At 73.0% G+C, this 56,584-nt stretch carries 52 protein-coding genes and 2 pseudogenes (1 of these 54 cut by a window edge); 26 read left to right on the forward strand and 28 right to left on the reverse strand.

Annotated elements, in window-relative coordinates; translation table 11 throughout:
• Positions 1-159 precede the first annotated feature (159 nt).
• Positions 160-294 carry a hypothetical protein gene (locus tag PHK61_RS05860; protein WP_274280040.1) on the forward strand — a complete coding sequence of 45 codons (135 nt, stop codon included), beginning with the start codon at positions 160-162 and terminating at the stop codon, positions 292-294.
• Between the two features lie 196 nt (positions 295-490).
• Here PHK61_RS05860 and PHK61_RS05865 read toward each other — a convergent pair whose 3' ends face one another.
• From PHK61_RS05865 to PHK61_RS05875, 3 genes and pseudogenes are all read right to left on the reverse strand, one after another.
• A complete protein-coding gene (locus tag PHK61_RS05865; RefSeq protein ID WP_274280041.1) occupies positions 491-802 on the reverse strand; it encodes a YdhR family protein in 312 nt (103 codons plus the stop codon).
• Between the two features lie 477 nt (positions 803-1,279).
• Positions 1,280-1,519: a hypothetical protein gene (locus tag PHK61_RS05870; RefSeq protein WP_274280042.1), complete on the reverse strand. Its 240-nt coding sequence runs from the start codon at positions 1,517-1,519 to the stop codon at positions 1,280-1,282.
• A gap of 394 nt (positions 1,520-1,913) precedes the next feature.
• A pseudogene (locus PHK61_RS05875) lies at positions 1,914-2,617 on the reverse strand (DUF4389 domain-containing protein); the annotation flags it as partial.
• A 407-nt stretch (positions 2,618-3,024) separates the two neighbouring features.
• Here PHK61_RS05875 and PHK61_RS05880 point away from each other — a divergent pair.
• Together PHK61_RS05880 and PHK61_RS05885 are read left to right on the forward strand one after the other, a co-directional pair.
• Positions 3,025-3,429: a metal-sulfur cluster assembly factor gene (locus PHK61_RS05880; protein ID WP_274280043.1), complete on the forward strand. Its 405-nt coding sequence runs from the start codon at positions 3,025-3,027 to the stop codon at positions 3,427-3,429.
• Positions 3,419-4,429 carry an amidohydrolase family protein gene (locus PHK61_RS05885; protein ID WP_274280044.1) on the forward strand — a complete coding sequence of 337 codons (1,011 nt, stop codon included), beginning with the start codon at positions 3,419-3,421 and terminating at the stop codon, positions 4,427-4,429. Before PHK61_RS05880 ends, PHK61_RS05885 begins: the two co-directional genes overlap by 11 nt.
• A gap of 507 nt (positions 4,430-4,936) precedes the next feature.
• Here PHK61_RS05885 and istB read toward each other — a convergent pair.
• Entirely contained in the window at positions 4,937-5,758 is an 822-nt protein-coding gene (istB, locus tag PHK61_RS05890; RefSeq protein ID WP_274280045.1) for an IS21-like element helper ATPase IstB, read from the reverse strand.
• Positions 5,758-7,028 (reverse strand): annotated as a pseudogene (istA, locus tag PHK61_RS05895) (IS21 family transposase). Before istA ends, istB begins: the two are co-directional and overlap by 1 nt.
• Before the next feature lie 1,048 nt (positions 7,029-8,076).
• Here istA and PHK61_RS05900 point away from each other — a divergent pair.
• The 3 genes from PHK61_RS05900 (at position 8,077) to PHK61_RS05910 (ending at position 10,545) form a co-directional block, all read left to right on the forward strand.
• On the forward strand, positions 8,077-8,457 hold the full coding sequence (locus PHK61_RS05900) for a cupin domain-containing protein (protein ID WP_274280046.1): 381 nt from the start codon (positions 8,077-8,079) through the stop codon (positions 8,455-8,457).
• Between the two features lie 1,016 nt (positions 8,458-9,473).
• Positions 9,474-9,806, forward strand: coding sequence for a hypothetical protein (locus PHK61_RS05905; protein WP_274280047.1), 333 nt, complete (start codon positions 9,474-9,476; stop codon positions 9,804-9,806).
• A gap of 388 nt (positions 9,807-10,194) precedes the next feature.
• On the forward strand, positions 10,195-10,545 hold the full coding sequence (locus PHK61_RS05910; protein WP_274280048.1) for a rhodanese-like domain-containing protein: 351 nt from the start codon (positions 10,195-10,197) through the stop codon (positions 10,543-10,545).
• A gap of 635 nt (positions 10,546-11,180) precedes the next feature.
• On the opposite strand, the gene PHK61_RS05915 is transcribed toward PHK61_RS05910, so the two are convergent.
• Together PHK61_RS05915 and PHK61_RS05920 are read right to left on the reverse strand one after the other, a co-directional pair.
• Positions 11,181-12,011: a helix-turn-helix domain-containing protein gene (locus PHK61_RS05915; protein ID WP_274280049.1), complete on the reverse strand. Its 831-nt coding sequence runs from the start codon at positions 12,009-12,011 to the stop codon at positions 11,181-11,183.
• 155 nt (positions 12,012-12,166) lie between these two features.
• A complete protein-coding gene (locus PHK61_RS05920) occupies positions 12,167-13,000 on the reverse strand; it encodes an SAM-dependent methyltransferase (RefSeq protein WP_274280050.1) in 834 nt (277 codons plus the stop codon).
• A 369-nt stretch (positions 13,001-13,369) separates the two neighbouring features.
• On the opposite strand from PHK61_RS05920, the gene PHK61_RS05925 reads away from it, so the two are divergent.
• Positions 13,370-13,612: a DUF397 domain-containing protein gene (locus PHK61_RS05925; RefSeq protein ID WP_274280051.1), complete on the forward strand. Its 243-nt coding sequence runs from the start codon at positions 13,370-13,372 to the stop codon at positions 13,610-13,612.
• 1,243 nt (positions 13,613-14,855) lie between these two features.
• Here PHK61_RS05925 and PHK61_RS05930 read toward each other — a convergent pair.
• The 4 genes from PHK61_RS05930 to PHK61_RS05945 form a co-directional block, all read right to left on the reverse strand.
• A complete protein-coding gene (locus tag PHK61_RS05930; RefSeq protein ID WP_274280052.1) occupies positions 14,856-15,185 on the reverse strand; it encodes a GYD domain-containing protein in 330 nt (109 codons plus the stop codon).
• A gap of 125 nt (positions 15,186-15,310) precedes the next feature.
• Entirely contained in the window at positions 15,311-15,712 is a 402-nt protein-coding gene (locus PHK61_RS05935) for a nuclear transport factor 2 family protein (RefSeq protein WP_274280053.1), read from the reverse strand.
• 185 nt (positions 15,713-15,897) lie between these two features.
• Positions 15,898-16,737 (reverse strand): class I SAM-dependent methyltransferase, encoded by an 840-nt coding sequence (locus PHK61_RS05940; RefSeq protein ID WP_274280054.1) that lies wholly within the window; start codon positions 16,735-16,737, stop codon positions 15,898-15,900.
• Between the two features lie 91 nt (positions 16,738-16,828).
• A complete protein-coding gene (locus PHK61_RS05945) occupies positions 16,829-17,440 on the reverse strand; it encodes a GNAT family N-acetyltransferase (protein WP_274280055.1) in 612 nt (203 codons plus the stop codon).
• A gap of 283 nt (positions 17,441-17,723) precedes the next feature.
• On the opposite strand from PHK61_RS05945, the gene PHK61_RS05950 reads away from it, so the two are divergent.
• Both PHK61_RS05950 and PHK61_RS05955 read left to right on the forward strand, forming a co-directional pair.
• Complete coding sequence (locus PHK61_RS05950) at positions 17,724-18,782, forward strand: class I SAM-dependent methyltransferase (protein ID WP_274280056.1); 1,059 nt, start codon at positions 17,724-17,726, stop codon at positions 18,780-18,782.
• On the forward strand, positions 18,779-19,855 hold the full coding sequence (locus PHK61_RS05955) for a DUF2855 family protein (protein ID WP_274280057.1): 1,077 nt from the start codon (positions 18,779-18,781) through the stop codon (positions 19,853-19,855). Before PHK61_RS05950 ends, PHK61_RS05955 begins: the two co-directional genes overlap by 4 nt.
• Positions 19,856-19,864: 9 nt before the next feature.
• On the opposite strand, the gene PHK61_RS05960 is transcribed toward PHK61_RS05955, so the two are convergent.
• Positions 19,865-22,840 carry an AfsR/SARP family transcriptional regulator gene (locus PHK61_RS05960; RefSeq protein WP_274280058.1) on the reverse strand — a complete coding sequence of 992 codons (2,976 nt, stop codon included), beginning with the start codon at positions 22,838-22,840 and terminating at the stop codon, positions 19,865-19,867.
• Between the two features lie 388 nt (positions 22,841-23,228).
• On the opposite strand from PHK61_RS05960, the gene PHK61_RS05965 reads away from it, so the two are divergent.
• Positions 23,229-23,468, forward strand: coding sequence for a hypothetical protein (locus PHK61_RS05965; RefSeq protein ID WP_274280059.1), 240 nt, complete (start codon positions 23,229-23,231; stop codon positions 23,466-23,468).
• Between the two features lie 1,373 nt (positions 23,469-24,841).
• On the opposite strand, the gene PHK61_RS05970 is transcribed toward PHK61_RS05965, so the two are convergent.
• Positions 24,842-26,320 carry a serine/threonine-protein kinase gene (locus tag PHK61_RS05970; protein WP_274280060.1) on the reverse strand — a complete coding sequence of 493 codons (1,479 nt, stop codon included), beginning with the start codon at positions 26,318-26,320 and terminating at the stop codon, positions 24,842-24,844.
• A gap of 292 nt (positions 26,321-26,612) precedes the next feature.
• On the opposite strand from PHK61_RS05970, the gene PHK61_RS05975 reads away from it, so the two are divergent.
• Together PHK61_RS05975 and PHK61_RS05980 are read left to right on the forward strand one after the other, a co-directional pair.
• Positions 26,613-26,984 (forward strand): hypothetical protein, encoded by a 372-nt coding sequence (locus PHK61_RS05975; protein WP_274280061.1) that lies wholly within the window; start codon positions 26,613-26,615, stop codon positions 26,982-26,984.
• A 174-nt stretch (positions 26,985-27,158) separates the two neighbouring features.
• A complete protein-coding gene (locus tag PHK61_RS05980) occupies positions 27,159-27,731 on the forward strand; it encodes a DUF4231 domain-containing protein (protein ID WP_274280062.1) in 573 nt (190 codons plus the stop codon).
• 17 nt (positions 27,732-27,748) lie between these two features.
• Here the strand turns inward: PHK61_RS05980 and PHK61_RS05985 are convergent, their stop codons facing one another.
• On the reverse strand, positions 27,749-28,960 hold the full coding sequence (locus PHK61_RS05985) for an MFS transporter (protein WP_274280063.1): 1,212 nt from the start codon (positions 28,958-28,960) through the stop codon (positions 27,749-27,751).
• A gap of 72 nt (positions 28,961-29,032) precedes the next feature.
• Here PHK61_RS05985 and PHK61_RS05990 point away from each other — a divergent pair, with 72 nt between their 5' ends.
• A complete protein-coding gene (locus PHK61_RS05990; protein WP_274280064.1) occupies positions 29,033-29,935 on the forward strand; it encodes a LysR family transcriptional regulator in 903 nt (300 codons plus the stop codon).
• A gap of 34 nt (positions 29,936-29,969) precedes the next feature.
• On the opposite strand, the gene PHK61_RS05995 is transcribed toward PHK61_RS05990, so the two are convergent.
• From PHK61_RS05995 to PHK61_RS06020, 6 genes are all read right to left on the reverse strand, one after another.
• Positions 29,970-30,503, reverse strand: coding sequence for a hypothetical protein (locus PHK61_RS05995; RefSeq protein WP_274280065.1), 534 nt, complete (start codon positions 30,501-30,503; stop codon positions 29,970-29,972).
• 236 nt (positions 30,504-30,739) lie between these two features.
• The gene (locus PHK61_RS06000) at positions 30,740-32,680 is read right to left on the reverse strand and encodes an acetoacetate--CoA ligase (RefSeq protein WP_274280066.1); all 1,941 of its coding nucleotides are present in this window, start codon (positions 32,678-32,680) and stop codon (positions 30,740-30,742) included.
• 358 nt (positions 32,681-33,038) lie between these two features.
• On the reverse strand, positions 33,039-34,256 hold the full coding sequence (locus PHK61_RS06005; protein WP_274280067.1) for an NAD(P)/FAD-dependent oxidoreductase: 1,218 nt from the start codon (positions 34,254-34,256) through the stop codon (positions 33,039-33,041).
• 183 nt (positions 34,257-34,439) lie between these two features.
• The gene (locus tag PHK61_RS06010; protein ID WP_274280068.1) at positions 34,440-35,204 is read right to left on the reverse strand and encodes a GAF and ANTAR domain-containing protein; all 765 of its coding nucleotides are present in this window, start codon (positions 35,202-35,204) and stop codon (positions 34,440-34,442) included.
• On the reverse strand, positions 35,179-35,556 hold the full coding sequence (locus PHK61_RS06015) for a hypothetical protein (RefSeq protein WP_274280069.1): 378 nt from the start codon (positions 35,554-35,556) through the stop codon (positions 35,179-35,181). Before PHK61_RS06015 ends, PHK61_RS06010 begins: the two co-directional genes overlap by 26 nt.
• The gene (locus PHK61_RS06020) at positions 35,553-35,762 is read right to left on the reverse strand and encodes a hypothetical protein (protein WP_274280070.1); all 210 of its coding nucleotides are present in this window, start codon (positions 35,760-35,762) and stop codon (positions 35,553-35,555) included. Before PHK61_RS06020 ends, PHK61_RS06015 begins: the two co-directional genes overlap by 4 nt.
• 492 nt (positions 35,763-36,254) lie before the next feature.
• Here PHK61_RS06020 and PHK61_RS06025 point away from each other — a divergent pair, with 492 nt between their 5' ends.
• Genes PHK61_RS06025 through PHK61_RS06045 form a run of 5 tightly spaced genes read left to right on the forward strand, consistent with a single transcriptional unit; the run spans position 36,255 to position 41,074 of the window.
• Positions 36,255-38,615, forward strand: coding sequence for a heavy metal translocating P-type ATPase (locus PHK61_RS06025; protein WP_274280071.1), 2,361 nt, complete (start codon positions 36,255-36,257; stop codon positions 38,613-38,615).
• Between the two features lie 53 nt (positions 38,616-38,668).
• Positions 38,669-39,139, forward strand: a complete 471-nt coding sequence (locus PHK61_RS06030; RefSeq protein ID WP_274280072.1) for a CinA family protein — start codon at positions 38,669-38,671, stop codon at positions 39,137-39,139.
• Positions 39,140-39,164: 25 nt separating this feature from the next.
• Positions 39,165-39,836: an HAD family hydrolase gene (locus PHK61_RS06035; RefSeq protein ID WP_274280073.1), complete on the forward strand. Its 672-nt coding sequence runs from the start codon at positions 39,165-39,167 to the stop codon at positions 39,834-39,836.
• A gap of 9 nt (positions 39,837-39,845) precedes the next feature.
• Positions 39,846-40,754 (forward strand): diacylglycerol/lipid kinase family protein, encoded by a 909-nt coding sequence (locus PHK61_RS06040; protein WP_274280074.1) that lies wholly within the window; start codon positions 39,846-39,848, stop codon positions 40,752-40,754.
• Positions 40,751-41,074, forward strand: coding sequence for a TraR/DksA family transcriptional regulator (locus PHK61_RS06045; RefSeq protein ID WP_274280075.1), 324 nt, complete (start codon positions 40,751-40,753; stop codon positions 41,072-41,074). The genes PHK61_RS06040 and PHK61_RS06045 overlap by 4 nt, the downstream gene beginning before the upstream one ends.
• 53 nt (positions 41,075-41,127) lie before the next feature.
• Here PHK61_RS06045 and PHK61_RS06050 read toward each other — a convergent pair whose 3' ends face one another.
• Genes PHK61_RS06050 through PHK61_RS06070 form a run of 5 tightly spaced genes read right to left on the reverse strand, consistent with a single transcriptional unit; the run spans position 41,128 to position 44,580 of the window.
• Entirely contained in the window at positions 41,128-41,661 is a 534-nt protein-coding gene (locus PHK61_RS06050) for a hypothetical protein (RefSeq protein WP_274280076.1), read from the reverse strand.
• Positions 41,658-42,866 (reverse strand): MFS transporter, encoded by a 1,209-nt coding sequence (locus tag PHK61_RS06055; protein ID WP_274280077.1) that lies wholly within the window; start codon positions 42,864-42,866, stop codon positions 41,658-41,660. Before PHK61_RS06055 ends, PHK61_RS06050 begins: the two co-directional genes overlap by 4 nt.
• The gene (locus PHK61_RS06060) at positions 42,863-43,795 is read right to left on the reverse strand and encodes a nuclease-related domain-containing protein (protein ID WP_274280078.1); all 933 of its coding nucleotides are present in this window, start codon (positions 43,793-43,795) and stop codon (positions 42,863-42,865) included. The genes PHK61_RS06055 and PHK61_RS06060 overlap by 4 nt, the downstream gene beginning before the upstream one ends.
• Positions 43,795-44,319, reverse strand: a complete 525-nt coding sequence (locus PHK61_RS06065; RefSeq protein WP_274280079.1) for a DUF2505 domain-containing protein — start codon at positions 44,317-44,319, stop codon at positions 43,795-43,797. Before PHK61_RS06065 ends, PHK61_RS06060 begins: the two co-directional genes overlap by 1 nt.
• Positions 44,320-44,376: 57 nt before the next feature.
• The gene (locus PHK61_RS06070) at positions 44,377-44,580 is read right to left on the reverse strand and encodes a hypothetical protein (protein WP_274280080.1); all 204 of its coding nucleotides are present in this window, start codon (positions 44,578-44,580) and stop codon (positions 44,377-44,379) included.
• 59 nt (positions 44,581-44,639) lie between these two features.
• Between PHK61_RS06070 and PHK61_RS06075 the strand changes: the two genes are divergently transcribed.
• A complete protein-coding gene (locus PHK61_RS06075) occupies positions 44,640-44,879 on the forward strand; it encodes a hypothetical protein (protein WP_274280081.1) in 240 nt (79 codons plus the stop codon).
• A gap of 283 nt (positions 44,880-45,162) precedes the next feature.
• Here the strand turns inward: PHK61_RS06075 and PHK61_RS06080 are convergent, their stop codons facing one another.
• Genes PHK61_RS06080 through PHK61_RS06090 form a run of 3 tightly spaced genes read right to left on the reverse strand, consistent with a single transcriptional unit; the run spans position 45,163 to position 48,034 of the window.
• Positions 45,163-45,906, reverse strand: a complete 744-nt coding sequence (locus tag PHK61_RS06080; RefSeq protein WP_274280082.1) for a PIG-L deacetylase family protein — start codon at positions 45,904-45,906, stop codon at positions 45,163-45,165.
• 20 nt (positions 45,907-45,926) lie between these two features.
• Complete coding sequence (locus PHK61_RS06085; RefSeq protein WP_274280083.1) at positions 45,927-47,171, reverse strand: glycosyltransferase family 4 protein; 1,245 nt, start codon at positions 47,169-47,171, stop codon at positions 45,927-45,929.
• Positions 47,168-48,034, reverse strand: coding sequence for a sugar phosphate isomerase/epimerase family protein (locus PHK61_RS06090; RefSeq protein ID WP_274280084.1), 867 nt, complete (start codon positions 48,032-48,034; stop codon positions 47,168-47,170). The genes PHK61_RS06085 and PHK61_RS06090 overlap by 4 nt, the downstream gene beginning before the upstream one ends.
• A gap of 303 nt (positions 48,035-48,337) precedes the next feature.
• Between PHK61_RS06090 and PHK61_RS06095 the strand changes: the two genes are divergently transcribed.
• The 7 genes from PHK61_RS06095 to PHK61_RS06125 form a co-directional block, all read left to right on the forward strand.
• Entirely contained in the window at positions 48,338-49,207 is an 870-nt protein-coding gene (locus PHK61_RS06095; RefSeq protein ID WP_274280085.1) for an IclR family transcriptional regulator, read from the forward strand.
• A 124-nt stretch (positions 49,208-49,331) separates the two neighbouring features.
• Positions 49,332-50,999: a ferritin family protein gene (locus tag PHK61_RS06100; protein WP_274280086.1), complete on the forward strand. Its 1,668-nt coding sequence runs from the start codon at positions 49,332-49,334 to the stop codon at positions 50,997-50,999.
• Positions 51,000-51,132: 133 nt separating this feature from the next.
• Positions 51,133-52,185 carry an NADH:ubiquinone reductase (Na(+)-transporting) subunit F gene (locus tag PHK61_RS06105; protein ID WP_274280087.1) on the forward strand — a complete coding sequence of 351 codons (1,053 nt, stop codon included), beginning with the start codon at positions 51,133-51,135 and terminating at the stop codon, positions 52,183-52,185.
• Between the two features lie 3 nt (positions 52,186-52,188).
• On the forward strand, positions 52,189-53,379 hold the full coding sequence (locus PHK61_RS06110; protein WP_274280088.1) for a ferritin family protein: 1,191 nt from the start codon (positions 52,189-52,191) through the stop codon (positions 53,377-53,379).
• An 11-nt stretch (positions 53,380-53,390) separates the two neighbouring features.
• Positions 53,391-53,741 carry a propane 2-monooxygenase effector subunit MimD gene (mimD, locus tag PHK61_RS06115; protein WP_274280305.1) on the forward strand — a complete coding sequence of 117 codons (351 nt, stop codon included), beginning with the start codon at positions 53,391-53,393 and terminating at the stop codon, positions 53,739-53,741.
• 105 nt (positions 53,742-53,846) lie between these two features.
• Positions 53,847-55,535 (forward strand): chaperonin GroEL, encoded by a 1,689-nt coding sequence (groL, locus tag PHK61_RS06120; protein WP_274280089.1) that lies wholly within the window; start codon positions 53,847-53,849, stop codon positions 55,533-55,535.
• A gap of 30 nt (positions 55,536-55,565) precedes the next feature.
• On the forward strand, positions 55,566-56,584 hold the 5' portion of the coding sequence (locus PHK61_RS06125) for an NAD(P)-dependent alcohol dehydrogenase (RefSeq protein WP_274280090.1). 10 nt of this gene lie beyond the right edge of the window; 1,019 of the gene's 1,029 nt are visible here — the first part of the coding sequence; its start codon is at positions 55,566-55,568; its stop codon lies off the right edge, out of view.

The raw sequence follows: 56,584 nt of genomic DNA on the forward strand, positions 1-56,584 counted from the left end.
TCGACCAGCTCAAGGCGCCCGGGGACTCACCGAGCTCGGGGACCTCGGCGCACAGGGTGACAGAGATCGACGACACCACAGAGGCACTCCTCACCGCGAGGCGAACCCACCCACCTCACCGCAAGATCCCCGAAATTCAACGCTGCGCCACGCTACCGATTGTTCAGCACCGCCGGACGCCTCGCCCACCACGCGCGAACCCTCGTGCTCCACCTCGCCACCGCCCACGCCTGGAGCGAGCTGCTGCTCACCGGTCGGGCCGCGATCACCGCGGCCCTGGCCCGACCCGGCTGACCGCAGCCACCACTTCGTCCCCGACCAGGAACCCTCACCGGCCCGTGGAACCGGCGACCCGCCCGAGCGCGGCCAGATTGTCATGCCCAGCGAGCACAATCCCCGCCATCACCGGCCACCGAGCAACGATGACCAACACCAAGATCATGAAAGATCCGGGCTAAAGAAGCGACCAGGTGCAACGTTCCGGCGTTGCTCAGACAACCTGGAGGATGCCCCCGGTGATTGCCGTGTGCTTCTCGTCGACGGCCCAGTCGCGCATCGTCACTGCCTCGAGGTTCGGGTGCGACGCGAATCCCGCGCCGAGGTCGCTGTCGAGGAAGGCGCGGTATGCCGCCTCGTCCTCCCACACGTACACGCCCCCGTAACGTCCGTCGGATCCCTCGAGCCATATCTTGCCCACCAGGCCTGGGAGCAGCGCGAACGCCGGTGCGATCTCGTCGCACGTCGCCGCCCAGCCCGCGGCGTCGATCCCCGTGATTCGGTACTCGATCACCGAGACGTGCATGTCATCTCCCTTTGCCGGAGTCATCGAGGGTGTGAGCCTTCTCCGGCCTCTCGGGTGGGCAAAGGGCCCTCCGGTTATATGTATGGAGGTCTTGGGGCACTGCCGAGGAGGGCTATGAGTACTTTGTTGGCCCGGGCTCTTCACGGGCTGGTGGCTGGCTGCGGGGGTGTCGATAGACGAAGTGCCTTTCCTTCCGGTCACTTCTATCGTCTCGCTGTTCAACGAGCACGTGGCCGTGTACGAGGTGCACAACGACGGCAAATTGGCACGACTTCGGCTACGTCCTCGGCATCGCGCTGATCTTCTCCGGACCGGCGCGCATCGGCCGCTCCCACCGACCCTGACCGCGTCGTCCGAGAGGCGGAATCGTGACCCCCGACCTGCTCTTGGGCCCGAGGTCGCGCCGCCGCCGGCTGCGTCGGTGCTGGACCGCCTGGCGGCGCTTCTCGGCCGGCGACCCCGAAGATCGTCGGACGATCACGATGGTCGGGTGCCCCCGACCCGTCCGTGGAGGAAGTAGACGACGGGGACGACGCCCGCGGCGTTGATCAAGGTGATGGCAGCGGCCCACGCCGCCTTCTCACCCCGGATCTCGTGGCGGGGTCGCGGCGCGAGGTCGATCAACGCCGCGATCTTCAGGCCGATCTCGAGGCCGGCGGCGAAGACGATGGCTCGCTGGAGTCGGGGATCGAGGTCGTCCCACCGGGTGTTGCCCACGATGCCAGTGTCGTCGTTGTGGGCGTCGCGACGAGGACCGCTCGTCCTGAATCCGACGGCCGGTCGACCCGCGGCGCGGGACTCGTCGAATTCGTCGCCGAGCGTGACCCTCAGACCGGCCCCCGACCGAGAAAGGAGGTCGTCCACCCGCCAGGCGCCCGAGCGATCACGGCGCCGCTGCGACGGTGCCACGGCGCCGGGAGGTCCTCGCTCACCGCCGACGTCGCCAGGCGCACGGCGCGGGCGGCCCGACCGTCGGCGTCGCCGTTCCGGGCCGCGCTGCGGCGGGTGTGCAGACTCATGTCGTCGCGGGTGTGTCGGCGCCGCGCGGTGCTTCGGCCCGGTCGGAACCCTGCTCGACGGCGCCGACGTCGGCGGCGGGCTCGGCGGCCTCGCCGCCGCTCGAGAGGTCGGTCGGCGACGGCGGGCGGGGGGCCGGCTCGGCGCCACCCTGGTCGAGCCGGAACGGTGGGTAGGTGTCGGTCATCAGCGTCACGTAGGCCACCACGCGCAGCACCCACCGGTTGAGGCCCATCGCGGCGTCGTAGAGCCCGCGGCTGTAGCGGCCGGTGAACAGCAGGCCGACGGCAGCGATGAGAACGAGCAGGGTGATCAGCCCGGTCTGGGTGTACGTCACGACCGTCCCGTTCTCGTCGGAGATGGTGGTGCTGGTGCCGAGGAGGATCGCGAGGATCAGGTAGTGCGGAATGGCCAGCAGCCACCACTTGACCAGGGCGAGCCCGCGCGACAACCGCTCGGGGTAGTCGATGTCGATCTGGGCCGGGTAGTCGGGGCGGTCGGCGAGGGTGAACGGGGGGTAGCGGTCGGTGCCGTTGGCGGAGTAGCCGTAATAGCCGACCCGCCAGGCCCAGCGCAGCACCCCGAGGTTGAACTCGAAGAGCATCGCGGATAGTGGCTCGTGATCACGATGGCGACCAGGGCCACCAGGGTGAGGACCGCGAAGGCGACGCCGAGCAGCGCGAGCACGAGCACGTGGGGTATCAGTAGCAGCCATTTCACCAGCCACAGCGCCCGGCTCGGGTCCGGCTCGAGCTGTGCGGTGACGCGGACGGGAAGAATGCGATCGGTGTCGGCCATGGCGGAACGGAACGTGCCCGCGGGTTTGTGGAGCAGGGCCGTCGGACCCCGTCGGCGAATCCTGTCGGCCCGACTGCTGTCGGAGCCGCCGAGGAGGTCGCTGGAGTGCTGCTGCCGGCCCGGACCAGGGGTCGAGGGTCGTGGGGATGACCGATGACGCGTTGGGCCCCCTCGAACCACCCGTCGAAGGCCGTCCCAGTCGAGGACCACGAAGTCACCGAGCCCGGGATCCGCGAGTCGGAACGCCGCGCCGACCCGCTCTGGTCGAGCGTCCGAACGGTGAGGACCTGCCCCTGGGCGGTCCGAAGCCGGCTTCGGCATGTCGCCGTCGCCGGGGCGGCCTTCCCATCTGACGAGGACCGCTGCGGGGTCTACCCGTACTGAGACGTAGCTCACACAATCGAGGGATGGACGAGACATTCGCCGCGGCGGTCCCGACGTGGGCCACCGAGGCGCTCTCCGAGGTCTACGACCCCTGCTGCCAGGACAGAGGAATCTCTGTGGTCGACATGGGACTTCTGCGCTCGGTGTCGGTGCACGAGGGCCACGCTCGTGTCGAGCTGCTGCTCACCTCTGGGTGGTGCCCGTTCGCCTCCCGCGTGCTGAACGACGTGCAGCAGGTGGTCGCCGACCAGCCGGGCGTCGCGTCGTGCGAGGTCGAGGTCGTCTGGGACGAGGCATGGACCAGCGATCGGCTCTCGGAGTCGGCGGCGCGCAAGCTGCGGTTCCTCCCCGAGCCCGCCGCCGTCGCGGACCGCGACGCCTACGTCGCCAGCCACCACACACCGAGGGGACCAGCTCATGATCGGTGACGCGTTCGTCTTCGACGGGGTCGCCCACCCGTTCAACTTCGACCCGAAGAACGCCTTCAACCGCGACGGCGAGCTCTTCGCCAACCACATCTACGCTTTTCACAACGCGCTGACCCCGGACGACCAGCCGAAGCTGCCCCCCGAAGATTTCCTGCGCACCTGGACGCCGTCGGAGATCCACGAGATGGTCTACGACCACTCCGACACGGACATGCTTGTGGCCATGCCACTGCCGTTAACCGACCTGTTCCGGGACGGCCTTTCACCGTGGGAGGAGTGCGCGCAGCTCGCGGCGAACGACCCGGAGCGCACCGTCTTCTGGGGCTCGGTCAATCCGCTGGAGGGGCGCAAGGCGCTCGACCTTATGGAACGGCAGGTCGGCGAGTTCAACGCGCGGGCGTTCAAGTTCTACAACGTGCGCTACGACTTCGGTACCCCGGTGCCCTGGCGCATGGACGACCCGAAGCTCGCCTTCCCGATCTTCGAGAAGGCGCAGCAGCTGGGCGTGAACCTGATCGGGGTGCACAAGGGGGTGCCGCTCGGTCCGCAGCCCATCGAGCACACGCAGACCTGGGACATGGACGGGGCCGCGGCGAACTTCCCCGACATCAACTTCGTCATCTACCACGTGGGCCTTCCGTTCCTCGACGAGGTCTGCTGGCAGCTCATCCGCTATCCAAATCTCTACGCTTCACTTGCCGCCACGATCAACTTCGTGGTCCGGGCACCGCGGATGTTCGCTGAGATCCTGGGGAAGCTGCTGTTCTGGTGCGGTGAGGACAAGATCGTGTACGGGTCGGAGGCGCCCATATGGCAGCCGCAGTGGGCGCTGCAGGCCTTCCGCGACTTCACCATCCCGCAGGACCTGTGTGATGGGTACGGCTACCCGCAGCTCACCGACCAGGCCAAGCGCAAGATTCTCGGCGAGAACCTGCTGCGCCTGCACGGGATGGACCCGGCGGAGACCTCGGCGAGACTCGGGCGGCCGCAGCAGCACTGAGGGCCCGCCACGCCGCGATCAGGCGTGCGCAGATCGCCGGCCGTCAGGTCGGCGACGAAGCCGCGAACATCTCGTCGCGGTCCTGCCCGCGCTCGGGATCGGACCGCAGAAGCTCTGAGCCTCACGCTCCTCGGCGGAACGATCGACTGGTACTTCGGCGGGCAGGACAATTCGGTCGGCAAGTCATCGACCCTGCGGCCGGCGCTGCAACCAGCCGCGGCAGCCCGCGAGCTCGTTCGCCTCAAGCGCACCGCCTCCACCAGTCCCAGTGCGCTTCAAGCCCTTGTAGCCAGGCGTGGCTGAGTGAGGATGGTATGCCCGCCGACGGGCACCGATGTGCGCACAGAGCAGGCCGCTCGCGGAGACGGACGTTCTTGTAAAGAGCAACTCGGCCTCGTACGTCTGCGGGGCAAGCGCGATCCCATCGCGATGGTTGTCAACGGCGGCTGAACCTGGACCCCCTGGCGACGGCCGAATATGGACCCCCCCGCCTGGTTGTTGATCTCGTCAGTCGTCGGTCTTGCCGGCGGCGGGGACGCGGCCGAGGTTGCGGTCCTTGAGCCGATAGCTGTCGCCCTTGAGGGAGACGACCTCGGCGTGATGCACCAATCGGTCGATCATCGCGGCGGCGACGACGTCGTCACCGAAGACCTCGCCCCAGTGGCCGAAGGGCTTGTTGCTGGTGACGATCAGCGAGGCTTGCTCGTAGCGCGAGGACACGAGCTGGAAGAACAGGTTGGCCGCCTCGGCCTCGAACGGGATATAGCCGACCTCGTCGATGATCAGCAGCGGGACCCGGCCCAGCTTGGTCAGCTCGGCCTGCAACCGGCCGGCGTGGTGGGCCTCGGCGAGGCGGGCGACCCACTCGGCAGCGGTGGCGAACAGGGTGCGGTGCCCGGCCTGACAGGCCCGAACCCCGAGCCCGATGGCCAGGTGGGTCTTGCCGGTGCCCGGCGGCCCGAGGAACACCACGTTCTCGCGGGCGGTGATGAAGTCCAGCGTCCCGAGGTGGGCCAGGACCTCGCGCTTGAGCGAGCGCTGATGCTCGACGTCGAAGTCCTCGAGGCTCTTGCGGGCCGGGAAGCGGGCGGCGCGGATGCGGCCCTCGCCGCCGTGGGCCTCGCGGGCGGCGACCTCGCGTTGCAGACAGGCGGCCAGGAACTCCTCGTGGGTCCAGGACTCGGCCCGAGCCCGTTCGGCCAGGCGCTCGACCGCCGCCGCCAGCGACGGAGCCTTGAGCGCCCGGGTCAGGAACGCCAGTTCCGAGGCCACGTTGCGCCCGCTGATGGGCGCGCCGGCCGAGGACCTGGCCGGGGACTGGGCGGGCATCAGACCGCCTCGCCCATGTCGTCGCCCATGTCGTCGCGCATGTCGTCGCGCATGTCGTCGAGGCCGAACATGCGGTCGTAGTCGGCCAGATCGCGGCAGGCGACGTCCTCGCCGCGGGGAGCCGCGGGCCGCTCGCGGTAGGCCTGCCGCAGCCGGGCAGCCGCGTCAGCGTGGGCAGGGTCGGTGATGCTCTGGTGCCGCGCCCAGCACCGAACATGGCGGGCGACCTGCTGCCCGTCGAGGGTCGCGGTGACCTGCTCGAGGTCGGCGCTGACGATGATCCGGCGCCCGACCGCGGCCGGGTGCACCGAGTAGTCGTTGCCGTCCAGGCGGACATAGTGGTCCCGCGGCAGCCGCAGACTGGTCGTCCAGCCCGAGGACGGCGCCACCGGCGGCAGCGCCACCATCGCGGCCCGATCCGCCTTCCACCGCTCGACCGGCCGGGCGCCGAGCCGGCGGTGGTGACGCTGGTTGGCCCGCGCCAACCAACACCCCGAGCTGAGCGTTGAAGTCCCCGGGACCGCCGAACGAGCGGCCGGGCAGGAACGAGGTCTCCATGTACTCGTTGGCCCGCTCGACCAGGCCCTTGGCCTCCGGGTCGCGTGGTCGGCAGAGGATCACCTTGATCCCCAGCGCGCCGCGGAACCCGTGCATGGCCTCGGTCAGCTGCGGGCGTCCGGCGCGCCAGGAGCCGACCGCGGACTCGTTGTCCCACACCAGCGCCCAGCGGCACAGCCCCCCAGCCCGAGAGCAGCGCCCAGTGCCCGGCGATCAGGTCCGGGCCCTGCCTGCTCGGGAGCATGCGGGCGGTCATCACCCGTGAGTAGCCCGAGACCATCACCAGCACCGGCGGCGTCCCGACCTGGCCGGCGCCCAGCGGCACCGGCGTCGGCGGGAACCACAGGTCGCACTGAGCGAGCTCGCCGGGCCGGTACTCGGTGCGCGACGACGGGTCCGCCGGCAGGTACAGCGGGCGCAGCTCCCGGACCCGGTCCTTGAGCACCGTCAGCGAGCGGGTCCAGCCGATCCTCTCGGCGATCACCGTGGCCGGCATCGTCGGCACGTCCGAGAGCAACTCCCGGACCTGCGCCTCCACCTCGTCGACGATCGAGCCCTTCGCCGGGCGCTGGTACTTCGGTGGCTCGTCGGCGGCCAGCGCCCGGCGCACCGTGTTCCGCCCGACCCCGAGCCGGCGGGCGATCGCCATGATCGGCACCCCCTCGCCCCGATGCAGACGACGGATCTCCGCCCAGTCCTCCACCTTCAGCACCCCTTCCCATCAGCAGGGGGGTCCAGATTCACCCGTCGCCAGGGGGTCAGGATTCAGGCGTCGTCAGCAATGGTGTGTCCTTGTCATTCGGCGACTTTCGACATGATAGTGCAGTACTGGTCACCATCAGGGCGCACCTCGCGCCGGGCGTGGCGGCGGGAAGACGAATAGACCGGTGTACGTCCCGGACCCGGGCTCCAAAACACCAAGACGGCCCGCCTGTTCCGGCCGCTCCCGGCGGCCACATGAGCGGTGGGAGCAACTTGTCAACAACGGCGGTGATCTTCACACGAGCAGGTCGTGGAGAACAGCGATGTCAACTGGTGCGCGCAGAGGAGGTCCATGAGGTTCGCCGCGCCACCACAGTTGCTGGTCGAGGCTGTGTGAGGCGGAGCGCGGGAATCTCTTGATCCGTTGGTTGTGGCTTCGAGTCCCACGGGGCCCACAAGCTTCTGACCAGGAGCGTTGCTGGCGGGCCTGATGATCGAGAACCTCGTACTATGGCTCGAAGATTCGGTCGTGGCGCGGGTCGGGAGACGCGACACGCTGCCGACCAGCGCAGACGGCGCAGGAGCGCCTGGCAGCGCTTGCTTGTTCAGAAGCATCGGGCGTGTCGGAAGGCGACCCGGCCAGCGGGTGGTCCGCGGCGAGCTCCGGGCGCGCACTGGGCGGCCGCGGTTCGTTGTCGCCCTCGACGTGACGTCGTGCAGCCGCGCCGACAGCGCCATCTAGGTCCTGTAGGTCTTGTAGGCAGCTGCGAAGAGACACCGGCGTTGACCGGCCACCCCGGGCCATCGTCGTGCCGGTCCAACCCTCGTCGAGCAGCAGCGCGTGCGCCGCTCTCAGCACCGCCCGCTCGGTCTGGCGGGCCTGCTCGCGCCGCACGGGGCTGCCGGAGAGCCGGCGGGTCATTGTGCTCCTCCGACGTCCGGTTCAGGCTTCCTGTACCCAACGAACCACTCAGACCGGGTAGGGACCCATGGCCGACCCGCTCACTTCCCTCCACGGCGTCGCACCCACCTCCCGAGAGGTCCTGACCTTCGCGGGAGTGACCCTCGTGGTCCACGTCGACGGGGCCACGACCGGCGGGGCGTTCTCGGTCCTCGAGGAGCTGCCGCCCCTGTCGGACACCCCGCTGCACGTCCACGAGAACGAGGACGAGTACTTCCACGCCGTCGAGGGCGAACACGTGATCCGGATCGGCGATCGGGAGCACCGGCTCGCCCCGGGCGAGAGCGTGTTCGCCCCGCGAGGGACCCCGCATGCGCAGCGGCGGGTAACGCCCGGCGAGGGGCGCGTCCTCGTCGTCATCTCCCCGCCCGGTCTCGAGGGCTTCTTCCGTCACCTCGCCGCCGCGGAGGCCCACGGCAGCCTCGATAGTGAGGCCCGCGAGTCGGCCTCCCGCGAGTACCGGATCACCTGGCTTTAGGTCGGTCCGATCCTGCCCGTCGTCGCCCTGCCGCCGAAAGCCAACAGCCAGATCAGGACCTGGAAGAGCCCGGGCGGCTCTGGTCGCCTCAATCCGTGAACAGGCTCTCGGTTACTGGATCGCCGCCCCCGCACCTCCGGCGACCTCCGGGGAGAGGCTCTTGAGCCATGATCGAGGAGCTCAGCTCCGTCGACGTCGGCCCCGGCGCTGTGGTGCCACCCGACGCCGAGGCCACGCGAGCGCCCCAGGTCTCGCCACAACGGGTGCCAACTCGATCGCCCGCAGCGCCCAGCAGCGCGGGTCTTCGCGTGTCAGCGGCGATGACGGCAGCAATGCTCGCACAGCACAAAGGCGAAGCGCTCGATCCCGATAGCCCGGCGACCAGCGAGGCCGTGGCGGTCGTAGCCGACCAGCTCCATGAGGACTGCGCCTCGTGGAGCTGGGCGTCACATTCGGCGAAGTATCACGAGGGCGCCGCGCGCCGCATCCTCAGGGCCCTCGTGGATGGATGGCAGCATCAAGATTTGGAATTGGCGACGCGGCCGGGGCCGCCCCGACAGCTGGGTGAGCTGGGCCAGAACGGACACGCCGCGCCGAACGGGATGAGTCTGCCCCGGCACCATGCCCCTCATCCTTCCGCGTGCGGAAGGTCAGCACGAGACCCAGAGCTCACAGCCGATAACCGGCTTCTCTGTTGGGGCACCCCTCATGGCACGGAACCGGAGATGGTGGCGATGGTGAGAAGCACCGAGTGACACGACGAGGACGTCGTTGCAGTGAGAGGTCCTGGTCGCTCGTCTCCAGCTTCGACCGTAGCGATGGCCTCGGGCCGGTTCGGCCTCACCCGCGCGACGACGTGGGGGCGGGCGCTGTCGGCACCGACGACGCCCAAGTCGGCTCCCTCTGCAGGGCCAGGAGACGACTGGGATCACCAGAAGATCGTCAGCCGGATGGGTGGAGGAAGAGCCCTGGAGGGCCCTCGTCGCACCGTCCCGCGAAGAGGGAAGCTAACGGGCATGAGTGAGCCGTCGAACGAGCTGCAGCTGGATGACTCGGGCGTCGCTGTTGGACTCCCACGCCCCGTCTCGGACGTCGATCAGATCGCGGACGTGCCCTACCGCGCGGTCGCCTTCCGGGACGACGATCTCGCCTCAGCCCTCGAGCGCTCCGCGAGCTGGTTGCGGAGCACCGAAGCGTGGCTCGGCGAGCCCCTCGATGTGTCCGGGATTCATCTCGACTACGACAACGGGGCCGACTCGCCGTACTTCGAGGTGAAGCTCCTCTGCAACGAGGAGGACCTCGCCGGGGCGCCCCTCCTGCGGCGCCGGCACCAGGCCGGCCAGTCCTGAGCCCTCGGGGTGGGGGGCGCGCCGTCGAGCAACACCGACTCCTCGTCGGCAGGTGCGCGAGAGGCGTCATGGTGCGGGTCGTGGTGCGAAACGACGGCTAGCGGTGGTTCATGGTGCGACCCGTGAGACCGGTCGCGATGACATCGTTGCTGGTAGAGGCTCTGGTGGTCGGACTCTGGTGATCTCTTGATCCGTTGGTTGTGGGTTCGAGTCCCACGGGGCCCCTTCGCACACTGGACGGGTGGGGGTGCAGCACCGGCCAGTGCCAGGGCCACCGAGAACGGTCTTTCGGAAGAGTTGGGCGCTCTGAGTCCCTGGGGCAGCGATAATCGGCCTGGATCGGGCGGTGGGGACGCCGGGTCCGCGAGGTCATCTGTTGGGAGGCTCGATGTACCAGGAGATGTCTGTTCACGAGCTCGCCCAGGGCCTTGAGCGCCGCGACGTCGTGCTGCTCGACGTTCGCGACGCCGAGCAGATCGCGTTCGGCCACATTCCAGGATCCCTGCCCATCCGGCTGCCGGACCTGCCGGGTCGTCTACGGGACTCCGACGACGAGCTCTGGGCGCGCCTGTTCGGCGCGCGGCGCTCCGTGCTCGTCCGGGTGGGCATTCTGGGTGATGTCGAGCGCAGCATCGATGCCGCCGCCATCCTGGGCGAGCTCGGCGTCGAATCCTACGTCGTGACCGGCGGGATACGGGCGTGGAGCGCTGCCGGGCACCCGCTCAACCGCTCCTGGTAGGCGGGCTTGCCCCCGCCGCCGCGGGGGTCGAGGACGCCGCTCGTGTCGGACGCGGGGGCGGCCGGCAGCGAGGTCGTCGGCTGCCGCGCGCCTTGCGTTCGCTGCGAGCTCCGTCATCGGTGCTGTGTCGCTCGACGAGACGAGCAGGGCGAGCGGGGGCGTGAGCGCCTCAGGTCGTCAGCTCGAGACCACACGTCTGGCACGACGGACCGGGTGGGGCCGACATCGACCCTGCAGTGACGTCGTGACCGCACACCGCGGGGAAGACGCCGCTACTCGACTGCGCTGCGGCCGCGAATGCGTCGAGAGCGACCAGATGGGCGTAGCCGTCAACCGTGCACGTCAGCTCGAGGACATCAGGCCGGCGGCGAGTGTCGCGACGACTGCCGGTGAAAGAGTTGCGCACAATCGTTCACCGCACCAATCGGCCCGGCGTATGCACGGCATCGCTGGAGCGGGGGTCGGCGGAGCACCCGTGCGTCGCCGACCTCAGGTCAGCAACTCGCACACGGTGCAATTGCATATGAATGAGCGTAGTGACCGCGAGGTGCAGCTGCAAGCACAGAAGGTGGTCCACGCCCTCTCGGAGCAGTGCGAGACACGGCCGCGCGGCGTCGAGACGCGTGCCGACGGGCTCAGATGGTGGCGCGGGCCGCGGCGACGACGTCGGTGCTCTCGGCGGGGGTGAGTGCGGTTGCACTCAGACGGTCGATCAACTCGAGGTAGGTCTCGACGTCGTCGCGCTTGTCCACGTAGAAGGCGCTGGTGAGTTGCTCGAGGTAGACGATGTCCGGGAGGTCTGGCTCGGCGAAGCGCAACAGCGTGAACGGCCCACCGGTCGCGACCTGGCCACTGCGCGCGAAGGGAACGATCTGCACTGTCACGCGGGGTCGCTTCATCATGGTCAGCAGGTGGTCCAGCTGTCCGCGCATCACTTCGGTGTCGCCCATGGTCCGCCGCAGGACCGCTTCGTCGATCACGACCCAGAGGTCCGGTCCGGCTGGATCATCGAGAATCTGTTGTCTCCGCAGGCGTAGGGCGACCCGCTCTTTGACGTCGTCCGCTCGTGCGACCTGGCCGAGTCCGATCACGGACCGGGCGTAGGCCTCGGTCTGCAGCAAGCCGGGCACGAACTGGGCCTCATAGCTCCGGATGATGGAGGCGGCCTGCTCCAAGCCGACGTACATCTCCAGCCAGCCGGGCATGACGTCGTTGTAGGACTGCCACCAGCCCGGCTCATTGGCGCGCCGAGCGAGGCTCAGGACGGCCTCCCGCTCGGCATCGTCGGTCACCCCGTACGCCGAGAGGAGGTCGACGACGTCGCGTTGCTTGAACCCTGTCCGCCCGAGCTCGAGCCGGCTCATCTTGGCTTCCGAGCCCCGGATGATGTCCGCGGCGGCTTCCCGGCTCATCCCGCACTGTTCACGCAGTCGCCTGAGCTGTATGCCGACCAGGATGCGGAGCACCGTCGGTCCCCCGCCACTCTCACGTGGAATCGGTTGACGGCCGGGCCAGCCAGGGGCACTGATGATGACCACCGCCTAGATGCGAGGGATCGTGCGAGTGTGCCAGACCGGGTGTCCGAGGTAGCCGCGCGACGGAGCGTCGCCGGGGTCGGCTGCTACGACTTGCGGCCGATCCCTCCGATGACCATCTCGTGCGCCGGGTTGTCCGGGTCGGGGAAGTCGAAGCTCGGCCGCCACTTGCTGCAGGCCGTCAGTCCGGGCTCGACGAGCTCGAGCCCGGTGAAGAACTCGGCCTGCTCTTCGGTGGGGCGGAAGCATCGAGACCCCATGTTGTACTCATAGAAGATCTGATTGAGCTCCCGTGCGCGGGGTTCGCCCGGGTCGGCGCATCCGGAGTGCACCAGGTAGCTCCCGGCGGGCAGGCGGTCGCGGATGGTCGCCACGATCCCCAGCGGGTCCTCCTCGTCCTCGATGTGCATCAGGATGCCACCGAGAATCACCGCGAGAGGCCGATCGAAGTCCAGCATTCGCCGGGTTTCCGGATTCTCGAAGATGGCTTCCGGGTCCCGCAGATCGGCGGTGATCACGATGGTGTTCTCGTTGGCGCTGAGCAGGGCCCGGCCGTTCGCGAGGACGATCGGGTCCTTGTCCACGTAGACGATCCGGGTGTTCGGGTTGATCTCTTGGGCGATCTCGTGGACGTTGCCGGCGGTCGGTAGGCCGGAGCCGATGTCCAGGATCTGGTCGATCCCGGACTCGCCCACGAGGAATCGCACGGCGCGGCGGATGAAGCTGCGGTTGGCGGCGGCCAGCAACGTCGTCTCCGGTACCGCGTCGATCATGGCCTCGCTGGCCACCCGGTCCACCTCGTAGTAGTGCTTGCCGCCGAGCAGGTAGTCGTACACCCGGGCGATCGACGGGACCGAGGTGTCGATCCCCCCGACAGCGGGGCTCGCTCCACCGGCCGCAGCCTGGCTCGGGTTCGTCATCGATCCGCCCTTCCGCTGATCAGTACCGAAGCAATGACCTTAGCGAGCCTCCGGGACCGCGGACACATCCCTCGCTCAGGACGAACCCTTCGAACGCGCCGAGGTTCGACCGTCCGCTGCCCGGCACGGGCTCGTCCAGGAGCCGAGCAGGTGGCTCTCGGTCCCGCTCCCTCCGTGGCCAGGTGGGTTGCGCTTGCCCCGCTCACCGGTGTCGGGGTGTCCCTGGGGCCACCGGCGGCATGTGGAGGCGACCCATCGCAGGTGAGCCACCGATCCGAGCGCACCGGAGTAGTGTGCATCTGCAATCACAAACGAACGCACAGCTGCACGCACGGATGGCTGAAGCCGTGTCAGCTGCGAAGGAGCGAGATGTCGCATGAGTCTGCGCTAGGGCTGCCCTCTGACGGCGGGCGGCCCCCCGTGGCCTGGCGCAAGAGTCGTCGGAGCAATCCCAACGGGGCCTGCGTGGAGATGGCCCGGCGGCCGGATGGCCAGATCGCCGTCCGTGACTCGAAGGATCCGAGCGGGCCGGTGCTGATCTATCCCGCGGCCGAGATCGCCCTGTTGGTCGACGCGATCAAGTCGGGGGAGTTCGACGACCTGATCGCGTGAGATCCCTCCGTCCCGCGGAGGACGTCCCCGACGCCGCCCTGGTGTCGCTTGTGCGCGGGACCGCGACGGCAGAGGTGAGGCAGAGCTCCACCCCACGTTCCACCGTGGCCACGGCCGCGTCGTGCCCTCGACGTCCGAGGCCGCAGGACGCCGCGACGTCGACTTCGTGGCCCACGGCGGACTCGACCGCCGCCAGGATCGAGCGGTGGTCCTCGACCGACCGACGCTCGTGGAGAAAGCCCGCCACCAGACGAGTTCCCACGGGCAGCCGCAGCCGCCCGAGCGGCCGGTAGGCGCGCGGTTCGAGCGAGGGTGGCTCCTCGCCGGCCGCAAGGGGGACGTGGACGTAGTCGAGGGGACGGCCACGTGGCCAGCGCGCCGCGATCGCATTGGCCAGAGTCACCGTCGGGCCGGCGTCCATAGGGTGCGCGAGGGCGCGGTGTTGCAGGTCGCCGAGGCAGAGGTGGAGGCCGAAGCGGACGCCGACGGGGGCGCGACGAGCCAGGGTCGCGATGCCGGCAGCGAGCTCGGGACAACGCCGTCCGAAGCGGTGCGGGAGCAGTGGCGACGAGCACGAGCTCGAGGGGGATCTCGAGCTGGAAGACGACCTCGGAGCCGTCCGCCTCGTAGATTTCCCGGATCTCGTCGAGTAGGGCGTCGGCGAACGCTCGCCGCCGCCCGAGTGCGCCCCTCCAGCCCAAGAGGAACGCCGCCAGGTCCAGGTCGCCGGGCAGCCCCACCTGGAACTTCATGTCAGCGGGAGCGACCGCCTCGTCGCGCAGCACGTCGAGGACGAGCCGGCCGGCCCGAGAAGGCTCGACGTGCTGGAGGTCGAGGTCGCGGCCCCGGAGGCGGTGCCCTCGACGGACGCGAAAGTCGAGCACGTCATCGTAGGACGTCCAGTGACCGTCCCGCCGGACCTCGAGGTCTGGATGCGTGCGGAGGCTCTCGGCGATGTGCGCGAGCCAGCGCCCTCGCTCGCCGGTTTCTCCGTCGGGCATGGATGTCAGCGCGCCACCGCAGCGACGCGCCATCTCCCGCATGGCGTCCTCGGTGGTGGCCGCTGGCCAGCTTCCCACGAGATGCACACGCCGTGACATGTAGCGAGCGTAGGAGGTCTCGAATGGCCCTAGAAAGGACCACGGTGAGGGCAATTCGAGCCGTGGTTGATCGCAGACCGTGCGTAGGCGTGGCTCGTGGCCGCCGACCGTCCTGCTGGTACCGGAACGCGCGCGGCGCCTGATCACCGCGCCGGCCGGTACTGGGACGCCACGCTCTGCGCGCGCTCCAGCGACTCCTTCCACTCCTGGGTGCTCAGCAGGCGTGTCGTTCGACCCGACCGGGCCGCCCCTCCCGCGCCGATGGTGAGCGCCACGCTGGCCGCCGCCGTGTCGTCGGGCGCGTCGAAGACGATCACCACGTCGTACTCCCCGAGCGGGTGACCGGCGGCCACGACGGTGACGCCGGCAGCGTCGTAGAGGGCCCGGGTGGCCTCCAGGCGATCTTGGGGCTCCCGAATCTGCGCCGCCAGCGACTCGGCCGTATAGGCGGCCTCGTAGAGGTACAACGGCATGATCGACCTCCTCCGGCGATCTCTCTCTGCGGGTGTGAGCCAGCTCGATGAGGTCCCTCTGTCGCCCACCCACTGACGCGCTGACACCGGGGCTGTGAGTCCCGCGACGAGACGGCACCTACGAGTCAGTGGCCGAGCGCAACGTGGAGAGCATGGGCGTCGGAGATGTCCTCGAAGGAGGCCTCCAGCCCGTCACGCATCCGGATGACGTGCGCGAACCGGGACCGGAACGACGTGCCGCTCTCCCGGGCGGTCCCGGCGAACCAGCCGAGCACGACGATCACGTCCCCGGCCTCGAGGAACTCGTCAGGGGTCACCGTGAACTCGCTCCAGTCCTCGGGAACCGGGGCGAACACGTTGTCCACGATCTCCTGGGGTCCCACGTAGCGGCCCTCGTAAGGCCCGGCCCTCTCGATCCACTCGATGTCGGGCTGCATCACCGCGAGGACCCCGGGCATGTCGCCGCTGTTGAAGGCGTCGTACGCGCCCTGCACGGTGGCGACGTCGGTGCTGTGTGTGGTCGTCACAGGGGCAGCATCCACCGCATCCCCAGGGCGCGACCATGACGGCAACTACGTAGTGGTCTGCGCCCGTGACGACGGTGAGGGCCACATCGAGGACGGCACGTCGGGCGACGTCCCGGGCATCTCCGGCGCATCTCGGCACGCGCAGACCCACGGGGCCGTCGAGGGTCGCCGTTCTCCGCCGACCCCTACCGGCGGCGGGCGGTGACCAGCAGGTACTCGGCCTCGTAGGCCGTGCGGCCGGGGGTGTCCGATCCGTTCCACGCGGTGAGGAACCGCAGGAAGGCCTCGTCGAGCTCGGCCACCCGGGCGGGATCGTCGCTCTGGTACCGGTAGACCGCGATCGTCGGGCCGTAGTTGCGCTTCCAGTACTCGCGGAACGCGAGCGGGTCGGGAGCGTGGTCCATCACGATCTTCTGCCGCACGGTCTGCAGGTCGGTCACGCGGTCGCCGAACAGCTCGGCGACGTGGCCCTCGTCCCCCCAGCGCGGCGGCGGGGTCGCGCCGGGCGGGGGCGGCGGCGCGAACGGGCCCATCGTCCTGAACAGGTGCCCGATGAAGCCCTCCGGCGTCCAGTTGATCATACCGATGGTGCCGCCCGGCCGGGTCACGCGCACCAGCTCGTCGGCCACGAGCTGGTGGTGGGGGGCGAACATCGCGCCGACGCAGGAGGTCACGACGTCGAAGCTGCCATCCTCGAACGGCAGGGCCTCCGCGTCCGCCTCCACCCACTCGATGTCGACGCCCCGCCGCGCGGCGATCGCCCGTCCCGCGTCGAACAGCTCGGGCGTGAGGTCGGACGCGGTGACCGTGGCACCGCGCGCGGCGGCCGGGATCGCCGCGTTCCCGGAGCCGGCGCCGACGTCGAGCACCCGCTGGCCTGGCCGGACGCCGCTGGCCCGGACGAGCTCGGGGCCGAGCTGCGGGATGAGGTCGGCGGCCACGGCGGGGTAGTCGCCCGCGGCCCAGAGCGCGCGGTGCTTGGTCTTGAGGGCGCGGTCGGCGTCGGTGGTCGTGGTGGTGGTCATGATCGTCCTCCGTGGTGTGTCGGGTCGTGCTGTGGTCCGACGGTGTCGGGGTCGTGCTGCGGGATGCTTCGACGGCGGTGAAACGCCCTGGTCAGGCGGCGAGCAGGTCGGCCGGGTCCCAGGACCATTCGTCGACCAGGGGCAGCGTCAGGGACAGCTCGGCGCCGTCGCGTTCGACGCCCTGCACGGGGAAGACCTTCCGCAGGAGTGCGCGCACGGCGTCGTTCTCCGCGAGGACCTCGGCAGAGAGCTCCTGCCACCCCGCCGCGACGGCGCGGTCGCGCAGCGCGCGCAACAGGAGCGTGCCGACGCCGCGGCCGTGCCAGGCGTCGACGACCTCGATGGCCAGCTCCGCCCGGCCGGAGCCGAGGCCGATGCACCGCGCGATCCCGATCGGCTCCCCGTCGGCGACCGCGACGAGCGCGACGTGGCGGCGCCCGTCGACGGCGGCGAGCGCCCGTCGCACGGCGGGCACCATCCGCGGGACCGGGGAGTGGAAGCGCAGGTAGCGGCTCTGGTCGGACAGGCCGGCGAAGACGTCGTCGAGCACCTGCTCCTCGCCGGTTCCGAGCTCGCGCACGACGATCGTCGGGGGCCGTGGTGCCTCCCGGAGCTCGCCGGGTCGCGGGACGCCGTGCTCGACGGGGATCCGGGGACCGGCGTGTGGCTGGGCAACGGCGGTGGTCACGGTGGTCGTGGACATGGTGGTTCCTCTCGGGTGTCGGACCGCCACGAGCCGGGGTCCGGTCCCCGAACGGTGCGCGCCGTGGCCTCGGGAAGGTCTGCGGGCGCGTGAAATGGCCACGCCACCGCGCCGGGGGCGGCCCCACCGCCCCGGCCCGGCGGTCCGGGCAGGGCCCACGCGGCGCCCTCCGTCCCTCCTGCACCCGCCCTGACCAGCAGGTTTCACGAGCATCGAAGCGGTGCCGACGGCGTGCGCCGCACCCTCGGTCGCGCACACCTTCCGGCTCACCGGGGAGGACGAGATGGGACAGGCACCAGTGACGGACGGCCCGGGCGGGACCGTCGAGCCCGTCGTCGACCGCGTCGGGCTGACGCACCTCGCGTACGGGTTCATGGCCTCGAAGGCGCTGTTCGCCGCGCTCGGGATCGACCTGTTCAGCCGCCTGTCCGCCGGGGAATGCACGCTCCCGGAGCTGGCCGCGTCCACCGGCGTCGCCGCGCACCGCCTGGCGACGCTGCTGCACGCCCTCGCGGGCGTCGGACTGGTCGTCGTCGACGAGGGCCGGTACGCCAACGCACCCGCCGCCGAGCGCCACCTCGTGCGTGGGGCGCCGGGCGACCTCGGCGACTACTTCCGCCTCCAGGTCGCCCAGCAGGTCTATCCCGCGCTGCTGCACCTGGACGCCGGGCTGGCCGGGACCGGTGCGGCCTTCGCCACCTGGTCGGGACTGCTCGCCGACCCCGGGGAGGCGCGTCTGTTCACCGAGGCCCAGCACACCGGATCGCTCGGGCCCGCTCGGAAGCTGGCCGACCTGCTCGCTCTCGCCGGCCCCTGCTCGGTGCTGGACGTCGGCGGTGGGAGCGGCGCGTTCTCGTACGCGCTCTGCGCGCGGGACCCCGGCGTCCGCGCGACGGTCCTCGACCTCCCCGCGGTCGTGGACGTCGCGCGGGAGCACCGGGAGCGGGCCGGTCTCACCGACCGCGTCGCGCTCCTTCCCGCCGACGCGGTGCGCGACCCCTGGCCCGGCGGGCAGGACGTGGTGCTCATGTCGTACCTGCTCAGCGCGCTCGGCGACGCCGAGATCGACGTCGTGCTCGCCAGGGCCCACGCCTGTCTCCGCCCCGGCGGGCTGCTCGTCGTGCACGACTTCGTGCTCCACGACGACGCACCGGGTCCGGCCCCGGCGGCCTTGTGGTTCCTCCAGTACCTGGCGTCCACTCCTGACGCGGTGTCGTTCTCGGGCGCCACACTGGCCCGGCGGCTGCGGGGACACGGCTTCGCGCCCCGCCGCCCCGAGGTCCTCATCCCGGAGATCACCAAGGTGATCGTGAGCTCGACGGTGGTGCCGACGTGCCGGTGACGACGACAGGCCTCGAGGTGGACCGCACCGACCTGCGGCGGACCCGCGTCGCCGTGGGCCGCGCGCCGGCCGAGCCGCCCGCCGGCGGCGTCCTCTGCCGCGTCGACTCGTTCGCGCTGACGGCGAACACCGTCACCTACGCGGTCGCGGGGGACCTGTTCGGATACTGGCGGTTCTTCCCGGTGTCGGAACCGCCGTGGGGGCGCGTCCCGGCGTGGGGGCACGCGGAGGTCGTGGCGTCGTCGCACCCCGACGTCGAGCCCGGTCAGCGGTTCTACGGCTTCTGGCCGTTGGCCGACCACGTCGTCCTCGAGCCGACGGGCGTCGCGGCCCAGGGCTTCGTCGACGGCGCGCCCCACCGCGCCGAGCTCCCGTCGATCTACCAGCGCTACCAGCGCGCCGACCCGCGCGCCGGAGCCGACGCGGAAGCCCGCACCGCGCTGCTGCGGCCGCTGTTCGCGACCTCCTTCCTGCTCGACGCGTGGCTCGGCGAGCAGGACCTGTTCGGCGCCGACACCGTCGTGCTGTCCAGCGCGTCGAGCAAGACCGCGCTCGGTCTCGGCCACCTGCTGCGCGAGCGTGGTCGCGGTGAGGTGGTCGGCCTGACGTCCCGGCGCCACGTCGACTTCGTGGCGCGCACCGGCGCCGTCGACCGGGCGGTGGCCTACGACGACCTGCCCGACGCCCTCCCCGACGCGCCCGCGGTCTACGTCGACGTCGCCGGCGCCGCGGGCGTCCTCACCGCCGTGCACACCCGGCTCGGCGATCGGCTGCGGCGCAGCGTCCGGGTCGGTTTCACCCACCACGACGTGCTCGCCGACGGGTCCGGTGACCTCCCGGGGCCTGCCCCGGAGATGTTCTTCGCCCCCGACCACGCACAGCGCCTGGCGGCCCGGTGGGGCGGTGCCGCGTTCGCCGAGCGGCTCGAGACGGCCCGGCGCGGTTTCGAGCGCGGGCCGGGCGCGTCGATCGGGCTCGTGCGCCGGACGGGCCCCGAGGAGATCGCGGCGGCGTGGCTGGAGACCGTCGAGGGCCGGACCGACCCGGCGACCGGCACCATCGGTGCGTGGTGACGCGCCCGGTCACCCGCCGCCGGCGAGCGCGGAGGCGGAGCCGGCCGACCCCGCCCGGGTCCACACGGCGAGGCGCGCGCGGGCGAGGGCGACGGCGCCGGGACCGGTGAGCGCCGACCCCCGGCGAGCGGCGGCGGCGGACACGTCGGCGCCGAGGGCCGCGGCGGCCCGCTCGAGCCGGCGCGCGTCGAGGGGCGAGGGCTTGCCGGCCGCCACGAGGGCGTGGTGGAGGACGACGGCGTCCTCGTCGGCGCCGAGCCGCCCCAGCAGCCGCACCACGTAGCGCAGGTTGAGCCACTGCTGCGTCCAGTCCCCGACGCGGTCCCAGTGGTCGAGCACCACGGCGAGCGCCGCCGCTCCCGCCGCGGGGTCCGCGTGCACCGCCCGGGTGGCCGCCGCCTCCATCAGCGCGATGCCGTGCCACCAGAAGTTCCGCACCGAGGCGGCGAGCTCCGCGGCCTCGTCGAACTGCGCCAGCGCGCGCTCGGGGTCGGACTTCTTCAGCACCAGGCCGAGGGCGTAGTGCGCCATCGACAGCGCCGTCGGGTTGCCGGTGGTCGCGGCCACCTCGACCGACTCCCGCGCCGCGGCCATGCCCTGCTCGGGTGTGCGGAGCACCGCGCGGCACACCGCGACGTAGTAGAGGGTCCACACGAGCCGGATCGGGTCGTCGTCGGCCCGCGCGCGCCGTACCTCGGCCTCGTAGTGGCGCAGCGCCGCGACGGCGTCGCCCTCGTAGAGCGCGACGTCGGCGAGGACGTCCCCGGGGTGGGCGATGCGGGCGGTGCCCCGGCCCGGCGCCACGCCGCCCGCGCGCTCGGCCAGCGCCCTCGCCCCGGCGAACTCGCCGCGGTTCCAGGCGCCCCGGGCGGCGGCGCCGATCGCCGCGACCCGCAGCGGGTGGTCGCCGTCCACGAGCTCGAGCGCGCGCTCGGCCCAGCGCGCCCACTCGTACCCGACCCGCAGGTGCACCAGCTCGGACACCGCGGTGACCAACGTGAGGGCGGTGTCGACGTCCCGGTCGGCGACGGCCCGCTCGAAGCCGGTGCGCAGGTTGTCGTAGTCGGGCAGGGTCCGCTCGACCCACGCCCGCTCGTCGGGCCCGTGCAGGGCGCGGGCGAGCTCCCCGGCCAGCTCCGCGAAGTACCGGGCGTGGGCCCGCGCGACCGCGTCGTCCGCCCCGGCCTCCCGCAGGCGCTCGCGACCGAACGCGCGCAGGGTCTCCAGGACGCCGTAACGGGACCGCTCCGCCGAGGTGCGCACGGTCACCAGGGACTTGTCGACGAGACCGGCGAGCACGTCCAGGGTGTCGTCCTCGAGGGTGCCGGGTTCGCCGCCCACGCCGTGCGCCCCGCCGAGGTCGAAGCCGCCGGTGAACACCGACAGCCGTGCGAACAGCGCCTTCTCGGGCTCGGAGAGCAGCCGGTAGGACCAGTCGATGGTCGCCTCGAGGCTCTGGTGGTGGGGGAGGGCGCCCCGCGCGCCGAGGCGGAGGAGACGGCCGCGGTCGAGCCGCTCGGCCACCTCCGTCGGGCTCATGACGCGCACCCGGGCGGCGGCCAGCTCGATCGCGAGAGGGAGACCGTCGAGCCGGCGGCTCACCTCCGAGACCGCGGCGGCGTGCTCGCCGTCGAGGCGGAGGTCCGGGCGCGCGGTGCGCGCGCGGTCCGCGAACAGCACCTCGCCCTCCCCCGCGGGCAGGGGCGCCACCGGCACGAGGCGCTCCCCCTCGACGGCGAGGGCCTCGCGGCTGGTGGCCAGGACCACCACCCCCGGCGCGTGCGCCACCACCTGGTCGAGCAGCCGGGCAGCGGCCTCGAGGACGTGCTCGCAGTTGTCGAGGACGAGCAGCAGCTCGCGGCCGCGCAGGTACTCGATGACCGTCTGCTCGATCGTGAGGCCCTGGCGCTGCTGCACCCGCAGCGCGACCGCCACCGCGTCGCTGACCGGCCCGCCGTCGTCGAGCGGCGCCAGCTCGCAGAGCCAGGCGCCGTCGGGGAAGCGGGACTGCTCGCGCACCGCGCACTCGACGGCGAGCCGCGACTTGCCGACCCCACCGACCCCGGTCAGCGTGACCAGCGGGCTCTCGCGGAGGGCGGCGACGACCCGGGCCACGTCGGCCTCCCGCCCGACGAAGCTGGTCACCCGCCGGGGCAGGTTGCCCCCGGGCGCGGCGGCGGCAGGTGGTGCCGGGGGGCTCGGCGGTGCGGGGTCGGGCCCGGGCGGGGCGACCTCGACGGTCGCCACGGGCCCGGCGTCGCCCGCCAGGATCCGCTCGTGGACCTCGCGGAGCCCGGGCCCGGGGTCCGCGCCCAGTTCGTCGCGCAGCCGGCGGCGCATCTGCTGGTAGGTGTCGAGGGCATCGGCCTGCCGGCCGCTGCGGACCTGGGCGAGCATGAGCTGGCCGGCCAGGCGCTCGTCGAGCGGGTGGGCGCGCAGGGCCGCGGCGACCTCGACGACGAGGTCCCCGTGCCTTCCGGCGGCCAGCGCGGCGTCGTGGCGGTCCAGGGTGACCGCGAGACGCTCGGCGGTCAGCGAGGTGCGCAGGTTCGCGAACCACGGGGTGTCGATCGTGGCGAACGGCTCCCCGCGCCAGAGGCCCAGCGCCCGGTCGTAGAGCGCCGCGGCGTCCACCGGTCGGTCGGCCGCGCGGGCCTCGGCGACCAGCTGCCGGAAGCGGTGGAGGTCCACCGACGCCGGGTCGGCCGCGAGGACGTAGCCCCCGGGGCCGCGGGTGATGTGGACACCGGGGACCTCGGCCAGGAGGTGCCGCAGGCGGGACACGTAGGCCGAGAGGGCGTTGCGGGCCCGATACGGGGGCTGGTCCGCCCACACCCGGTCGACGAGCCGGTCCACCGGGACGGGACGGCCCACGTCGACGAGCAGCGCCGCGAGGACGCAGCGCTGCCGGGCGTGCCCGGTGTCGAGCTCGTGGCCGTCGAGCCGGACGTCGATGTCGCCCAGCAACCGGAACTCGACGGCCATCGCGCCCACCTCCGCGCGCCGCGTCCGGGTCCCAGGACATCGTTCCTACTCCTCCGACGCGTCCCTGACCAGGGGATTTCACGCGCGGCCCGACACCGGCCGCGGCCACCACGACGACCGGCCCGGCCGACCCGGGCGGTTGGCGGGTCGGGCGCCCGTCGCCCGATCAGCGCGGCACGCGTCCGTCGACGAGGTCCGTCGCTCGCGTCGATCCCGCCCTCGCGCGGTTGCAGGGCGGTCGTTCTGCGCCGCTCGGCCGCGTGTCCCCGCCACGGACGGCACCGCGACCGGGAGGTCGCAGCGATCCTCGTCCCGCGCGGTGTCGAAATCGGGGGGTCCCGTTCGTCGAGGAGGTGAGAGCACGCCCGACCCGCGAAGGGAGCCGATCATGACCACGACGACCCACGAGCCGCTCAGCCACCGTGACCGCGCGGTCCTGCGCGCGGTGGCGGGCGGTCGCTGCCGGCACTCCGGGGAGATCGGCACGCCGCTGCTCGTCGACGGCGTCTACTGCGCCGACCAGCTCGTCGGTCACCGGCTCGCCGCGGCCGGGCTCATCGCCGACGAGCCCGGCCCGGGCGTCCCGACGATCACCGACAGCGGTCGGGCGGTCCTCGCCGCCGCGTAGCGCGGGGCGGCCCAGCGGCTCGCTGCTGGGCGAGACCGGCCGGCGCGAGTCGCTCCGAGAGCACGCGGTCGACCGCGGCGGCGCCCGTCACCGCCCAGAGCAGGACGAGGTGCAGACGGACCCCGCTCGAGCGAGAAGCCCGGGGCCCGAGCCGCCGCCGGAGCACGGCCGTGGAGGCTCAGGTCAACACCGTCACCGGCAAGTACTTCCTCGATGGCGAGGGTTCCGCGCTCCTCGCGGCCCCTAGCGTCTGTGCTGGCTCACCGCGCCGGCCGCTTCTCGGGCTCTCGGGTCGGCGGGGCAGCTGACGGGGGGCGTCCCATCGAGCGGGGCGCCCTTCGTCGCCTCCGGCGACCGGCAACGGTGGCCCCGCGTCGCTGGATCGCCGGGGCCTCGTGTCGACGGCGGCTCGCCTCGAGGACCGGCGCCTTCGGCGCGCAGAGCCACGCGGGCGCGATCCGGGTGGCCGTCAGAGGTCCGGTGCCGCGCCGAGCGTTCTCCGGTCTTCGCGCACCGTCGGTTCGTCCCCGTCGCGCGGCCGCAGGGCGTGCCGTCCGCCCTCGGCCGGTGTCGTGGCCAGCGGCCGGCGCCGGCGCTGTGCACGACGGGTCATCTCGTCGTCGAGCGAGCGGTCACGCGGTGGGGGTGGCGGCACGACACCGGCGGGGACGAGATCACGCGGTCGCGCGTCCCGCGGTCGCTGGGCCGGCAGCGGGCCCGAGTCCGAACGGGGGCCGGGCACGGCGCCCGGGTGGTGGCCCGCGACGCCGTCCCGCGCACCGGGCGGCGGGGGCGGCTGCACGGCGCGCACCGCGGGGAGATCGCAGGTGCTGCTCGCGTCCGGCGGTTGCTGGACCGGCAGCGGTCCCGTTCCCGCACGCGGTGCGGGCACCCCTCCGGTGTGCCTCCTCGCCTCGGTGGGCGGGCCGCTCCGGCGGTGGCCGGCGACGTCGCCCGCCCCGTCGTCCCGCCGGTGCCGCTCCCACTCCGACGCGATGGCCTGGAAGATCGGCGTCGGCTCCCAGCCGCCGCGTGCCCTCGACGGCCCTGGCCGGCTCCGGGCGTCGTCCGTGTCGACGCGCCGGTCTCCGACCGCGCCCCCCTGCCGCTGCTGCATCCCAGGCCTCCTTCCGCGCTGTTCCCCCACAGCGCGGGCTCCGCACCGCCCGTTCCGGCGGCGAAGCAGGAACCATAAACCTCAAGATGACCTTGAGATACGCGGGGTCGCATTAGCCGGTCGAACCCGGCCCTCGGCGATGTCGGTCGTCCGATCGGTCGGGAGCAGGCGCGCCCTCGCTGCGAGCGACGGACCTCGGCTCCACCGGCATCGGGCCGGGGCGAGGTGGAGCCCGCGCCACCGCGGACCGGCTGGCTCAGCCGCCGTGCCCGCGCCCGTTGCCGTTGCCGTTGCCGTTTCCGCGACCGTTGCCGTTGCCGTGGCCCTTCGGGGTGCCCCCGCCCCCGCCGCCGTCCCCACCGGAGTCCTCGGCGATGGCGGAGTCGTCACCATCAGCTGGTGCGGCCCGCGCTGCGGTGCTGCGCGAGGTCTCCGACCTGGGGGAGGCGGCCGACACGACCTCCTCGACCGAGGTCGGGGTCCCGCTGCTCGGCGGGACGGGCACGATCGGCGGTCCCGCCGCCGGCGGCAGCGGCAGGGCAGCCAACGGGGCGGCGGACGACGCCGGGGGCGGCTCCTGTCGGGGTTCGGCCGCGAGTGTGACGAGCCCGGCCGCGCCGAAGACCCCGGCGAGTCCCGCCACCACTCCCACGACTCGACGCGATGGACGCCAGGAGGCCGCGAGCACCGCGCGATGGCGCCCGCCGACGTGCCCGGGAGCAGTGCGGTGCTCCGGGGTGGCGGGCGATCCGCCGCCGGCGGGAGCAGGAACGCCGGCCAACGGCATCGGACCGGACCGCGCGGCGTCGCCATCGGTCGCGATCTCGGTTCTCCGATGCGCGCCGACCGGCGGGTCCGGGCGTTCCGCCGCCGAGGACCGCCCCGCCGGCCCCGGGGAGGACTCCGCGGCCGCGGTGAGCAGGCGGGCGGCGGCGGTGGCGCTCGGACGCCGCTGGGGATCGTGCTCGAGCAGGGCCCGCAGCGCCTGCCCGAGCCGCTGTGGGTCGTGGGTGGGCCGGACGCCGGCGGCGGCGGGCTCGAGGGCCGGGTCGCCGCCGTCCGGGGGCGGTGTGCCCAGCAGCGCCGTGTGGAGCGTGGCGCCGAGGGAGAACAGGTCGGCGGCGGCCGTCGGCGGGTCCCCGCGGACGAGCTCGGGAGCCATGTAGCGCGGGGTCCCGGCGAAGAGGCGGTCGCCCGCGCCGAGCTCGGCGTCGATCACCGCGATGCCGAAGTCGGTGACGGTGACCGTGTCGTCGGGACCGATCATGACGTTGCCCGGCTTGATGTCGCGGTGCACGATCCCGCGCTCGTGCATCGCCGCGAGGCCCTCGGCGATCTGGGCGCCGATGGCCGCGACGCGGGCGGCGGGGAGGGGGCCGTCCCGGTGGAGCAGGTCGGCGAGCGATGGAGCGTCCAGGTACTCCATGACCAGGCAGACTTCGCCGTCGAGCTCGCTCATGTCGTAGATCGCGGCCAGCCGCGGGTGGTGCAGGCGCGCGGCGACCCGACCCTCGCGGTGCGCCCGCTCCCGGATCATGCGTTCGCGCACCGCGTCGAGCGCGGACCCGCCGCGCAACCGCTTCACCGCGACGTCGCGGTCGAGCAGCTGGTCGTGGGCCCGCCACACCGAGCCGGATCCGCCCCGTCCCACCGGAGCGAGCAGGACGTACCGCCCGCCCACCACCTGCCCCGGCTCGATGGTCGGAGTGCTCGGCACCGTCGTCGGAGTCGACATGGCCCCCCTCGCCCGCCTGCTACTCCTAGGGTGTCGCCGATCGTGACCTCTCCGTTACAGGATCGCCCGGGGCTTCGCTGACGTCCGCCGGTCGCACGATGCGGACACGGACGCACACCCACGGTCGTCGCCCCTGGTTCTTCCGTGTGACGGGTCCTTGGCAGGGTCACACGGTGCGCCCACCATCGGTCGCGTCGCTGCGTCGTTCCGCGGGGCCACCGCAGGATCACCCGGTGTCCGGAGATCTCCTGCACCCGATGGCAGGTCTCGCAGGCCCTTGCGAGGAGGAGAGATGTCCGAGATCGGGAAGACACACATCGTCGTCATGTGGACGGTCGCACCGGACGACGTCGCCGAGGGTGATCGAATCTTCGAGAGCCACGGGAAGTGGATGACGGGCCACTCGCGCGAAGGTGATACGGCGCTCCTGGACTACAGCATCTCGAAGGGTCCCGAGTTGGAGAATCCGCTCGACCCCGATTCCGCCGAGACGGGCAACACGATGTTCGTCCTCGACGAGTTCTACGAATCACCGGCCGGCGTGGTCGAGCACTGGCGGCTCGCCGGCGAGGGCTGGGAGGACCTCGGCGCCTTCATGGAGTGGAGTGCGAGGACGAAGGTCAGCACCATGCACAACGGGACGCTCGTCCAGGCCCTCTGGTAGGAGCGGCCGGGCGCGGGCCGGACGACCCGGACCGCCGGCGGTCGACGACGGGGGCGGGATGGCCTCCGGCCGGATCGGGGGAGCGCCCCCCATCGCCGGGGGAGCGCCCGATGGGTCGGCGAGCCGGAGCAGGTCACGGTGGATCGGTCACCACGTCGTCATCGGGGAACCGTCATGGACACCGTCACGAGCAACAGCGGGCGCCGGGGGCGAGCGCGCCGCAGCGGGTACGAAGGACTGCGGGACGACCTGGTCGCCGCACACCCCCAGCACGCCCGGTTCCTGCAGGACCGCTGGTACCACCACCTGACCACCTCCCAGCGGGCCGCGGACCGCGCGCGCAACTGGGTCTACGTCAGCCGCTTCGTCTCGGTGGCGGGTCTGGCGCTCCTGCCGGCGATCGTGACCCTGCAGGGCAGCCACCCCCTGAGCCTCGCGCTGCAGAGCCTCGCGATCGTCACCAGCGTCCTTGTCGCTCTCAGCGGCGGCGTCCTCAGCATCGCGAGGGTCCACGAGCGCTGGCGGCTCAGCCACGGGCTGCAGGAGAAGCTCGGCCGCGCGGGGTGGGATCTGATCCACTGCCCGGCGTCGTTCGCGGTCTTCCACGCCACGGTGGAGCGCGACCTCGCGGCCGCCGAGCTCGTCTACCAGTCGAGTGTCGCGGCGGTCGCCGCCCCCGTCGGGGAGGACGGCGCGGAGCGTCGCGGGGGCGAGCGTCCGACGGGTCTGACCCCGGTCATCGCCTGATCCTCGACTGCGTGGGCTCACCACCTCCGGCTCTCGACGATCCCGACGACGATCATGAGGGCGGTGAGCGCGAGCGTCCCGACGGCGATGGTCGACAGCGCCGCGTCGAGGGGGAGCGCGGTCGTGAGGACGCCGATCAGCAGGGCCGGGAGCCCGGCGCCCAGATAGAAGGCGGAGTAGACGGCCGCGGCGGTGCGGCTGGCTCGCCCGGGTGAAGCCATCGTGCTGACGGTCGTGGTCGCCCCGCTGTAGAGCAGGCCGTTGGCGAGGCCCGCGACGACGCACGCGGTGAGGACCGCGACGAGCGAGCCCACCCCGATCGCGAGGACCCCGAGCGACACCGCCAGGGCGACCAGCCCGACGAGCTGGGAGCGACGCGGTCCCAGCCGGGCGACCACGGGGACGGTCAGCACCGACCACACCAGGAGCGCCCCGGCGACACCTCCCGCGAACAGCGGGTCACCGAGGCCGAGGAAACGGTCGGCGACCGAGGAGATCAACCCGAGGAAGATGCCGACGACCGCCCAGCCGAGGAAACCGTTCACGGCGGCGATGACGAGGGCCCGTCGGGCCGTGCGGGTCGTGCCGGGGTCGCCGTCGCCGTCGGGGACGGGCGTGCCGTCGCGACCATCGGGCACGCTCGCGAGCCCGACGAAGACGACGCCGAGCAGCACCAGGTTCACGCCGAAGGGCAGGAGGCCGGGAGTCGGGCCGTGACCGGCGAGTGCGCCCCCGAGGACGGGCCCCGCACCCGTGCCGAGGATGAACACGATCGCCGACACCCCGCCGGCGCGTGCCTTGTCCGCGCCGCCGGTCGCGACCGCGACCCCGGCGCCGGTGATCACGGCGAGCGCGATGCCGTAGGCGACACGCCCGAGGATCAGCCACCCGGTGCTGGTCGCGAGGGCGAGCGCGAGGGAGCCGGCCGCGGCGATGACGATGCCGCAGCGCATGACGCGACGCGGGGACAGGCGGTCGCCCAGGGGGCCCAGCAGGAACACCGCGGGCACGCTGACCAGGGGATAGACCGCGTAGACGGCCGCGAGCGTCACGTCGGTGAAGCCGAGCTGTGCCTGGTAGGCGGGGTAGAGCGGGCTCGGGATGCCGGCGCCGGCCGCCGACAGGGCGAGCAGCGCGAGCGCCCAGGCCCGCGCCGACCGAGAGGACGGTGCCGGCGACGATCTCCTCGAGGGTCGTGGCCCGGCTGACGGGGACGCGGCGCCGCTCATGGCCGCGACGATGCGTGGCGCGACCGTTCAGCACCAGCGCAAGATTCTTCACCGAGCGCGTAGCATCGCTACATGATCGATCCGCGGTTGCGGACGCTGCAGCTCGTGGCCCACCACGGCTCGGTGAGTGCCGCGGCCAGGGCGCTGCACTTCACCTCGTCCGCGGTGTCCCAGCAGCTGCGCGCGCTGTCCGACGAGCTCGGGGTGGTACTGGTCCGCCAGGTCGGGCGTCGCATGGAACCCACGGCGGCCGGACACGTCCTGCTGCGGCACGCCGAGGCGTTGCACGCCCGTGCCGAGGTCGCGCGCGCGGAGCTGGCCGGCGTCGAGGACTCACCGGGCACGATCGGCCTGTGCGGGTTCTCCACCGCGGCGGCGAGGTTCCTCGTCCCCGCGGCCGCCGCACTGCGCGACCGGTTCCCCGGTCTGGTGATCCAGGTCGTGGAGGCAGAACCGGCGCGCTGCATCGATCTGTTGCTGGCCGGCGACTGTGACCTCGCACTGCTCGTGGTCGACGACAGCGTCCCGTCCGAGACCGACGAGCGCTTCGAGCAGCACACCGTGCTCGACGAACCGATCGACCTCGCCGTCCCGGTCGGGCACCACCTCACGACCCGGTCCGAGGTGACCCTGGTCGACGCCGCGGCCGAGTCGTGGATCACGTGCCGTCCCGGCAGCGCGTACCACCGGCTCACCCTGGCCGCGTGCCAGGCCGCCGGGTTCCGCCCGAGCGTCGCCCATCACGCCGAGGAGTGGGACACCGGCACGGCGCTCGTCGCCCACGGCTTCGGGATCTTCATGCTCCCCCGGCTGGCTCCGGTGGCTCCCGGGACCGACGTGGTGCGGGTGCGCCTGAGCGGGACGGCGGCGCCGATCCGGCGCGTCGTGGCCGTGACCCGGGCGGGCGGCGCGGCGCAGCCCGTCATCGTCCACGCGCTGACCTCGATCACGAGGTCGGCGGAGTCGTCGCGGTAGCGGCGCCTGCGGGGGGTCGGCCCGGCGAGGGACCTCAGGCCTTCGCCCACTCGGACACGACCGCGAGCGCCTTCCTGTCCGGCGCGCCGATCCCGGGCTCGGCGGCAGCGGGGTCCACGGCGGCCCGGCGCTCGGCCGGGTCGGGCGAGGTGAGCGCGTGGACGTGGTCGACGAGCGTCCACAGGTAGCCCTTGGGGTCGCGCTTGCCGCCGGCCGGGCGGCCGAGGGCGGCGCGCAGGGTCTTGACGGGCCCCTTCTCGTTGTCGGGGATCCACTGCGCGTCCACGCCCCGCCCGAGGCGGTCGAGGTCGGGCTCGGGCAGCCGCCCGTCCGCGGCGAGCGCGGCGAGGGAGTCGAGGACCTGGGCCCGTACGCCGCCGGCGTCGTCGTCGACCATCGCGCACCAGGTCACGACGGTGCCGAGGGTGCTCGCGGTCTCCGGGTCGAGGGTGCCCTCGCGCCACCAGTCGCCCAGCGTGCCGGCCGAGGGGCGGCGGTCGTCGCGGTCGTCCGAGGACAGCGCGTGCAGCAGCGGGCGGAGGCGCTCGAGATCGGGTGTCTCTGACATCGCCGGTGATCCTGTCAGCGGAGCCCCGGCGCAGGAAGTCTCCTGCTCGACGAGATCGCCGGGCCCGGGGGTCCGGCTCCGTGGTCCGGAGGGGGGTCCGCCGTGGCTCGACCGCGGGGCCCGACGAGCCGGTCACCGACCTCGCGCTCCGGCGTCCGGTCGGACACCGCGGCCGTCGACGAGACCGCGACGGCCCTGCGGAGCCGGCTGGGCCGCCACCTCGCGAGGACGCGCCGTCACCGCGCGCCGTAGGCGTCCACGAAGGCGGGCACCGCGTCCGCCCCGCGCACGGCGTCGGCGCTGATGACCTCCTCGATCGCGCGCCCGCGCAGCACCTGCTTGACCGGGCGCTCCAGCTTCTTGCCGGTCAGCGTGCGCGGGACGGCCGGCACGGCGGCGATCAGATCGGGCACGTGCCGCGGCGACAGGTGGCGGCGCAGCCCGCCGGCGATCCGGGAGCGCAGGTCGTCGTCGAGCTCGGCGCCGGGCGCGAGCTCGACGAACAGCAGCAGGTCGCCCGCCCCGCCCGCGTCGTCCTCGAGGTGCACGACCAGCGAGTCGGTCACCTCGGGCATGTCCTCGACGATGTCGTAGAACTCGGCGGTGCCCAGGCGCACCCCGCCGCGGTTCAACGTCGCGTCGGAGCGCCCCGTGATCACGCAGGTGCCCCGGTCGGTGAACCGCACCCAGTCGCCGTGGCGCCAGACGCCCGGGAAGGTGTCGAAGTAGGCCTCGCGGTAGCGCTCGCCGTTCGGGTCGTTCCAGAACCCCACCGGCATCGACGGCATCGGCGCCCGCACGACCAGTTCGCCCAGCTGCTCGACGACCGGGTCGCCGTCCTCGTCGAACGCGGCGACGTCGTGGCCGAGCGCGGGACCCGACATCTCGCCGCGGTACACCGGCTGCCAGGGGCCGCCGCCGACGAAGCCGGTGCAGACGTCGGTCCCGCCGCTGAACGGGTTGAGGACGACGTCCGGGCCGAGGTGCTCGTAGACCCAGTCGAACGCCTCCGGGGGCAGCGGCGCCCCGGTCGTCCCCAGCTGGCGCAGCTGGGGCCAGCGGGACGGGACGACGCCCTCCCGGCGGCAGGCCATCAGGTAGCCGGGGCTCGCGCCCAGCAGCGCGACCCCGGTCTCGGCGGCGAGCCGCCACTGCGCCTCCAGGTCCGGCCACAGCGGGTTGCCGTCCAGCAGCACGACGGCGCCGCGGTGCAGCAGCACCGAGATCGTGATGTTCCACATCGCCCAGGCGGTGGTGGTGAACCACAGCGTCCGGTCGCCGGGGTGGATGTCGAAGTGCAGCCCGAACAGCCGCAGGTGCTCGAGCAGGATGCCGCCGTGCCCGTGGACGATCGCCTTGGGCAGCCCGGTGGTGCCCGAGGAGAACAGCACGTAGAGCGGGTGGTCGAACGGGACCTCGGCGAACTCGAGCGGGCCCGGCGCGGCGAGCAGCTCGTCCCACGTCATCGCGTCCGGCACCGGGTGCGGTCCGTAGTCCAGGCCGACGACGTGCTGCACGGTCGGCAGGCCCGCGCGGATCGTCGCCAGCTCGTCGCGCTGGTCGATCTCCTTGTCGCCGTAGCGGTAGGACGCGACGGCGAGCAGCACGGTCGGGGAGAGCTGGCCGAGCCGGTCGACGACGCTGCGGGCGCCGAACTCGGGCGCGCACGCCGCCCAGATCGCCCCCAGGCTCGCCGCGGCCAGGAACACCACGATCGTCTCGGGGACGTGCGGCAGGTACCCGACGACCCGGTCGCCCTCCCCGACGCCGAGGCGCTGCAGGCCGGCCCGCGCGCGTCCCACCTGCTCGCGCAGCTCGCCGAACGTGAGCTCCTGCGGCCCGCGCGTCTGGGAGCGGGCGATGATCGCCGTGCGGTCGGTGTCCTCGTCGGTGCCGAGCATGTGCGCGGCGTAGTTCAGCCGGGCCCCCGGGAACCACTCCGCCCCCGGCATCGCCGACGACCCGAGCACCCGGTCGTAGGTGCCCGGCACCCCGTAGTACTCCCAGATCGAGCCCCAGAACTCCTCCGGCCGGTCCACCGACCAGCGCCACAGGGCCGCGTAGTCGTCGAACTCGAGCCCGCGCGTCGACGACAGGTACGCGAGATACGCGCCGAGGCCGGTGCCGTCCAGCGGGCCGGGGGGACGGAGCAGCGTCGGTCCGTCGGGAGCGTCCATGGTCTGCAGATGGTGCCGGTTCGCGCCCCGCGGGCCCACCCGTCGCTCCGACGGGCCCGGCCCGTCGCCGGTCTCGCCCGGACGCCCGCTCGTCGTACGCGTTCGGACGATCGGTTGCGCCAGTTGGACAGGTAGCGCATGGTCTGTCCAGCCCTGGTGGTCCTTGCCCGGCCCCACGGCGAGGTCCGGGCGTTGACCCCCTCAGCGCCGGGGCCGACCGCACCGTCACCGACGCCTTTCGCGTCGTCCGGCGCCGGACCGCTGCCCCCCGGTGGTCCGACCGCGCCGCGACGTCGCACGCCGCCGCCGCCGTCAGGGGAGCGTGGGGCGGTGCGGCGTCGGTGACGGTGTGCGCCCGTCACGCCAGCGGCACCGCCGGGTCGGCGTGCCGCGCGCGGTCGAAGGTCTCCTCGAGCCGGACCAGCCGGGCGATCGGGTCGGTGACGTCCCAGATGTTGACGTTCATGCCCGCCAGCACGCGCCCGCCGGCGAGCCAGAACGCCACGAACTCGCGCGAGGAGAGGTCGCCGCGCACCACGACCTCGTCGTACTCGCCGGGCGCGACGTAGCCGGTGTACTCCATGCCGAGGTCGTACTGGTCGGTGAAGAAGTACGGCAGGTGGTCGTACTCGGTGTCGTCGCCGAGCATGGCGCGCGCCGCGGCGGGCCCGCCGTTCAGCGCGTTGTCCCAGTGCTCCACCCGCAGGTGCCGCTCGAACGCGGGGTACCAGAGGTTGGCGACGTCGCCCGCCGCGTGGACGTCCGGGTCGGACGTGCGGTGGCGGGCGTCGACGACGACGCCGTCGGAGACCTCGAGGCCCGCCGCCTCGGCCAGGTCGGTGTTCGGGGTGATGCCGACGCCGACCACGACCGCGTCGGCGTCGATCTCGGTGCCGTCGGCCAGCCGGACGCCGGTGACCCGCCCGTCCTGCCCGCGGATCCCGGCGAGGTCCGTGTCGACGCGCAGGTCGACGCCGTGCTCGCGGTGCAGCGCGGCGAAGACCTCGGCGATCTCGGGGCCGAGGACGCGCAGCAGCGGCAGCGGCGCGGACTCGATCAGGGTGACCGCGACGCCGGCGATCCGCGCCGCGGCGGTGACCTCGAGGCCGATCCACCCGCCCCCGATCACGACCATGCGCGAGGACGACCGGATCGCGGCCGCGATGGTGTCGCTGTCCCCGAGGGTGCGCAGGAGGTGGACGCCGTCGAGGTCGGTGCCGGGCACGGGGAGCCGCCGCGGGGACGACCCGGTGGTGAGGAGCAGCGTGCGGTAGCCGACCCGCTCCCCGTCGGCCAGGACGACCTCGTGGGCGTCGCGGTCGACGGCGCTCGCGCGCACGCCCGTCCGCAGCTCGATGCCGTGCTCGGCGTACCAGTCGGCGGGGTGCAGGTACACGGCGTCGCGGCCGGCGTTGCCCTGCAGGTACTCCTTCGACAGCGGCGGCCGGTCATAGGGCCGCTCCTGCTCGTCGCCGATCAGCACGATCCGGCCCGCGCCGCCCTCCCGGAGGGTCTCCGCCGCCTTCGCCCCGGCCAGCCCCGCGCCCACGATCACGTGGGTCCCGTCGTCCGCCATGGCCTCGATGGTCGACCTCCGGGGCCGCGCCGACAATCCTCTCGGCGGCGGTCTCGGGGAGCGGGGGAGATGAAGAGGCGGTCCCGCCGGCTCACGAGGTAGAACCGGCGGAACCTGGATCGACGTTCGCCCGCGGGCAGCCTGTCGACCTGGCACTGGCGATACCCGCCCGGACGACCGGACCTAACGTCGGCGATCGTCGCCGCCGCGCTGCTTCTTCTGCGCCTCGCCGACGAGCCAGCCCGCGACCTCGACCAGCTTGATGTTCGTCTGCTGGGAGGACTCGACGAGCATCGCGAACGCCTGCTCCGGACCGACGCCGAAGCGCTCGATGAGGATGCCCTTGGCCTGGCCGATGACGTCGCGGCTGTCGAGGGCGACGGTCAGCCCGGTGATGCGCTTGGCGCCGTGCAGCACCAGCGCGGCCTGGGCGGCGAAGAGCGCGCCGACGTCGGCGGACGACGCGTCGAAGGCGCCGGGCTCCGCGGCGTAGAGATTGAGGGCGCCCGCGCTGCCGTGGTCGGTGAACAGCTGGAACGACATCAGCGACCGGAACCCCCGGTCCACGGCGGCCGCGGTGTAGCGGGGCCAGCGCGCCTGCACCGCGGCCATGTCCTCGACCAGCGTCCGCGTCTCGTGGCGGATCGAGTCGAGGCACGGCCCCTCGCGCAGGTCGTTCTGCAGCTCGTCGAGCTCGCGGACGGCCGTGCTGCTCGGGGCGTGCGAGGCCACCGCACCGCCGCGCTCGACGAGCGAGATGCCGGCCTGCTCGACGTGCGGGATCGTGTGGATCGCGCCCGACACGATCAGCTCGAGCGTGTGCTCGACGTCCTGGTCGTCCTTCCGCTCGATCAGGCTCCGGGCCGACGCATCGAGGGCGCGCGCCAGCACCGCCCCGACGCGTTCCTGGTCGGGCGTGCCGTCATCGTGGTCTCCGCGCTCCGTCATGGACGCCATGCGAGGGGGAATACCCGGGGAGCGAAGCGGCAGACACCGCCGGCTCCCCGTCCTCGCCGGTCCCGACCGGCTCGACGGGCATCGTCAGCACCTGGGTGGCCACGCGCGCGACCAGACCGGGCTCCCCGTAGCCGAACTCCGCGCACGCCCGCAGCTCGCGGGCGAGGAGCTCGCCGAGCGCGCCGGGGAAGACGCGGCGCGCGTGGTGCGCCGCCGCCCGGTACCGCGACCGCTCGTGGTGCGGCAGCCCCGTCGCGTTCCCGCGCACGTCCGCGGGCTCCGGGCCGGCGTCGCGCGGCGGGCAGCCCAGGACGAGGGCCGTGGCCCAGACGGGCGGGCTCACCGCTCGCTCCCGCGATCCGCCTCCGCGAGCACCTCGGCGGCCAGCCGGTCCACGAGCAGATCCCCGGCCAGCCGGAAACCGAACTCGGCGTAGGCCTGCAGCTCGCGGGCCACGAGCTCCCCGAGAGCGCCGGGGTACACCCGCCGCGCCCGCTCGGCCGCGGCGAGGTACCTCGCGCGGTCGACCCGATCGATCTCGACGGTCATGTCGCCCACCCCCGTCCCGGTCCTCACCGGCAAGCGTCCGCCGGGTTGGGCCGACCGGGCATCGGGGGAATCCCAACATCTCGCTGAGGGTGACCAGACTTACTCGAACGGCCCAGTCCGATCGGCGCGAGCCGGGGTATCAGAAGGTCGGCGAGCACGTTGGGTGAGTGACAGCGTGTCGTCGGTCAGCAGGCGCTGCGGAGCTGCCGGTCGGCGCCGTCGGGGAGCCGCCTCCTGGTGCGTCTTCTGGTCGGCGTCCTTCTTGTCCGCCTCGGCGCGCTTCCGGACCTCCGCCTGAGACGCTCGTTGCGCCGTTCGGAGGACGCGGACCACCCGTCCGGGGACACCTGTCGACCGCTCGTCGTGCCCGGACCGGGCGGTCGTCGGACGGGCGCCGGGGCGTTCTCAGCTCCGGGGGTGCGCGCGCGAGCGGCCCCTAGCGTCGCGCCGTTGATCCAGCGTGATCGTCCCCCAGGGAGCGGAGGTACCGGCGTGGCGACCGACGTCGCGGAGAGTGCGGGACCGGCGGGCGCGACCGCGGCCCGGGTCACCACCGAGCTGGCGGTCACCGGGATGACCTGCGGGACGTGCGCGGCACGCATCCAGCGCAAGCTCGGCCGCCTGCCCGGGGTCGAGGCGAGCGTGAACTACGCGAGCGGGCGCGCCCGGGTCACGCACCCGCCCGAGCAGGACCCGGCGGAGCTCGTCACGGCGGTGACCGGCCTCGGGTTCGGTGCCGAGCCGGTGGCGCCGCGGATCCCCGACGGCGGCGTCCCGTCCCCGCGGACGGCGCCGGAGCAGGCCGGACCCCGCCCGGTGACCCCGGCGGCGCCCCCCGGGGACGCCCCCGACCCCGAGCTCGCCGAGCTGCGCCACCGCGCGCTCGTGTGCCTCGCGCTGACCGTGCCGGTGATCGCCGTCGCGATGAACCCCGACTGGCAGTTCCGGTACTGGCAGTGGTTCTCGCTCGTGCTGACCGCACCCGTCGTCGTCTGGGGCGGGTGGCGGTTCCACCGGGCGGCGGCGCGGCACCTGCGCCACCTCTCGGCGACCATGGACACGCTGGTCTCGGTGGGCACGCTCGCCGCGTTCGGCTGGTCGCTGTGGGCGCTGTTCCAGGGCGGCGCGGGGCTCGGCGGCATGCGCCACGCGCTCTACCTCCTGCCCCGGCCCGACCAGTTCGACGGCGCCCGCACGATCTACCTCGAGGCCGCCGCCGCGATCACCACCGCGGCCCTGCTCGGCCGCTGGATCGAGCGGCGCGGGCGCCGTCGCGCGCTCGGGGTGTCGGCGGGCCTGCTGGCCCCGCCGGCCGCGCAGGCCCGGGTGGTCGTCGGGGACCGCGAGCTGCCGGTGCCGGTCGAGGGCGTGCAGCCCGGCGACCACGTCGCCGTCGCCGCGGGCGAGCCGTTCCCGCTCGACGGCCGGGTCGTCGAGGGCCGCTCCACGGTGGACGCCGGCGCGATGACCGGCGAGTCGACGCCCGTCGACGTCGCGCCCGGCGCCGAGGTGCTGGCCGGGACCCGCAACGAGACCGCGCGCGTCGTCGTCGAGACCACGCGCGCCGCCGGGGACACGCAGTGGGCGCGGATGGCGCGCCGCGTGCAGGACGCGCAGGCCGGCAAGACCGCGATCCAGCGCCTCGCCGACCGCATCTCGGCGTGGTTCGTGCCCGTCGTGATGCTGGTGGCGGTCAACACGCTGCTGTTCTGGGGCGTCTCGGGCGCCGGCTGGGGCTTCGCGATCGCCGCCGGCATGGCCGTGCTCGTCGTCGCCTGCCCCTGCGCGCTCGGGCTCGCCACGCCCACGGCGCTCGCGGTGGCGACCGGCCGCGGCGCCCAGCTGGGCATCCTGCTGCGCGGGCCCGAGGTGCTCGAGTCGAGCCGCCGGGTCGACACGATCGTCCTCGACAAGACCGGCACGGTGACGACCGGGCGCATGACGCTGCGCGCGGTGCACACGACGGGCGACACCGACCGCGCCGAGGTGCTCGCCCGGGTCGGCGCGCTGGAGGCGGAGCTCGAGCACCCGGTCGCCCGGGCGATCGCCGCCGCGGCCCGCGAGGAGCTCCCGGCCTCCACCGCGCAGGTCACCGACGTGCAGACCCTCGACGGGCTGGGCGTCGCCGGCACCGTCGACGGGGTCGCGGTGCTCGCCGGGCGCCGGCGGCTGGTCGACGACCGCGGCGTCGCGGTCCCCGACGAGCTCGCGCACGCCCTCGAGAAGGCGGCCGCGCACGGCGCCACCACCGTGCTCGCGGCCTGGGACGACGGCACCGGCGTGCTGACCGCGCGCGCGGTGCTCGAGGTCGCCGACGGGGTCCGCGAGGGCTCCGCCGAGGCCGTCGCGGAGATGCGGGCGCGCGGCCTGCGCCCGGTGCTGCTGACCGGCGACAACCCCGCCGCGGCGCGGGCGGTCGCCGACGAGGTCGGCATCGCGCCCGGGGACGTCGTCGCCGAGGTGCTGCCGACCGAGAAGGCCGACGAGGTGCGCCGGCTGCAGGAGCAGGGCGCGGTCGTCGCCATGGTCGGCGACGGTGTCAACGACGCGGCGGCGCTCGCCCAGGCCGACCTCGGCGTGGCCATGGGCACGGGGACCGCGATGGCCATCGAGGCCGGCGACGTCACGCTGGTGCGCGACGACCTGCGCGCGGTGCCCGACGCGCTGCGCCTGGCCCGCCGCACGCTGGGCACGATCCGCGGCAACCTGTTCTGGGCGTTCGCCTACAACGTCCTCGCGCTCCCGCTCGCCGTCGCCGGGCTGCTCAACCCGATGATCGCCGGCGTCACGATGGCGCTCTCGAGCGTCTTCGTCGTCGGCAACAGCCTGCGCCTGCGGCGGTTCCGCCCCTGAGGCGTCCCCCGGCGCGCGTTTCCCGACCCGCCGGATCGGCAAGGCCGGGAGGCGTGTCGGAGGACCCACAGAAACTGGCCAGCTCGGTGTCGGAGGCCGCCTCGCGCGACGGGCGCCGGGTGGCGATCGTCGAGTCGCTCACCGGCGGCCTCGTGTGCAGCGACCTGGCGGCTTCGCCGGGATCGAGCGAGTGGTTCCGCGGCGGCGTCGTCGCCTACGACCGCACCACCAAGCACGGCGCCCTCGGCGTGCCCGACGGACCCGTCGTGTCGGAGCCGGCGGTGCGGACGATGGCCGAGAAGGCCGCGGACCTGCTCGGCGCGGACCTGACGCTCGCCGTCAGCGGCGCCGGCGGCCCCGAGCCCCAGGACGACCAGCCGCCGGGCACGGTGTGGTTCGCGATCCACGACAAGGGCGACACCGAGGCATGGGTCGAGCAGTTCGAGACCGACGAGCCGGGCGACGTCCTGAAGAACACGCGCATCCGCTCGTTGCAGGCCCTGCTGGACCACCTGGGCCGGTAGGGGTGCGGTGGCGGACCATGGAGCCGTGGTGGACCACGTCGTCTGGGACTGGAACGGCACGTTGCTCGCCGACGTGCACGCCGTCGTCGACGCCTCCGCGGCCGGGCTGGCGGCGGTGGGCGTCACCGGCGGCCTCGACCTGGCGCGCTACCGCTCGACCTTCCGGCGCCCGCTGCGGGACTTCTACGCCGCGCTGGTCGGCCGCGAGGTCGCCGAGGACGAGTGGGCGCGGATGAACGCCGTGTTCGGCGAGCACTACCGGGGCCTCGAGCCGGAGCTGGCCCTGGCCGACGGGGCCCTGGACGCCCTGGAGCGCTTCGCCGACGCCGGGCTCGGCCAGTCGGTGGTGAGCATGCTCGGGCACGACGAGCTGCACGCCACCCTCGGGCGCCGCGGACTGCACGACTGGTTCGTCCGGGTCGACGGCGACCACCACCGCGACGGCCGCGGCAAGCAGGCCGCGCTCGCCGCGCACCTCGACGTGCTGGACCTCGACCCGGCGCGGGTGGTGCTGGTGGGCGACACCCTCGACGACGCCGCCGCCACGGCCGCCGTGGGGAGCGCCTGCGTCCTCGTGGCGGAGCACTCCACCCACCACGCGGAGGACCTGCGCACCGTCGCGTCGGCGGTACCGACCCTGCCCGAGGCGGTGGAGCACGTGCTCGCGTTGCGCCGATCCGCGCCCTCGCCGTCGTAACCTCTCCCCGTGGCCGTGCCGTCCGAACCATCCCCGCTGCCCGCCTACGACCGCGTCGTGCTCGTCTACAACCCGCAGAGCAGCGGCGACGGCGAGCAGCGCGCCGAGCAGGCCCGGGCGACGCTGGCCGAGCAGGCCCCGCAGCTCACGGTGGCGCTCCGGGCCACCGAGTACGCCGGGCACGCGCGCGTCATCGCCGAGGAGGAGGCGCGCGCCGGGCGGGTGCTCGTCGTGTCGGTCAGCGGCGACGGCGGCTACAACGAGGTCGTGCAGGGCGTCATGGCCGCGGGCGACGGCAGGCGGTCGGGGGCCGTCGCCGCCGTCCTGCCCGCGGGCAACGCCAACGACCACCGGCGCGCCACCCGCGAGCGCCCGCTGGTGGACGCCATCGCCGCGGCGCGGGTGAGCCGCATCGACCTGCTGCGCGTGGAGATCGCCGGCGAGGGCGGGCCGCGCTGGGCGCACTCCTACCTGGGGCTGGGCATCACGCCGACCGTGGCGCTCGAGCTGGAGCGCGGCGGCAAGGGCTCGGTGCGCGAGATCGTCACCACGATCCGCGCGTTCTCGGCGTTCCACCCCTTCGAGATCGACGTCGACGGCGAGGGCCGCAAGCGCTTCGACAGCCTCGTCCTGGCCAACACCACCGAGATGGCGAAGTACGTGACGCTGTCCGACGGCGACCCCGCCGACGGGCTCTTCGAGGTCGTCACGCTGCCGCACCGCTCGAAGCTGCGGCTGCTCGCATACGCGATCCGCGCGGCGGTGCGGGGCCTCGGGCCGCAGCCGCGCACCTCACGGTTCTCGTTCACCACGCTCTCGCCGATCCCGGTGCAGCTCGACGGCGAGGTGCTCGACCTGCCCGCGCACCGCGGGGTCATCGTGCGGATCGCTCCGCAGGCGCTGGCGACGGTCGTGTGACCGGGCCGCTGGAGGACGCGCGCGCCGGCGCGACGGCCCGGGTCGCGTCGCTCGAGGCGCAGCTCGCCGGCATCGTCGAGACGGCGTCGGCGAGCTCCGGCGACGACGAGCACGACCCCGAGGGCCAGACGATCGCCTACGACCGCGCCCAGGTCGCCGCCCTGCTCGCCGCGGCGCGCCACGACCTCACCGAGATCGACGCCGCGCTGGCGCGCGTGGACGCCGGCACGTACGGGGTGTGCGAGCGCTGCGGCCGCCCCATCGCCCCCGAACGCCTCGAGGCCCGCCCCGCCGCCCGCACCTGCGTCTCCTGCGCCTGAACGGAGTATGTGAGCGAACTTCGGGGGTATAGCCCCGAAGTTCGCTCACATGGCTAGGGGCGGCGGAACGGGACGGAGGGGTCGCGGACGGGGCGGGGGCCGCCGGCGGCGGTGAAGCGCTCGCGGGCCGCGCGGGCGCGCTCGCCGTCCTCGCGCAGCCCCGGGTCCATCGCGTCGCGCACGGGCCCGAGCAGCAGCGTGCGGTCCGGGTCCACGACGCTCGTGAGCCGCAGGTGCGCGCGCATCCACGCGCCCAGCCGGTCCTCGTCGGCGCGGGTGAGCACCACGTCGGCGGCCCAGGTCGGGGCGAGCTCCAGCTCCTCGAGCAGCAGGCCCGCCAGCGCGCGGCGCAGCGGCGAGACCCCGGTGCGGTAGAGGTCCTGGCGCGTCACGCGGTTGCGCAGCATCGTCGCGTCGCCCACGTCGAGCAGCACGTACCCGGTGTCCACGGGGTGCGCGGGCCCGCCGACGGGGACGCCGGCGCCCCACCACGCCACGAGGCCCGCGTCGCGCCCGAGCGCGGCCACCGCCTCGTCCAGCGGCGGCAGCGGGCCGGACAGCGCGCGGACGACCTCGGGAACGCTCACACCCGAAGTGTCCGCGCCGAGCCCGCCGGGCGCAGCGACCCCGCCAGCACGAACGCCGCGATCCCGGCGAGCGGCACGAGCGCGAGCCCGGCGCCCACGGACACGCCGTCGGCGACCGCCCCGATGATCGGCGGGAACGCGAGGAACCCGAGCCGCGCGAGCCACCCGACGACCGCGATGCCGTCGCCGGGCCGCACGCCCCGGATGCGCCCGGCCGCGGCGAACCCGAGCGGGAAGATCGTCGACACGCCGAGGCCGGTCAGCGCGTAGCCCACGACCGCGGCGGCCGGGTGCCCGACGAGCAGCGCGCCGCCCATCGCGAGGGTCGCCAGCGCCGCGCCCGAGCGGGCCACCGCGACGGCGCCGAAGCGGTCGACGACCCGGTCGCCGGCGAGGCGCCCGAGCGTCATCGCCGTCTGGAACGCCACGAACGGCAGGCCTGCGACGAACGCGCCGCCGCCGAGGTCGTCGCGCACGTAGATCGCGCCCCACGACGCCGCCGAGTCCTCGATCCCGCCCGAGGCCACCAGCAGCGCGGACAGCGCAAGCAGCGGCCCCGCGGCCACGACGACCGCGCGCCACGGCCCGTGCCGCACGCCCTCGGTCCCGTCGGCCTCCCCGTGCTCGGCCTCCGGCTCGGGCCCGGGCAGGCACCAGCGCCACGCGAGCACCGAGACCACGACGAGGACGGCCGCGACGACCCCGAGGTGGACCAGCAGCGGCAGCCCGAACCCGGCCGCCGCCGCGCCGAGCAGCCCGGCCCCGACCGCGGCCATGCTCCACACGGCGTGCAGCCCGTTGACGATCGAGCGCCCGTAGCCGGTCTGCACGCGCAGCCCGTGGGCGTTCATGGCCGCGTCGGCCCAGGCGTCGGTCAGCCCGAGGACGAACAGCGCGGCGGCCAGCGCGTACCAGGACGGGGCGAGGGCCACGGCGGGCAGCAGGACCGCCCCGACCAGCCCCACGCCGGCGCCCGCCCGCCCGCTGCCCACGCGCGCGATCAGCGGACCGGCGAGCACACCGAAGACCAGCGCGGCCGCCGGGAACGCCGCGATCGCCGTGCCGAGCGCGGCGTTCGACAGGCCCAGCTCGTCGCGCAGGGTCGGGAACCGCGGGACGATGCTGTTGTAGGTCGCCCCGTTGACGACGAACATCCCGACCACCGCGACGCGGGCACGCCGGAGGGCGGGCTCGGGTCGGGTCACGGGCGCCACGTCGCCGATCGCCGGGCGACCTCGAAGGTCTGCTCGACGGCCAGGTCGGACAGCGGCGTGCCGAACGCGGTGACCAGGCGCGGCAGCTGGCCCAGGCGGGTCACCGCCACGCCGCGCGGGCGCCCGGTGCCCGAGAGGATCGCGCCGACGACGGCGACGACGGGGTGCACGGCCGGCGGGTCGAGGGTCTCGGTCGCGCCCGCCGCGTGCGCCAGGCCGACCGACACGCGGTCGCCGACCTCGAGCCCGATCCGCCGCAGCCGGTCGAGGTCGAGGGTCGAGCCGCCGAGGTCGAGCGCGTGGTCCTCGACGGTGACCCGGCCGCCCGGGACGTTGACGACGTCGATGACGAACAGCCCCGGCGGGCCGATGAGCAGGTGGTCGAGCACGACCAGCCCGGGGGTCGAGCCCCGCTGCGCTCCGTCTCCCGGCCCGTCGTCGAACGCCATCGGGACGCGGTGCAGGATGCGCCAGCGCGCCCCGCGCCCGCGGCGCAGCGTCGGGCTGCGGGTGAGCTTGCCGAGGGTCTCGGCGACCGCGTGCTGCCCGTCGGCGCGCAGGCGGTAGGGCCGGTCGGCGTCGGGTCCCTGCTCGGTCCGCGCGATCGCGGCCTCCTCGAGCAGGCCGTGCCCGGGGCGGCGCAGCGCGAGGTCCTCCTGGCCGGGGTCCCAGCCGCCGTCCGGCGGGGCGACGCCCGCGCCCAGCGCGGCCGGCTCGGCGGCCTCGGCCGGGCTCGACATCGGCGGCAGCCCGTTGCCCCACAGCCAGGAGTTGGCCTCCTGGGTGAACTGCTCCCGGAAGCCCGCGGGCACGTCGTGGGCGACGCGGGTGACGAGGTCGAGGTGCCCCAGCGGCAGCCCCTCGGCGGAGGACACGTAGAGCCGGTCGGAGCCGGGCCTGCGCTTGCGACGGGCCGGCATCAGCCCGCCCGTTCCGCGCGGTCGAGCCAGCGCGAGATCCGGTCGTGCTCGTGGCCGGTGAGCCCGCGGATACCCGTGACCACCGCGCGCTCGATCCCGCCGCCGAGCAGCGGGACGGCCGCGGTGATGTCGAGGTCCACCGACAGCCGGCTGCCCGCGTCCTCGCCGACGACCCGCATCGTGCCCTCGGCGCCGATCGGCGTGGCCGGCACCACGACCCGGGCCCGCCCCTCGCACCGTCCCGGCGCCAGCGTCCACTCTTCGGTGCGCTCGATGACCAGCACGCCGGAGAGCAGCCGCTCGACCACGACCGGGACCTGGCCCGGGGGCACCGGCTGGCGCAGCACCACGCGCACGCGCTCCGGCCCGTCGGGCGGTCCGGTGCGCTCGAACGCGACGACGTCGATCCGGCCGGAGCCGTCGACGTCCAGCTTCACGCGGTGGAACTCGGGGTCGGCGAGCGCGGCGGCGAAGGCGGGGACGCCGTAGGGGTAGGCGCGGCTCAGCGCCAGCCGGGTGCTCACGTGGGCCGAGCGTAATCGTGATGGCGGACGGGCTCAGAACACCGCTCAGAACGCTGCTCAGAACGCGTAGCGGATCGTCAACCACGGGGCGTGGCGGGCGACCAGCTCGCGGAACCGGGCGACCGCGCGGCGCTTCACGTCGACGCGGTAGCGGACGACGTCGCCGCCGTGCTGGGTGCGCTTGGCCTCCTGCGCCTCCAGGCGCCACAGCACGTCCTCGGCCTGCGGGTGCCAGCCGAGGTTCACCTCGCGCAGCACCACCGGCGAGAAGTTGAGGGTGCACCTCGTAGCCCGCGGCCACGAAGTCGTCGACCGCGGCGATGCGCTCGTCGATCGTGCTCGTGCGGATGTCGAGCACCGTGGCGTCGCGGCGCGGCATGAGCGAGAAGCGCACGCGGGTGCCCCCGCGCGGGTCGAGCGCGAGGAGGTCGCGGTTGACGTGCTTCGTCGCGAACGACGCCTTCGCCCCGTCGAGGCGGGCGGACTGCGCGACCGGGTCGGCGACGTTGTCGCTGACGCGCGCGTCGACCGAGCAGTCGGAGTTCTCGCCGAGGTCGTAGACCCAGTCGACCGGGTCGCACTGGTTCGCGCCCGGACCCGACGGCCCTGTCTTGGGGCCCTGCCTGGCGACGTGCCGGGCGATCGCCCGCTCGATCGCCGTGACCCGCACCCAGCGGGCGACGTTCCGCTCATCGCCGTGCAGGTCGGGGATCGCCCAGTGCGAGGCGATCTCGACGACCTCGGCGTCGGGGAAGCGGGCGAGGACCTCCTGGCCGCACGCCGAGGCCGGCGACGCCGGCTCGGCGTGGATGGTGGCCACGTCGAGCAGGGGCCGGGCGGTGGTCACGGCTCCAGGGTGCCGATCAGGGCGCGCGCCGTCGCGCCGGCCCGGAACACCTCGACCGGCCGGCCCTCCCCCTCGCGGCGCGCGAGCTCGGCGAGCACCGGCGCCACCTGCTCCGGGCCCCCGAACTGGAAGCCGACCTGGGTGGCGTACGCGCGCGCCGCCGCGCCCTTGGCCTCGAGCGCCCCGGCGACGTCGATGGCGATGTCGGTGCCGGTCAGGCCGGGGGCGCCGGCGGCGTCGGGGTGGCGCAGCGCGTAGGGCGTGTCGCGCCACCACGCGGTGCGGCCGGGGTCGGCGAGCCCGGCGACGACGGCCGTGACGACCTGGTGGTCGACGTGGTCGCCGACGGCCTGCGGGGCGAGGACGAGGTCGGCGCCGTCGAGCCAGGGCGCGACGACCTCGGCGACGGCGCCCGCCACGTCGTCGTCCGCGCGGCGGCCGGCGAACAGCGCGGCGGGGGAGTCGTAGCCGCGGTGCGGGGCCTCGAGCAGGCCGAGGTGCTCCCCGCGCACGCCCAGGCGGGCCAGGGCGGCGGCGTCCTCGTCGCGGCGCAGGGCCATGTAGTCGACGTCGGGGCCGAGACCCTTGTCGGTCTGGCAGGCGAGCGCGAACCCCGTCGGCGCGGTCACCGAGCCGGTGAACACCGTGAGCACGAGGACGTCGTGCCCGGCGGCGGCCAGGCGCGCGAGCGTCCCGCCGGCGGAGAACACGGCGTCGTCGAGGTGCGGGCTGACCGCCACGACCCCGAGAGCAGACGAGCTCACAGCAGGTGCGGCGCCGCGCGGAAACGGCAGTCGGGGTCGACGGCGACGTCGGGGATCGCCGGCACGGGCACGTCGCGCACCGCGTCGTAGACGTCGGTGAGCCGGTGCGCGATCACCGGCCACGACCAGCGGGCGCGGACCTCGTCGAGGGCGCGGCGGGCGACGGCGGTGCGCAGGGCGGGGTCGTCGAGCACGCGGGCGATCCCGTCGGCGAGCGCGGCCGGGTCCTTCGGCGGCACGAGCAGGCCGTTGTCGCCGTCGCGGACGCAGTCGCGCACGCCCACGACGTCGGTGGACACCACCGGCAGGCCGGTGGCCATCGCCTCGAGCACGGTGTTCGAGAAGCCCTCCGCGTAGGTCGGGCTGACGAAGACGTCACCGCGCCGGTAGACCTCGTGCGCGTCCTCGTAGGCCGTGTAGCCGAGCTGGGTGACGTGCTCGTCGAGCCCGAGCTCGGTGACGCGCTCGGCCACGGTGGCGGTGTCGGGCCCGATGCCCGAGACGACGAGGTGCAGCCGGCGCCCGCGGGCGAGCAGGTCGGCGACGGCGTCGAGCAGGTCGAGCACGCCCTTCCTGGCGTCGACGCGACCGTGGTAGAGCAGCACGGGCGGGTCGGACAGCGCGCCCGGCTCGCGGGCCGGGGTGAACCGCTCGGTGTCGGTCGCCCCGGAGAGGATCGTCCAGCGGCCGGGGTCGACGCCGTGGCGCTCGGAGACCTCGGCGGCGAACGACGACGACCCGATGACCAGCGCCGGCGCGTGGGCGAACACCGCGCGCACCAGCGTCTCGTGGGTCGCGCAGCACGTGCCGACCCAGTGCCCGTCGCCGCCCTGCACGCTGACCACGGCGGGCAGCCCGAGGTCGTGCGCGGCGCGCAGCACCGCGAGCCCGTTGGGGTAGGCGTACTGGGCGTGGAGCAGGTCGAACGGCGCCTCCGCGTGCTCCGCGGCGATCGTGTCGCGCATCGTGGCGACGTCGGCCTCGAAGTCGGCGGGCCGGTCGTGGATCACCTCCTGCTCGCCGTGCGCCTCGAGCGCCACGACGTGGACGCCGTCGGGCACCCGCTCGGGCGGGGGCGGGCCGCCGCCGTAGACGCCGCGCCCGACCGGGTCGCCGCGGTACTGCGAGACCAGCGTGACGTCGTGGCCCTCGCGCACCAGGTGGCGCAGCAGGTTCTCGGCGTAGGCGCTCATGCCGGACACCGCCGGCCAGTAGCGCCGCGAGACGAAGCAGATCCTCACCGGGCGGCCTCCATCGTGCGGATCGTCTCCAGCGCCGCCGGCACGAGCACGTCGGCGCGGTGGGAGTCACGGGACAGCTCGAACGACACGAGCCCGGCGTGGCGGACCTCCCGCAGCGCGGTGAGCACCGCGGGCAGGTCCATGTCCCCCTCGCCGGGGGCGCGGTGCTCGTGCACCCCGCGCGGCATGTCCTCGACCGCGACGGCGCCGAGCAGGGGCGCGAACCCGCGGACCGCGCCCTCGGGGCTCCAGCGCCCGGACACGATGCAGTGCCCGGTGTCGAGGGCGAGGGTGACCTCGGGGACGTCGAGGGCCAGGCGCATCCAGTCGTCGCAGTCCTCGACGAGCATCCCCGGCTCGGGTTCCACGGCGCAGACGACGTCGCGCTCGCGGGCGTGGGCCACGACCTCGCGCACCCCGTCGGCGAGCCGGCGCCACGCCTCGTCGCGGTCCTGGTCGGGCGCGGGCACGCCGGCCCAGAACAAGACCGCCTCGCTGCCGAGGTCGGCGGCGACGTCGACGCAGGTGCGCAGGAAGGCGACCCGGCGGGCCCGGCCGTCGGGGTCCTCGGTGATCAGCGTCGGCTGGTGCTTGCGACGCGGATCGAGCAGGAAGCGGGCGCCGGTCTCGACGACGCTGCCCAGCCCGAGCCCGCGCAGCCGGTCGGCCAGCGCCGCGGTGCGCCGGCCCAGCTCGGGCGCGAACGGGTCGTGGTGGGCGACGTCGAGGGTCAGGGCCACCCCGTCGTAGCCGCTGTCGGCGAGCAGCGCGAGAGCGTCGTCGAGACGGTGCGAGGTCAGGCCGTTGGTGTTGTAGGCGTAGCGCAGCCGGTGGTCCTGCGGGTCGTGCGCGGGGGCGGGCATCCCGCCGGAGGTACCACCGAGCGGGCCGCCGGAACCCGTCGCTCCCGGTCACGGCCGTGCGGCGCGGATCGCAAACGACCCGGCTACCCGACCGCTCGTCCCGCCATTCACCGCGGATGGCCCCAAGATCACCGCGGCCCAGCGGTCGGCCCGCTGCGGCCTGCGGTTGGTGCAGTATCTGCACGCGGAAACAGTGATGTTGACCACAAGGGTCGCGGACGCGTTCAGTGACCTTCGCACGACGGCGAGCGAGGGGCCGATCGGAGCAGGACGGACGACCGACCGCGGGAGGGAGGGGCACCCATGACGGATGCGCGCCACGGCCGCGGCGTCGGCGGGGGTCGCTCCCTGAAGACCGCTGCCGAGGCGCTCGCGGCGCTGCGCTTCCTCGGTGCCGCCGAGGAGGGCATCACCGCCGAGGCGCTGGCCGCCGAGCTCGGCAAGAGCACCGCGACGGCCCGGTACCTGCTCAACACCCTGTGCCAGGAGGGGTTCGCGGTCCGCGACCGCGGGTCCGGCACCTTCCGGCTCCAGGACGCCCCGCCGTGGGGCGACGCCTGGGGTGATCCGGAGGCCCCCCACGACCTGACCCGCCACGAGCTGCCCGAGCGGCTCTCGGACGCGGTCACCGACCTGTACTGGCGCACGCGGCAGCGCACCTACCTCGCGCGCTGGGAGGGCGACGACGACACGACGGTGATCGTCGATGCCCGCGGCCACCAGGGTCTCGCCCGCGTCCCGGACCTCACCGAGCGCATCCCGCTCGCCTCGGCCCACGCGCTCGCGGTGACGAAGGCGCTCATGGCGTCGTCGGCGCCGCGCGCCACCGCGCTGCACGAGCGCTCCGAGCTCCCGTCGTTCACCGGCACCACCATCACGAGCGCCCCGGCGATCGAGCTCGAGCTCGCCCGGGTCCGCCGGCGGGGCTACGCGGTGGACCGCGAGGAGTACGCCGAGGGTTTCTGTTGCATCGGCGCGCCGATCTTCGCCCCCGACGGGCAGGTCGCCGCCAGCATCGCGATCTCCACGCCTGCGCGGCGCTTCGCCACGCACGCGGAGGAGCTGACCGGCGCCGTCCGCGACGTCGCCGCGACCGCCACGCGCGGCTGGCGGGAGTCCGAGACCGACCTCCCGCCACCGCTGCCGGCCGACCCCGTACCCCCCGGGTACTGACGGGCCGACACCGGCCGTGCCGCCACCACAGCGCCACAAGCCTCACCGGCGCCCGGCGGCCACCACCACGGACCACGGCTGCGGAACCCCGTATGCCGAGCTGGAACTCCACAAGGAGAAGAAGATGAGCCGTCAGAGTTTGGCGAAGGCTCACCAGAAGATCCAGGAACTTTCCTGGGAGCCGGTGTACCACGAGCCGTACATGAAGTACGGGACGGACTACACCTTCCGCAAGGCGGCCAAGAAGGACCCGCTCAAGCAGGTCCTCCGGTCCTACTTCCCCATGCAGGAGGAGAAGGACAACCGCGTCTACGGAGCATCCGACGGTGCGATCCGCGGGAACATGTTCCGCCAGGTCCAGGAGCGGTGGCTGGAGTGGCAGAAGCTGTTCCTGTCGATCATCCCGCTGCCGGAGATCTCGGCCGCCCGGTCGATGCCGATGCTGTTCCAGGCGGTTCCGAACCCGGAGCTGCACAACGGCCAGGCGATCCAGATGATCGACGAGGTTCGGCACAGCACGATCCAGCAGAACCTCAAGCGGCTGTACATGAACAACTACATCGACCCGGCGGGCTTCAACAACACCCTCCGGGACTTCCACTCGGACTACTGCGGCACCATCGGCCGTCAGTTCGCCGAGGGTTTCATCACCGGTGACGCGATCACCGCGGCCAGCATCTACCTGACCATCGTCGCCGAGACGGCGTTCACGAACACCCTGTTCGTGGCCATGCCGGCCGAGGCGGCGGCCAACGGTGACTACCTGCTGCCCACGGTGTTCCACTCGGTCCAGTCGGACGAGTCGCGGCACATCTCGAACGGCTACGCCACCCTGCTGATGGCACTGTCGGACGAGGACAACCGCCAGCTGCTCGAGCGCGACCTGCGCTACGCGTGGTGGAACAACCACCGCGTGGTGGACGCCGCCATCGGCACGTTCATCGAGTACGGCACCAAGGACCGCCGCAAGGACCGCGAGTCCTACGCGGAGATGTGGCGCCGCTGGATCTACGACGACTACTACCGGTCCTACCTGCTGCCGCTCGAGAAGTACGGTCTGGTGATCCCCCACGACCTCATCGAGGAGTCGTGGAACCAGATCTGGAACAAGGGCTACGTCCACGAGGTCGCGCAGTTCTTCGCCACCGGGTGGCTCGCGAACTACTGGCGCATCGACGGCATGACCGACGAGGACTTCGAGTGGTTCGAGTACAAGTACCCGGGCTGGTACGAGAAGTACGGCAAGTGGTGGGAGAACTACAACCGCCTGGCGAAGCCGAACGGCCACCACCCGATCGTCGCCGAGGACGTCGACTACGTGTACCCGCACCGGTGCTGGACCTGCATGGTCCCGTGCCTCGTGCGTGAGGACATGGTCGTCGACCAGGTGGACGGCCAGTGGCGGACGTACTGCCACGAGGCCTGCCGCTGGACGGACGCCGAGGCCTTCCGACCCACGTACCAGGGTCGCGAGACCCCGAACATGGGCAAGCTCGTGGGTCACCGCGAGTGGGAGACGCTCTACCACGGCTGGAACTGGGCCGACGTGGTCCAGGACATGGGCATGGTCCGCGACGACGGCAAGACCATGACGGCGCAGCCGCACCTCGATCTCGACCCGAAGAAGATGTGGACGCTCGATCACCTGCGGCGCATGCCGAACGTGGCCAGCCCCAACGTCATCCTCAACGAGATGAGCGACTCCGAGCGCGAGGCGTTCGTCGAGGACTACAACAAGCAGGGGCCCGCCGGTCGCCCTGCCGGGATCGGTGGTGAGGCACTGAAGTCCTGAGCACACGATTCATCGCAGTCGGTGAGTAAGGGGGAGGGCCGGGTCCGCCCGGCCCTCCCCCGTCCTCCCTCCCGGACCGGATCCGCGGTCCGACGTCGTCTTCCGACACCACCCCCCGAAGGAGCGCCCGGACATGGGTGACAAGCACCGGGTCCGTTTCGAACCCGTCGGTATCGAGATCGAGGTCGACGAGGACCAGACGATCCTGCGTGCCGCCTTCGAGCAGGGCGTGCAGCTGATGCACGGCTGCAAGGAGGGGCAGTGCGCGGCGTGCAAGTCCTTCGTCCTCGAAGGCGACCTGGACGAGATCGAGCTGGACCGGTACTCGACCTTCGCGCTCCCGGACATGGAACGGGAGGAGGGCCAGACGCTCCTCTGCCGCGCCCACGCCTACGACGACCTGACGATCGAGCTCCTCAACTACGACGAGGAGATCCTGCGCAGCGGCCTCCCGGTCCGGAAGGGCACCGTCGAGGTGCTCGCCAACGACGAGGTCACCCACGACATGCGGCACCTCGTGGTCAAGCAGGTCGCCGGCGAGGACATCAAGTTCTTCCCCGGCCAGTACATGGACTTCACCGTCCCGCACACCGGTGCGGTCAGGTCGTTCTCCATGGCGAACACCCCGAACCGCGAGGGCGTGTTCGAGTTCGTCATCAAGATCTATCCGGACGGCGCGTTCTCACAGTACCTCGCGAAGGAGGTGGAGGTCGGCGACCGCATCGAGGTCGAGGCCCCGTTCGGCACCTGCACCCTGCGCGAGAACCGCACGTCCGACATCGTCTTCATCGGCGGCGGTGCCGGGATGGCGCCCCTGCTCGGCCTCCTGCGCGCCCTCGTCGAGAAGGGCTCGGAGCGCAAGGCGCGGCTCTACTACGGCGCCCGCACGAAAGCCGATCTGTGCTTCGAGGAGGAACTGCGCGCGTTCGAGGGGAAGATTCCCGGCTTCCGCTACGTCCCCGCGCTCTCCGAGCACGACGGCGACGACTGGGACGGCGCGACCGGGCTGATCACCGAGGTGGTCCGGGAGCGCGAGCCGGACCTCGAAGGGATGGATGCCTATGTGTGCGGTCCGCCGCCGATGGTCGACGCGGCGATCGCCCTCCTGAGCCAGCGCGGGATGAACACGCACAACATCTTCTACGACAAGTTCACCACCACCGGAGAGCCGGAGGACGAGGGCTAACCCATGACCAGCACCGAAGAACGTCCGGAGCGGAGCGTTCCGAAGCCTGTCTTCACAGACGCCGAGGCCGGCGCCAAGGAGTTCCCCGACTCGGGGCCCTCCGCGCGGCACTACAACTACTTCAAGGCGGCGAAGCGCAAGCAGACGCACTACGAGGACGTGACCGTCGAGGTCCAGCCGGACCCTCGGCACTACCTGACCCAGGGCTGGATCTACGGCTTCGCCGACGGCTCGCGTGGCTACCCGCTGACCTGGACCAAGCTCAAGGCCTGGGGTGTCGACGACCCCGAGCCCGAGCGGGGCCCCGGTTCCGGCGGCAAGCCGGTGGAGAACTGGCCGGCCCACGGGTGGCACGAGTTCCGCGATCCCAACGAGGAGTGGGAACTCACGATGTACCGGTACAACGCCAACGTTGTCCGGCAGATCAACCAGAACGTCGAGAACGCGCGCAATGCGAAGGCGTTCGACCAGTGGAGCCCGAACTGGGTGCGCTTCGTCGAGCGCAACGTCGGCGCCTGGATGCACATCGAGCACATCCTCGGCCTGTACGTGTTCGCCGCGAACAACCGGTCCGGCCCGACGAACATGCACAACACGGCGATGGCCGTGAACAGCGAGCACAAGATCCGGTTCGCGCAGGACCTGGCGCTCTACAACCTCACGCTCACCGAGGAGATCGAGGGCTTCGACGGCGCCGCGCACCTCGACGCCTGGAACAACGACCCGGTGTGGCAGGGCGCGCGGAAGGTGTGCGAGGCACTGCCGGCGATCCGCGACGACTGGGGCGAGTCCATCTTCGCGACGAACGTGGTGTTCGAGCCGCTGGTCGGCGAGCTCTTCCGCTCGAACCTCGTCATGCAGGTCGCGGCCCGCAACGGCGACTACGTCACCCCGACCATCGTCGGCGCGGGCGAGTACGACTTCGACCAGCGGGACCTGCGCTGGACGGTCGCCTGCTTCGCTCCGCTGACCCAGGACCGCGAGTTCGCCGACCACAACAAGGAACTGATGAACGGCTGGCTGCAGCACTGGGTGCCGCAGTGTCTCGAGGCGGCCCGCACGATGCAGCCGCTCTGGTCGCAGGCCGACGCCAAGCCGCCTCGCTTCGAGGACTCACTCGACAAGGCCAAGAACCGCTTCGCCGGGATCCTCGCCGATCTCGGGCTCGAGACCCCGAAGGAGCTGAGCCAGTGACCACGCAGGAGATGAAGTTCGGCGCGGAGAACGCCACCGCGTCGAACATGTGCGGCTTCACGCTGATGAACAACCAGGTGGGTGTGCTCGTCGCGAACGTCCTGTCGCGGCTGCCCAACGTCAAGGTCGAGCACCTGCCCTCGATGATCCGCGTCGACGGGGAGGGCAAGTTCGAGACCGTCTACGCCGACATCGACGAGGAGGCCGGCGAGGACGAGAACTGGTTCGACGCGGCCGAGTTCGAGGAGAACATGTCGACCCACTACGGGCGCATGGTCCACCTCGACGACCGCACGATCATGTTCGCCAACCCCGAGGACGCGGCCGAGTACATCGACTTCGACCTCAAGCCCGTCACCTGACCGCGTCAGCCGGGCCGCCGCGGGAGCTCGGCTCCACGGCGGCCCGGCTGACCTTGCGTGCGGCGCCCGACACAAGTTCTCGACACTCCACGGAGAAGTGAGGAAATGGCCAAGGAACTGCGATTCGGTGCCGACGCGCGCCGGGCCCTGCAGGCCGGTGTGGACCAGCTCGCCGAGGCGGTCAAGTCGACGCTCGGTCCCAAGGGACGCAACGTCATCCTCGAGAAGATCACCGGGACGCCGGAGGTCACCAACGACGGCGTGACGATCGCGCGGGAGATCTTCCTGCGCGACCAGTTCGAGAACATGGGCGCGCAGGTCCTCAAGGAGGCCGCGGTCAAGACCAACGACGTGGTCGGTGACGGCACAACGACCGCGACCGTGCTGGCACAGGCGATCGTCCGCGAGGGGCTCAAGGCCATCGGCCAGGGCGGCAACCCGGTGCTGGTCAAGCGGGGCATCGACGCGGCGGTGGCCCGCGTCGTCGACCACCTCTCGACGGTCGTGCACCCGGTCGACGACGTCGAGTCGCTCGCCCGCGTGGCGGCCATCTCGGCCAACGACGACGACGTTATCGGCCGGGTCGTCGCGGAGACGCTGCACACCGTCGGCGACGACGGCGTCATCACCGTCGACGACGGCCCGCGCCTCGGCCTGCACGTCAACTTCGTCGAGGACTTCGAGTTCGACAACGGCTACGTCTCGCCCTACCTCGTCACCGACCCGGGCTCGATGCTCGCGGTGCTCGACGACCCGTACCTGCTGTTCAGCGCGGAGAAGATCAGCGACGTCCGGCTGCTCATGCCGGTGCTCGAGAAGCTCATGCGCGACCCGCGGCCTCTGGTGATCATCGCTGAGAAGGTCGAGGGCACGGCGCTGCAGATGCTCGTGCACAACCACGTCAACGGGCACCTCAAGGTCACCGCGATCCAGGCCCCGGGCTTCGGCGAGAAGCGCGTGCACATGCTCGAGGACATGGCGGCGCTCTGCGGCGGCAAGGTCCTGTCGAAGGCGTCGTCGTTCGCGCTGGAGCAGATGGGGATCGAGCACCTCGGACGCGCCACGCAGGTCCGCGCCACCAGCGAACAGACCGCGATCATCGGGGGTCACGGCGACCCGACCGCCCGCGAGACGCGCGTGCGGCAGCTGCGCACCGAGATGGAGCGGGCGACGATCGGGACCGACGAGGACTGGTTCTCCGAGCGCATCGCCCGGCTCTCGGGCAAGGCGGCGATCCTCGAGGTGGGCGCGCCGACGAACGCGGAGCTCAAGGAGGTCCGCCACCGCGTCGACGACTCCCTGCAGGCGACCCGGGCGGCGATGGCCGAGGGCATCGTCGCCGGCGGCGGCGCGGCGCTGCTGCACGCCGAGGCCGCGCTGGGCAACCTGGACGGCCTGACCGGTGACGGGCGGATCGGCGCGGAGATCGTGCGCGCGGCGCTGTCGGAGCCGGCGAACCTCATCGCGACGAACGCGGGCTTCGAGGGGCCCGACGTCGTCAAGCAGACCCGCGACCTCGGCGTCGACGAGGGCTTCGACGCCCTCGAGGGCCGCTTCGGCAACATGGTCGAGCTCGGCATCATCGACCCGCTGCGGGTCGTGCGCTCCGCCCTCCAGAACGGCGCCTCGGTGGCCGGCCTGATCCTCACGACGAACTCGCTCGTCGCCGAGGAACAGACCCCCTGGAACAAGTCCCTCATGACAGAGTTCGGCCAGCTCGACGAGGGTCTGCCGCAGCCGGCGCCCGACTCGAGCACGCCCCAGTCGATGGGCCTCGGCCCGTCGATGGGGTGACAGCGCTGTGACCATCGAGAGGAGCTCGTCGTGAAGGCCGTTCGCGTCCACGGTTACCAGCAGGACCCCAGCCTCGACGACATCCCGGAGCCGAAGCTGCAGGGCCCGCTCGACGTCATCGTGAAGATCGGTGGCGCGGGGGTCTGCCGGACCGATCTGCACATCGTCAACGGCGACTGGAAGGACATCCAGAACCCGGACCTGCCCTACGTCATCGGCCACGAGAACGCCGGCTGGGTGCACGAGGTCGGCGACGCCGTGACCAACGTCCGCGTCGGGGACACCGTCATCCTGCACCCGCAGCCCTCCTGCGGGCTGTGCCTCGCCTGCCGCGCGGGGCGGGACATGCAGTGCACGGGGGACGCGTTCTTCCCCGGCCTGTCCAACAACGACGGCGGGATGGCCGAATACCTGCGGACCACCGCCCGGGCCTGCGTGAAGCTCAACCCGGACACCAACCCCGCCGACGTCGCGGCGCTCGCCGACGCCGGCATCACCGCGTACCACGCGGTGCGCAAGGCCGTGCCGTACCTGTACCCGGGCACGAGCGCGGTCGTCATCGGGGCCGGCGGCCTGGGCCACATCGGCATCCAGGCCCTCGCCGCCCTGACGGCCACGAAGATCATCGTGGTCGACAAGAACCCGGCCGCGCTCGAACTGGCGAAGCAGATCGGCGCGGACGAGACCGTCGTGGCCGACGGCAACCACGTCGCGGCGGTGCAGGACCTCACCGGTGGCGGTGCCACCGTCGTCTTCGACTTCGTCGCCGAGCAGGGCGTCGAGCTCGAGGCGTGGCAGATGACCGGGCCGGCCGGCTACCAGTTCGTGCTCGGATACGGCGGACAGTTCCAGGCCCCGACGCTCGACTTCGTCGCCGGCGAGAAGAACGTCATCGGCAACATCGTCGGGACGTACAACGACCTGGCCGAGCTGATGGTCCTCGCCCAGGCGGGCAAGGTCACGCTGCACACGGTGCAGTACCGGCTCGACCAGGCCCTGGACGCCCTGCACGACCTGGACGCGGGGAAGGTCCGCGGCCGGGCGATCCT

The sequence above is a fragment of the Actinomycetospora lutea genome (assembly GCF_028737205.1).
In the GTDB taxonomy this organism is placed as follows: domain Bacteria; phylum Actinomycetota; class Actinomycetes; order Mycobacteriales; family Pseudonocardiaceae; genus Actinomycetospora; species Actinomycetospora lutea.

Coding starts and splice junctions, on each gene's coding strand:
- PHK61_RS06075 (WP_274280081.1), top strand. CDS start 44,640: ATGCGCTCGTCGATCGTGCTCGTGCGGATGTCGAGCACCGTGGCGTCG.
- PHK61_RS06095 (WP_274280085.1), top strand. CDS start 48,338: ATGACGGATGCGCGCCACGGCCGCGGCGTCGGCGGGGGTCGCTCCCTG.
- PHK61_RS06110 (WP_274280088.1), top strand. CDS start 52,189: ATGACCAGCACCGAAGAACGTCCGGAGCGGAGCGTTCCGAAGCCTGTC.
- PHK61_RS05930 (WP_274280052.1), bottom strand. CDS start 15,185: ATGCCGTTGTACCTCTACGAGGCCGCCTATACGGCCGAGTCGCTGGCG.
- PHK61_RS06100 (WP_274280086.1), top strand. CDS start 49,332: ATGAGCCGTCAGAGTTTGGCGAAGGCTCACCAGAAGATCCAGGAACTT.
- PHK61_RS06060 (WP_274280078.1), bottom strand. CDS start 43,795: ATGCCGGCCCGTCGCAAGCGCAGGCCCGGCTCCGACCGGCTCTACGTG.
- PHK61_RS06105 (WP_274280087.1), top strand. CDS start 51,133: ATGGGTGACAAGCACCGGGTCCGTTTCGAACCCGTCGGTATCGAGATC.
- PHK61_RS05945 (WP_274280055.1), bottom strand. CDS start 17,440: ATGTCCACGACCACCGTGACCACCGCCGTTGCCCAGCCACACGCCGGT.
- PHK61_RS05980 (WP_274280062.1), top strand. CDS start 27,159: ATGGACACCGTCACGAGCAACAGCGGGCGCCGGGGGCGAGCGCGCCGC.
- PHK61_RS05880 (WP_274280043.1), top strand. CDS start 3,025: ATGGACGAGACATTCGCCGCGGCGGTCCCGACGTGGGCCACCGAGGCG.
- PHK61_RS05985 (WP_274280063.1), bottom strand. CDS start 28,960: ATGAGCGGCGCCGCGTCCCCGTCAGCCGGGCCACGACCCTCGAGGAGA.
- PHK61_RS06010 (WP_274280068.1), bottom strand. CDS start 35,204: ATGACGGAGCGCGGAGACCACGATGACGGCACGCCCGACCAGGAACGC.
- PHK61_RS05905 (WP_274280047.1), top strand. CDS start 9,474: ATGAGTGAGCCGTCGAACGAGCTGCAGCTGGATGACTCGGGCGTCGCT.
- PHK61_RS05975 (WP_274280061.1), top strand. CDS start 26,613: ATGTCCGAGATCGGGAAGACACACATCGTCGTCATGTGGACGGTCGCA.
- PHK61_RS05920 (WP_274280050.1), bottom strand. CDS start 13,000: ATGACGAACCCGAGCCAGGCTGCGGCCGGTGGAGCGAGCCCCGCTGTC.
- istB (WP_274280045.1), bottom strand. CDS start 5,758: ATGCCCGCCCAGTCCCCGGCCAGGTCCTCGGCCGGCGCGCCCATCAGC.
- PHK61_RS05960 (WP_274280058.1), bottom strand. CDS start 22,840: ATGGCCGTCGAGTTCCGGTTGCTGGGCGACATCGACGTCCGGCTCGAC.
- PHK61_RS05940 (WP_274280054.1), bottom strand. CDS start 16,737: ATGACCACCACCACGACCACCGACGCCGACCGCGCCCTCAAGACCAAG.
- PHK61_RS05925 (WP_274280051.1), top strand. CDS start 13,370: ATGTCGCATGAGTCTGCGCTAGGGCTGCCCTCTGACGGCGGGCGGCCC.
- PHK61_RS05990 (WP_274280064.1), top strand. CDS start 29,033: ATGATCGATCCGCGGTTGCGGACGCTGCAGCTCGTGGCCCACCACGGC.
- PHK61_RS05965 (WP_274280059.1), top strand. CDS start 23,229: ATGACCACGACGACCCACGAGCCGCTCAGCCACCGTGACCGCGCGGTC.
- PHK61_RS05995 (WP_274280065.1), bottom strand. CDS start 30,503: ATGTCAGAGACACCCGATCTCGAGCGCCTCCGCCCGCTGCTGCACGCG.
- PHK61_RS05885 (WP_274280044.1), top strand. CDS start 3,419: ATGATCGGTGACGCGTTCGTCTTCGACGGGGTCGCCCACCCGTTCAAC.
- groL (WP_274280089.1), top strand. CDS start 53,847: ATGGCCAAGGAACTGCGATTCGGTGCCGACGCGCGCCGGGCCCTGCAG.
- PHK61_RS06090 (WP_274280084.1), bottom strand. CDS start 48,034: ATGCCCGCCCCCGCGCACGACCCGCAGGACCACCGGCTGCGCTACGCC.
- PHK61_RS05970 (WP_274280060.1), bottom strand. CDS start 26,320: ATGTCGACTCCGACGACGGTGCCGAGCACTCCGACCATCGAGCCGGGG.
- PHK61_RS05950 (WP_274280056.1), top strand. CDS start 17,724: ATGGGACAGGCACCAGTGACGGACGGCCCGGGCGGGACCGTCGAGCCC.
- PHK61_RS06005 (WP_274280067.1), bottom strand. CDS start 34,256: ATGGCGGACGACGGGACCCACGTGATCGTGGGCGCGGGGCTGGCCGGG.
- PHK61_RS05910 (WP_274280048.1), top strand. CDS start 10,195: ATGTACCAGGAGATGTCTGTTCACGAGCTCGCCCAGGGCCTTGAGCGC.
- PHK61_RS05865 (WP_274280041.1), bottom strand. CDS start 802: ATGCACGTCTCGGTGATCGAGTACCGAATCACGGGGATCGACGCCGCG.
- PHK61_RS06020 (WP_274280070.1), bottom strand. CDS start 35,762: ATGACCGTCGAGATCGATCGGGTCGACCGCGCGAGGTACCTCGCCGCG.
- mimD (WP_274280305.1), top strand. CDS start 53,391: ATGAAGTTCGGCGCGGAGAACGCCACCGCGTCGAACATGTGCGGCTTC.
- PHK61_RS06000 (WP_274280066.1), bottom strand. CDS start 32,680: ATGGACGCTCCCGACGGACCGACGCTGCTCCGTCCCCCCGGCCCGCTG.